A 54,223-nucleotide genomic window follows, 5' to 3' on the forward strand; every position below is an offset into this window, starting at 1 on the left:
AGTCGACGGTGCTGCGGCCGGCGCAGCCGGTGACGCGCATCCTGCTGGGCAATCCGGAGAACACCCGCGCCGCGCGTCCTGCCGAGACTAACGGCAAGAAGGACGAGGCCAATGCCAAGGGCGCCGCGCAGGCCCAGGACACGCGCCCGGGCGTCGGCGAGGTCGACGTGCTGCTGCTGGCGCCGACCGAGATCTACCTGCTGGGCAAGGCGATCGGCTCGACCAACGTCGTGATGCTGGACCGCGCCGGCACCTGCACCGCGTTCGACGTGGTCGTGGGCATGGACACCGCCGCGCTGCAGGCGGTGCTGCAGCAGCTGCTGCCGGCCGAGCGCAACCTGCGCGTCAGCGCCGCCTTCGATTCCGTCGTGCTCTCGGGCGAGGTCTCGGACACCGAGGCGATGACCCGCGCCATCGACCTGGCCACCGCCTTCGTGCGCGGCGACGGCAAGGAGGCCGGCGCGCGCGTGGTCAACATGGTGCAGGTCGGCGCGCCGCAGCAGGTGATGCTGGAGGTCAAGGTGGCGGAGATCTCCAAGTCGCTGCTGGACGCCTTCGGCATCGACTTCTCGCGCGCCTACGCGCCGGGCGACGGCTCGATGGTGCGCTTCCTGGGCGGCATCTTCGGCGGCTCGGCCGGCGTGATCGGCCAGATCACCGGCACCGGGCCGAAGAACGTGCCCTTCAGCTCGGTCGACGCGGTGGTCGGCGGCCAGGTGCCGCTGCCCGGCATCAGCGGCGGCAACGTCACCGTCACCTACGACGCCTTCGGCCGCCCGACCTACACCACCACCTACGGCACCGTGCCGGGCCGCAGCGCGACCAACGCGGCGCTGAACATGCAGAAGACCGACGGCCTGGTGAAGGTGCTGGCCGAGCCCACGGTGATGGCCATCAGCGGCCAGACCGGCAGCTTCCTGGCCGGCGGCAAGATCCTGATCCCGGTGGTGCAAAGCAGCGGCAGCATCGGCGGCAGCACGGTGACGCTGGAGGAGAAGGAATTCGGCGTCTCGGTGAAGTTCACGCCGACGGTGCTGGGCGGCGGCCGCATCCACCTGCGCGTGCGGCCCGAGGTCTCCGAGCTCAACGCCTCCGGCGTGCAGATCAGCGCCGGCTCGCTGAACTCGGTGCTGCCGTCCTTCACCTCGCGCAAGGCCGAGACCACGGTGCAGTTGATGGACGGCCAGAGCTTCGCCATCGGCGGGCTGATCAAGAACAACACGACCACCAACATCAAGGCCTTCCCCTTCCTGGGCGAGCTGCCGGTGGTGGGCGCGCTGTTCCGCAGCACGCAGTTCCAGACCGACCGCTCGGAGCTGGTCTTCGTCATCACGCCGCGGCTGGTGCAGCCGCTGCCGCCCGGCTACCGGCTGCCCACCGACAACTACGTGCCGCCGACCCGCGGCGACCTGATCCTGCAGGGCCGCATGGAAGGCACGAAGCCCGCGGCCGATGCCGCCGCCAGCCCTTCCGCGGAGTCAGCCCCGGCGCCCGCCAGGAACGCACCGCCCGCGCGCGGCGGATTCGACAGCAAGGAGTGATCATGAAGACGCCCGTCATCCTTCCGTTCACCGCCGCGGCCGCGGCCGCGGCGCTGCTGTGCGGCTGCGCGGCGACCACGACGCCGGCCACGGACCGCGACTTCGGCGACGCCAGCCGCGCGCTGATGGCGCAGCAGGTGCTCGATCCGGGCGCGCCCTCGCGCAACGCGTCGCTAGCCACCAAGGCCGATGGCCGCCTGACACGCCAGGCCGGCGTGCGCGTGGTCGACAGCTACAAGGCGCCGCCGCCCAGCAACGTCATCAACATCGGCGTCGGCGCGGGCGCCGCGGATCGCTGAGCCGGAGCCCCCGCCATGACGCCGAGCCCGTCCCCCTCCCCCGCGGCGATCGCGCCGGCGCGGCGCGGCCGCCGTCCGCATCGCGCGGCCGCGCGGCGCGAGCGCGGCGTGGTGGCGATCGTGGTGGCGCTGCTGCTGGCGGTGATGGTGGGCTTCCTCGGCCTGGCGATCGACGGCGGCCGGCTCTACCTGGCGAAGACGGAGCTGCAGAACACCGCCGATGCCTGCGCGCTCGCGGCCAGCTACGAACTGACGGGCGCGCCCTCGATCCCGGCCGCCGCCTTCCCGCGCGCCGAGGCCGCCGGCCGCGCAATCGCCAGGCAGAACCGCGTCGGCTTCCAGGGCGCCGCCGTGGCCGACGGCGACATCACCGTCGGCTTCGGCAGCTCGCTCGCGGCGGGCAGCCTGTGGAGCAACGCCGCCGCCGCGGCCGCGTCGTCCAAGTACGTGCGCTGCACGCTGCAGCGCGGCGGCTTCGCGCCCTACTTCATGCAGGTGATGGGCTTCGGCGCGCAGTCGGTGGCGGCCATCGCCACCGCCACGCTCACGCCGGCGCAGAGCAACTGCGCGGTGCCGCTGGGCGTGTGCCGGCAGGCCGGCGCGGGCGCGGGCGCCTCGCCGCCGTTCGGCCTGACGCCGGGCAGCTGGGTCAGCGGCCGCTTCAAGGATGGCGGCGGCAACTGGAACTGGATCGACTTCAGCCCGCCCAATGGCGGCGAGAGCGAGCTCTCGGGCCTGCTCACCGGCAACGGCATGTGCTCGCTGAACGTCAGCTCGCCGGTGGGCGCCCCGGGCAACATGGGCAATGCCGCGGCCAAGGCCTGGAACACGCGCTTCGGCCTGTACCAGTCCGGCTCGACCAACGTCACCAACGCGCCGCCCGACTTCACCGGCTACGGCTACACGACGACCAACTGGCCCAGCGGCGCCAACGCGCTGCCGGACTTCATCGCCAAGCGCGGCACGCACTCGCCCTATGGCAGCAGCGTCGCGGCCGGCAACGCGGTGACCGGCTTGTCGTTGAGCAACGCCTACAACCCGACCACCACCACCGCGCAGCACGTCCAGTACGGCGCGGACCGCCGCCTGGTGATCGCGCCCATCATCGATTGCGCCGCGCTGACCGGCGGCTCCCACACCACCACGGTGCTGGGCTGGGGCTGCATGCTGATGCTGCAGCCGATCGCGGATCCGAACGACACGCTGGTGATGGAGTTCGTCGGCCTGTCGCGCGCCACCGGCAGCCCCTGCGCCTCTTCCGGCGTGGCCGGCGATTCCGCCAGCGTCGGACCGATGGTCCCGGCGCTGGTGCAGTGAGGACGCCATGACCACTGCCCTCGCCGCCCTCGCCGCCCGCTCCCCCCGGCCCCGCGGCCACCGCGCACCGCGCGGCATCGCGGCGGTCGAGCTCGCGCTGCTGATGTCGCCGCTGCTGCTGCTCGTCTTCGGCGCCAGCGAGCTGGGCCGCGCGGTGTTCAGCTACAACATGCTCGACAAGTCGGTGCGCGATGCCGCGCGCCACCTGTCGCAGCACGGCCCGGGCGACACGGCCATCGCCACCGAGGCGCGCTGCCTGGCCGTCTACGGCACCACCGACTGCAGCGGCAGCGTGCTCGCGCCCGGCCTGACGACCGCGATGGTCGCGATCTGCGACGCATCGCTGTGCCCCTCGACGCATGCCAACCAGCTGACCGGCAGCGGCACCGTCAACCTGGTGTCCGCGAGCATCCAGAACTATCCGTACCGGTCGGTGGTCAATTTCGTCATCCCCGACATGAACTTCAACACCATCGCGGTGACGATGAGGGCCCAGCTATGAACCGCCGCGTCCGCTTCCCATCGGCGCCGCGGCCGCGCGCGCGCGTTCGCGGTGTCGCGGCCGTCGAGTTCGCGCTGGTCTGCGGCCTGCTGAGCACGCTGGTGCTGGGCGTGATCGAGATGGGCCGGCTGCTGTGGACCTGGAACGCCGCCGTCGAGGCCACGCGCTATGGCGCGCGCCTGGCCGTGGTCTGCGACATGAACGACAGCCACATCAAGACGCGGATGATCTCGCGGCTGCCGACGCTGAGCTCGTCCAACATCACCGTGACCTACCTGAATCCGCCCAGTGCCGCCAACACCTGCACGCCGGCGGACTGCAAGGCGGTGCAGGTCGCGCTGAGCGGCTACACGCACCGCACGATGATTCCTTTCGTCCCGCTGAACCTGACCCTGCCCGCGTTCGCCACGACGCTGCGCAAGGAGTACATGAACAGCGCCGCCAACGAGGTGTGCCAGTGAAAGTCAAGATCGTCACGGCCGACCCCGCGCATGCCTTCGCCTGGGCCGAGGCCTTGCGCGCCGAGCCCGCCTTCTCGGTCGCCGCGCTGGAACGGCCGCTGCGCGAGGTCAACGCCATCGTCAACGGCAGCCGGCCCGACCTGCTGCTCGCCGAATGCGCCGCGGCCGAGGACTTCCTCGCGCTGGAGCGGCTCGCCGGCGCGCATCCGGAGGTGGACGTGGTGCTGGTCGCGCCCGATCTCTCGCCCGACTTCCTGATGCGCGCGATGCGCGCCGGCGTGCGCGAGGTGCTGCCCGCGCCGGCCTCCGGCGAGACCGTGCTGGCCGCGCTGCGCCGGCTGCAGCGCAAGCGCGGCGCGGGCGCGGCGATCGCCGCCCAGCCGGCGCGCCATGGCGAGCTGCTGGCGCTGGTGTCGTGCAAGGGCGGCAGCGGCGCGACCTTCGTCGCGGCCAACCTGGCGCACCTGCTGGCCGCCGGCGGGCGCCGCCGCGTCGCGCTGATCGACATGAACCTGCAGTTCGGCGACGCCGCGCTGTTCCTGGGCAACCAGACGCCGCCCAGCCACGTGGCCGATGTCGCGCGCAACATCGCGCGGCTGGACGCCGACCTGCTGCAGTCGGCGATGACCGAGGCCGGCCCGGGCCTGTGGGTGCTGGCCGCGCCGGAGGATCCGGCCCAGGCCGCCGACGTCACGCCCGCGCAGGTGCAGGCCATCCTGCGCCAGGCGCGCGAGGGTTTCGACTTCGTCGTCGTCGACGTCGGCCGCTCGCTGAGCGCGGCGACGCTGGCGGTGCTGGACGAAGCCGACCGCCTGTTCGCGGTGCTGCAGCTGACGCTGCCCTTCATCCGCGACGGCAAGCGGCTGCGGGAGGTGTTCCGCTCGCTCGACTATCCGGCGGACAAGGTGCGCTGGATCGTCAACCGCTACCAGAAGGACAGCCAGTTCAGCCTGGAGGACCTGCGCCGCACGCTGGTCATCGACGAGCCGCTGACCCTGCCCAATCACTACGAGGCCGTCGCCGCGGCGGTCAACCAGGGCGTGCCGGTGGACAGCATCGCGCCCGCCAGCAGCATCGCCCGCGCGCTGCGCGAGCTGGCCGCCGGCATCGCGCCGCAAGCGCCGGAGCCGCAGCGGCGCTGGTTGTCGGGCCTGTTCCGGGGAGCATCCGCATGAAGGACATGACCATGACGCTGCGCGAGCGGCTGGGCGCCGCGCTGCCGGGCTTCGCGCCCGCCGACGGCGCGCCCGAGGAAACGGCCGCCGCGCCGACCCAGGCCTACCAGGCGACCAAGACGCGCATCCACCAGCTGCTGCTGGGCCGGCTGGACCTGGAGGCCATGGACGGCCTGGGCACCGACGCGCTGCGCGACGAGCTGCGCCAGATGGTCGAGCGGCTGCTGTTCGAGGAGAACCTGGTCCTGAACGCCGCCGAGCGCCGCGCGCTGGTGCGCGACATCCAGTACGAGATGCTGGGCTTCGGCCCGATCGAGCCGCTGCTGGCCGACCCGACGGTGTCCGACATCCTGGTCAACACCCATGCGCAGGTCTACGTCGAGCGGCGCGGCCGGCTCGAGCTGACCGACGTGCGCTTCGCCGACGACGACCACCTGCTCAAGATCATCGACAAGATCGTGTCGCGCATCGGCCGGCGCGTGGACGAGGCCAGCCCCATGGTCGACGCGCGGCTGCCCGACGGCTCGCGGGTCAACGCGATCATTCCGCCGCTGGCCATCGACGGCCCCATCCTCTCGATCCGCCGCTTCGCCGCGGTGCCGCTGAAGGCGGAGAACCTGATCGAGTTCAAGTCCATGTCGGCCGAGATGGCGCGCTTCCTGGCGGCGCTGTCGCAGGCGCGGGCCAACATCCTGATCTCGGGCGGCACGGGCTCGGGCAAGACGACGCTGCTGAACATCCTCAGCGGCGCGATCCCGCACAGCGAGCGCATCGTGACCATCGAGGACGCGGCCGAGCTGCAGCTGCAGCAGCCGCACGTGGTGCGGCTGGAGACGCGGCCGCCCAACATCGAGGGGCGCGGCGAGGTGGCGCAGCGCGCGCTGGTGCGCAACGCGCTGCGGATGCGGCCGGACCGCATCATCCTGGGCGAGACCCGCGGCGCCGAGGCGCTGGACATGCTGCAGGCGATGAACACCGGGCACGAGGGCTCGATGACCACGGTGCACGCCAACACGCCGCGCGACGCGCTGGCGCGGCTGGAAAGCATGATCGCGATGGCCGGCGTGGACCTGCCGGCCAAGGCGGCGCGGGCGCAGATCGCCTCGGCCATCGGCGTGATCGTGCAGGCCAACCGGCTCTCCGACGGCACGCGCAAGCTGACCAGCATCCAGGAGCTCACCGGCATGGAGGGCGACACGGTCACGCTGCAGGAGATCTTCTCCTTCAAGCAGACCGGCGTGGGCGCGGGCGGCGCGGTGCAGGGCTACTTCAGCGCCACCGGCGTGCGGCCGCGCTGCTGGGACCGCCTGTGCGCGCGCGGCGTCGACCTGCCGCAGACGCTGTTCACGCCGATGCGCGTGGAGATCTGAGGAGCGCCGCCATGGACCTGAGCCTGATCCTGTTCGCCGGTGTCGCCTTCCTGGCGGTGCTGCTGGCCCTGGAGGGGCTGTACATCCTCTGGGCCTCGCGCCACAGCGCCGAGGCGCGCCGCATCAAGGCGCGGCTGGCGGCGCTGTCGGGCGACACGCCGGCCGGCGTGGCCAGCATCGAGCGCACGATGGCGCCCGAGCGGCTGCCGCGCCTGAACGCGCTGATCGCGCTCACCGGCCCGGGCCGCAAGCTGCGCCGGCTGACCGGCGCGGCGGCGGTGACGGCGTCGGTGGCGGAGCTGCTGCTGCTCTCGATCGCGCTGGCCGCCTGCGGGCTGCTGCTGCCGCCGCTGCTGGGCAAGCCGGTGGTGGTGGGGCTGGGCGCGGCGCTGGCGCTGGGCGCCCTGCCGTGGTGGCGCGTGGCCTCGCGCGCCGCGGACCGCATCGCGCGCATCGAGCGCCAGTTCCCCGAGGCGCTGGACCTGATGGGCCGCGCGATGCGCGCCGGCCATGCCTTCCCGTCGGCGATCCGCATGGTGGCCGAGGAGATGCCCGCGCCGCTGGGCCGCGACTTCCGGATGCTGTTCGACGAGATCAACTACGGCGTGCCGGCCAACGACGCGCTGGCGCACCTGGCCGAACGCGTGCCGATCGCCGACGTCAGCTACTTCGTCGTGGCGGTGATGATCCAGCGCGAATCGGGCGGCAACCTGGCCGAGCTGCTCGACAAGATCGCGGCGCTGGTGCGCGAGCGGCTGCGCCTGCTCGGCGAGATCCGCACGCTGTCCGCCGAGGGCCGCCTGTCGGCGCTGATCCTGACGGCGCTGCCCTTCGGCGTGGGCCTGGTGGTGAACATCGTGAACCCCGAATTCATGGCGGTGCTGTGGACCGATCCGATGGGGCTGCGCATGGTGGGCGTGTCGCTGGCCATGATGGCCGCGGGCATCTACTGGATGCGCCGCATCATCCGCATCCGCGTCTGACGCGCATCGGCAACGCCCCTCCCGCACGCCCCCGGCACGCCCCTCGCCAAGGAGTCCCCGACATGTCCCCGATGCAATGGATGGTGCTGGCGCTGGTGTTCGTGGTCGTGGTGTCGGCGGTGCTGGGCGTGGCCGCGCTGCTCAAGCCGGATCCGGCGCGGCAGCGGCTGCGCGCGATCGAGGGCGGCGACCCGGCGCGCGCGCCGTCGGGGGACCGGCTGATGCAGGTGGTGGCGGAGCTGACGCGGCCGATCAGCCGGCTGTCGATGCCGGAGGAAGGCTTCGAGAAGTCCAGCATCCGGCTGCGCTTCGTGCATGCCGGCATCCGCAGCCCGATCGCGGGCACCGCCTTCTTCGGCCTGAAGACGCTGCTGACGCTGGGCCTGCCGCTGGCGGGCTTCGCGGCGATGTCCACCAGCGGCGACCTGCCGCGCGGCGCGCCGCTGATGATGATGCTGCTGGTGCTGGCGTCGGTGGGCTACTACGGGCCCAACCTGGTGCTGAACCGGCTGGTGACGGTGCGCCAGCGCGAGATCTTCGAGTCCTTCCCCGATGCGCTGGACCTGATGACGGTGTGCATGGAGGCGGGCCTGGGCACCGAGGCGGCGATGCTGCGCGTGGCCGATGACCTGCAGCTCAAGAGCCCGGCGCTGGCCGACGAGATGCGGCTGGTCAACCTGGAGCTGCGGGCCGGCTCGGACCGGGAGCGGGCGCTGCGCAACCTGGCGATCCGCACCGGGGTCGAGGAGGTGGACGGCTTCGTCACGATGATCAGCCAGGCCGAGCGCTTCGGCACCAGCATCGCCGCGTCGCTGCGCATCCATGCCGAGATGCTGCGCACCCGGCGCCGCCAGCGCGCCGAGGAGGCCGCCGCCAAGATCGCGCTGAAGCTGCTGTTCCCGCTGATCTTCTGCATCTTTCCCTCGCTGATGGTCGTGCTGATGGGCCCGGCCATGATCCAGATCTACCGTGTCCTGCTGCCTACGATGGCGGGCAACTGAGGAGGAGTCATGCGTGTGCAAAGCCGATTTCCGTCGCCCGCGTCCACCCTGCCCGCCCCGGCGCTCGCCGGCGCCGGCCCCGGCCTCGCCGGCGGCGTCCCCGGCGTCCCCGATGGCGTCGACGTCCCACTCGATCTGGATCCCGCGCACGGTCTTGGCGCGCCGCACGAGGCGCTGGCGCCTGCCGCGCGGCGACGGGGCGGCCGCGCTGGCGGGCTGCGTCGGGCGCTCGCGCTCGGCTCGGCGGCGTCGGCATTGACGCTGGCGGGCTGCGCGCTGTGGCCGTCCACGGCGCCGCCGCGCGGCTACCAGATCGCGCCGGTGTACCGCGTCGACGACACGCCGCAGGCGGTCGAGGCCTACCTCGCCGCCGGCCGCTACTTCGAGGGCTCGCGCGACTGGGCGCGGGCGGCGCAGTCCTACCGCAAGGCGGCGGAGCGCGACATGGCGTCCGAGGCGGCCTGGGACGGACTGGGCCGCGCGTTCGCGTCGGCGGGCCGGCTCGACGAGGCCGAGGCCGCGCTGCGTCACGCGGTCGCGCTCGCGCCGCGGCGCGCGCGGGCCCACAACAACCTGGCCTACGTGCTGCTGCTCAAGGACGAAGCGGCGCCGGCACTGGCGGCGCTCGACGAGGCGCTGAAGCTCGATCCCTCGCATGCGATGGCGCGCGCGAACCGCGACGAGGCGATGTCGCGGCTCGCCGCCGCGCGGCCGGCGACGGCGATCGCCTTGCCGCCGCTGCCCGCGCTGGACACGTCGGTGATCCCCACGGCCCGCGTGCCGTCGTCCGCGCTGGCCACGATCGCGGCGGCGGCCTCGCTCGGCGACGCGCTGCCGCCATCCGCCGCCTGCGAGCGCCCGAAGCGGCTCGAGGTCAGCAACGGCATGGGCGCGACCGGCCTGGCGGCCCGGGTGGATGGCTGGCTGACGCGCCGCGGCCTGCCGCGCGCGCGCCTGACCAACCAGCCGGCCTACGACGTGGCGCGGACCCGCGTGGACTACGGCGCCGGCCAGGCCGATGCGGCGCGCTGCGTCGCCCGGGCGCTGCCGCCCGGCACGCCGCCGGAGCTGCGCGAGCAGGCGGGGTTGCGCGGCGACGTGCGCCTCGTGATCGGCCGCGACTGGCCCGCGCGCGCCGCCGCGCCGGCCGGGATGCTGGCCGGTCTCTGAACCCGGACCGCGGCGCCGCCGAGGGCTCGCGGCGGCTCAACGGCCGCGCTGCCCCGGGGACCTACACTTCGAGCCCATGCAGATCTCTCCCGCGGCGCTCGCCGCCGCCCCGGCGCCTTCGGCGCTGAGCCACTCCCCGCTGATGCTCACCGCCGTCTTCGTCGCCGCGGTGATCCTGTCCTTCCTGTTCAAGCTCTGGCTCTCGTCGCGCCAGATGCGTCACGTGGCGCGGCATCGCGGCGCGGTGCCCGCGGCCTTCGCCGGCACGGTGCCGCTGGCGGCGCATCAGAAGGCGGCCGACTACACCGTCGCCCGCGGCCGCTTCGGCACGCTGCACCTGGCCTGGGACACCGCGCTGGTGATGGGCTGGACGCTGCTCGGCGGGTTGGACCTGCTCAACCAGTGGGCGCTGTCGTGGCGCCCCGAGCTTGGCGACATGGGCTACCAGCTCGGCCTGCTGACCGCGTTCGCGCTGCTCTCCAGCCTGCTCGACCTGCCCTGGTCGCTCTACAACACCTTCCGGCTGGAGGAGCGTTTCGGCTTCAACCGCACGACGCTCAAGCTCTTCATCGCCGACGGCCTGAAGGGCCTGGCCCTGGGCGCGCTGCTGGGGCTGCCGATCGCGGTGCTGATCCTGTGGCTGATGGCCAAGGCCGGGCCGGTCTGGTGGCTGTGGGCCTGGGGCGCGTGGATGGCCTTCAACCTGCTGATGCTGGTGCTCTATCCCACCGTCATCGCGCCGCTGTTCAACAAGTTCCAGCCGCTGGAGGACGCCGTGCTGCGCGAGCGCGTGCAGGCGCTGATGGCGCGCTGCGGCTTCGCGGCCAAGGGCCTGTTCGTGATGGACGGCAGCCGCCGCTCGGCCCATGGCAACGCGTACTTCACCGGCCTGGGCGCGGCCAAGCGGGTGGTGTTCTTCGACACGCTGCTCGCGCGCTTGAATCCGCCCGAGGTCGAGGCGGTGCTGGCGCACGAGCTCGGCCACTTCAAGCGCCGCCACGTGCCGCAGCGCATGGCGCTGATGTTCGCGATGAGCCTGGCCGGCTTCGCGCTGCTGGGCTGGCTCAGCAGCCAGGCGGGCTTCTATCTGGGCCTGGGCGTGCGGCCCAGCCTGGACGCGCCCAACGACGCGCTGGCGCTGCTGCTGATCATGCTGGCGCTGCCGCCGTTCTCGTTCTTCCTGACGCCGCTGATGTCGTTCTGGTCGCGCAAGCACGAGTTCGAGGCCGACGCCTACGCCTGCGCGCAGGCCAGCGGCGCCGACCTGTCGAACGCGCTGCTCAAGCTGCACGAGGACAACGCCGGCACGCTGACGCCGGACCCGGTGTTCGCGCGCTTCTACTACTCGCATCCGCCGGCCAGCGAGCGCCTGGCGGCGATCGCCGCGCTGGGCGTGCCGACGGGACACCCCGCATGAGCAAGGCCGTGCAGATCGGACTGGTGGTGCGCGGGCATGGCCGGCATTACGTCGTGGAAGACCAGGAGGGCACGCGGGTGCACTGCCTGACTCGCGGGAAGAAGAGCGATTGCGTCGTTGGCGACCGCGTGCGTTGGCAGCGCAGCAGCGACCACGAGGGCGTGATCGAGAAGGTCGAGCCGCGGAGGAACCTGCTGTTCCGGCAGGACGAGTGGAAGACCAAGAGCTTCGCGGCCAACCTGGATCGGCTGCTGATACTGGTGGCGGTGGAGCCGCAGTTCTCGGAGTCGCAGCTGACGCGCGCGTTGATCGCGGCGGAGAGCGCCGGCATCGCGGCCGACATCGTGCTGAACAAGACCGACCTGCCCGGCGCCGATGCGGCGCGGGCGCGACTGGCGCCGTACAAGGCGATGGGTCAACGGGTGCTGGAGCTGAGCTTGAAGGGCCGAGCGGAGGAGTCGCGCGAGACGCTGCGGCCGCTGCTGCACGGGCAATCGACGCTGGTGCTGGGGCCCAGCGGGACTGGCAAGAGCACGCTGATCAACCTGCTGGTGCCGGATGCGCAGGCGCAGGTTGGGGAGATTTCGCAGGCGCTGAATTCCGGGCGCCACACGACGACCACGACGCAGTGGTACTGGATGGATGCGGCGCGGGAGGATGCGCTGATCGACTCGCCGGGGTTCCAGGAATTCGGGCTGAGGCAGATCGCGGCGCCGGATCTGGCGAGCTACATGCCTGATTTCAAGCCTTATCTGGGCGAGTGCCGGTTCCACAACTGCAGCCATCGGCACGAGCCGGGCTGCGCGGTGCTGACGGCCGTCGAGGCGGGGCGCATCAGCCCGTCGCGCTATCGGATCTATGACGAGCTCTGGGAAGAGCTCAGCGCGCCGCCGAAGTACTGAATCCGCGCTGGACAACTCATTTGCGGTGCGCGGCGAAAGCGTTGGCCGTTTGCCCGTACTCCGTCGTGCCGCCGTGAGCCCGCCCCGCGCGCCCTTACAGCGTGTTAGCGGGACGGTGCTCGTAGCGCCGCACCGTGTCAGCATCGGGACCGTCTTCGAAGGCCGCTCGCATCGCCTCGCGGATCTCCTCCCAAACGCCTTCACGCGCGAGCGCGGGGATGTCCTTGGCCAGCGCGTTGGTCAGCTTGCCCTCGTTGGCCTCCAGGGACCGGATGACTCGATCGACCTGAGCGTCCGGCATCTCGATCACGTCCTTGATGGCCGTCCTGGCGCGCGCGTGCGAACGCATGTACTTCGACTCCTCACGCATTTCCTCGCGGATGGTGCGGCTGACGATCTGGGCGAGATAGACGACGTGCGCCGTCAGGTCGGGCATGCGCCACAGCGGCTGGGCGCGGGAGGTGTCTTGCAGGTGGAGGTTGGAGCTGACGCCGTCGGGGTAGGTGACGTTGGCACCGAAGGAGTAGTTGCCTGCGAGCGCCTGCATGAGGGGCCGGGAGACCTCCTCAAGAATGCGGTCGTAGGCGCGACGTTCGCCGTGGTCGGCGGTGATGATCGCCGAGATGGGAATGATCAGGGGATCGGGCACCGCCCCGTCGCGCCGCAGCAGGTCGTTGACCAGAAAGCGGTGTACGCGGCCATTGCCGTCAGCCATGGGGTGGATGTAGACGAACCCGAACGCGGCGACCGCCGCGCGCAGCACGGGCGATTGGCCTCGAGTACGGTTCAGGAACGTCTCCAGCCCCTGGAGCATGGCGGTCGCGTCGGCGGCCGGCGGCGCGATGTAATGCACCACCTCCTGGTACCGCACAGACTCGCCCACGAAAACCGGTGATTGCCGAATGCCTAGGGCGTCCAGCGTCGTTCGCTCGCCCAGGATCTCGCCCTGCAGCTGCGCCAAGTCCTCATGGGTGAGCGGGACGCTGCCCTGCCCGGTGCGACGGCCCATGACGGCGGCAAAGCGCTGGATGCGCGAAAGGCGATCGCCTTCGCCCTCGATGGCGAAGCTGGACTTGCTCTCGCGCAGCGTCATCCACACCGCTGAGCGCATCAGCAGCTCGTCGCCGAACTCCTCACGCAGGTTCGCCAGCAGACCGGCCACGTCGACGGCGATCGCCTCCAGAGCCTGGGGGCACTTGCGCACCAGCGGACAGAACAGGCGCGTCCCGGGCATGTTGTCGCGCACCCGGAAGCGACGCACGGACTGGGCGTCCTGCTCGTTGGCGGCCACCACCTTGTCCGCGTCCAGGGCGTCCACATAGTTGCCGTAGGGCACGTCGTCGACATCCAGCCGGGTCTCGGTCAACCACTCGAACAAGAAGCACGCGCGGCGCGCGTACTGGCCGGTCGGCTCGTCAGTGATCCACAGCTGCAGCTCGCCGCGGTCACACACGGCGAACAACCGCGCCAGCAGTTGCAGAGACGGCACCTCATGCTTCAGATGAAAGGCGAGATGTCCGCGCAAGGACGCCGCCGGGCGCATCGCCTCGACGTAGGTCTCCTGCGTTCGTCCGTCGGGCGTGCTGTGGGTGCTGCGGCGCCCGCCGATGGCGCTCGTGGTGGCCAGAGGCTGTGTCAGTTCCAGCCGATATTCGCGCGCAAGCCAGGCGCCGCCAATAAGGTCTTCCATCCCGCGATTTTGCTCGAAAACAGTTTTCACTGCTCAAAAACGATTACCCGAAGCACTGTTCCGCACAAAATCAATTACGCACCCACCGGGAAAGCTCGGCCTTGCCGGCCTCGCAATCCCTCGATCTCACCCGGTGATATCTCGGTGATCTATCGTGATCAAGCCGAGTCCAGGCCCAGCAGATCAGCGCTCCAGCCTTGGATCAGCCGGCGTCGCGTCATGGACTTCGCGGACCTCGGCGTCGATCACCTCGCCTCGCGGCGCGCGTACCGCCGCGCCCATGCCGCCGGCGCGGAACGCCTGCGAACGGAACTGCGCCGCGCGCTGGAAGGCCGCCGTGTGCAGCGTCGGCTTGCGGCCGCGGATCAGGCTCCACAACAGCACGACGCCGAAGATCACCAGCCCCGCGGCGAGCACCGCCAGGAACAGCACCAGCGAAGCCACCGCCAGCACGAGGCGGACAGCGATCGAGAAGAGAGCGGACAGGGCGTTCATCAGTCTTTCAAGTCGGGGCGATCAAGCGATTTCAAGTGCGTGGAAGACGAAGCCGCCATCAGCCTCGGCCGATGTAAGGCATCTTCGTGGCCATCACCGTCAGGAACGGCACGTTGGCCGACAAGGGCAGTTCCGCCATGTACAGCAGCGCGCTGGCCGCGTGCTCCACCTCCATCACCGGCTCCACCATCGTGCCGCCATGCGCCTGCGCCACGCCATGCTTGAAGCGTTCGGTGAGGTCGGTCTCCGCATTGCCGATGTCGAGCTGCCCGGCGGCGATGTCGTGCTTGCGACCATCCAGCGCCAGCGTCTTCGTCAGGCCGGTGATCGCGTGCTTGGTGGCGGTGTAGGCGATCGAGCCCGGCCGCGGCGCGTGCGCCGAGATCGAGCCGTTGTTGACGATGCGCCCGCCGCGCGGCGACTGCCGCTTCATCAGCCCGAAGGCGGCGCGCGCGCACAGGAAGCTGCCGGTCAGGTTGACATCGACGACGGCGCGCCAGGTCTCGACGCTGAGCTCGTCGATGTCCATCGCGGGCGCGCCGCGGCCGGCGTTGTTGAACAGGAAGTCGAGCCGGCCCCAGCGGCGTTCGATCTCGGCGAACGCGGCGGCCACCTGCGCCTCGTCGGCAACGTCGGTGGGCAGCACCAGGGCACGTTCAGGGGCGATGGCGGCGGTCTCGCGCAGCGCGTCCTCGCGGCGGCCGAGCAGCGCGACCTGCCAGCCGGCATGCATCAGCGCCCGCGCGGCGGCGCGGCCGATGCCGGAGCCGGCGCCGGTCACGGCCGCGAAGCGCGTCTGCACCGGATGCTTGAGGGGCGACGCGGCCGCGAGCGGGACGACCTCGGGCGAGGCGTTCGCATCGGCGGCGACGGGATCGAGGGCGGCGTGGGCGGAGTCCATCCCCGCATCATAGGGAAGCCGGAAGCCGCGCCCCCTCTCCCCGCCCTCTCCCCCCGTGGGGGCGAGGGAGTTGGTGTGGGAGCGAGGGAGTGGGTGTGGGGCGAGGGAGTGGGTGTGGCGGCGCTGGGAGAATGGCTCCTCGCCGGGGAGTCAGCGCAGCGGCGTGACCACGCCGCGGCCTTGCGACCAGATGATCGCCACGACCTGCTGCGCGTCGTAGAGCGCGTTCACGTGCGCGATGCGCATCGAGTAGTAGTCGCCCTCGGCGGCCATCACGTCGAACAGCGAGCGCTTGCCGAGCTGCTGCCACTGCTGCAGCGTGAAGCCGCGCACCCGCTCGCTGTTGCGCAGGATGTCGACCAGCCGGCGCGAACGGTCCAGCGACGAGGACGCCGCCTCGTACATCTCCTGGACGCGATAGCGCTTGGCATCGATGGTCTCGTCGCGCTGCAGCGACGCGGCCTGCGCGCGCCGGCGTGCCGAGGTCAGCGCCGAATCCGCGCCCGGCTGCACGATCGGGATGTTGACCGTCACGCCGCCGACCCAGTCGGTCTGGCGCGCCTGGCCCACCGTCGTGTTGCCGGAGACCAGCAGGCTCACGCTGGGCTGCTGCCCGGCGCGCACCGATTCCGCGTAGCTGCGCTGCGCCTGCGCCTGCGCAGCCGCGGCGGCCACGTCGGGCGAGACCATCACGTCGGCCAGCATTTCATTGAGGTCGGGCAGCCGCGCCAGCACCGAGCTCATCGCCGCGCCGCGCGGCAGCTCGTCGCCGACGAAGCGCTTGAGCCGTACCTCGGTCTGGCGCAGCGCCGAGGTGGTCTGCTCATAGGACAGGTCCGCCTGCTGCAGGCTCTTCTGCGCCTGCACCAGCTCGCTGGCGCGGCCGCGGTCGGCCTTGGTGATGATGTCCAGCGCCTCGACCAGGCAGGCCATCTTGCGCACGTACTGGCTGTAGACCTGCGCCTGCAGCTGGTAGCGCCCGCGGTCCAGCGCCAGCGACACGGTCTGCAGCGCGACCTGCTCTTCGGCGCTGGACTGGCCGTAGCGCGCCGCCTCGAGCAGCTGCGACTTCCATTCGGTGAGCTTGGTGATGCGGCCCGAGTCGTAGATCGGCGCGGTCACGCTCAGCGAGCCGCGACCCTGCAGGCCGCTGGTGTGGTTGCCGGGGCCGTCGCCCGGCAGGATGGTGCCGGTGTGCGCGCCGGTCAGGCCCAGCGTCACCGTGGGCATGCGCTGCGCCTTGGCTTCCTCGTAGTCGGCCTCGGCGGCCTGCGTCAGCAGCCGGGTCGCGCCCAGCGCCTTGCTGCGGCCCATCGCCCGGTTGACGAGCTCCTGGAGCTGCGTGCGCGGATCGGAGTCGGCCACCTCCAGCAGCGCGGCGTCCTTGGCGGACAGCTGCGCGGGCGGCAGCGTGCGCTCGTCCGAGCAGCGGCTGGGCGGCGGGTCCTGCGCGAGGACGGGCGCGCTGAAGCCCGCGAGCGCGGCCGCGACGGCGGCGCCCCAGGCGGTCAGGCGGGTGGAGGAGGCGCGCCGCAAGCTCCGGCGCGGAGTCGAAATGGTCATGGTCACGCGTACTGCCAGCAAATTCCCATGGCCTCTACTGGACCAGCTTGGCAGCAAACCGAAGCGCCGATAAGGCGGCGCCGGACCACCCAGTTCAGCGCTCGCGCAGCGCTTCCTTGGACTTCAGCATCGGACGCAGCAGGTAGCTCAGCACCGAGCGCTCGCCGGTGCGGATGTCCACCATCGCCGTCATGCCGGGAATCACCGGCAGCGGCTCGCCCTTGGCGCGCAGCGTATTGCGCTCGGCCGTGATGAGGACCCGGTAGTAGGTGCCCTCGTTGTTCTTCTCGGTCTCGCCCAGCGCGTCCGGGCTGACGTACTCGATCTTGCCGTGCAGCCCGCCGTTGACGTTGAAGTCGTAGCCGTTGAGCTTGACGATGGCCTGCTGCCCGACCTGGATGTAGCCGATGTCCTTGGGCTTGATGCGCGCCTCGATCAGGATGCGCGGGCCGATGGGGACGATCTCCATGATGGGCGCGCCCGAGGCGATCACGCCGCCGACCGTGTTCATCTTGATGTTCTTGACCAGCCCCTTGACCGGCGACTTCAGCACCGAGCGCGTCACCGCGTCGCGGCGCACGACGAGCTGCTCGTCCAGCTGCGCCAGGTCGGTCTGCGCCTTGGACAGCTCGGTGCTGGCGTCCTGGCGGAAGCGGCTGATGCGCTCGTTGCGCTGCTGCTGCAGCTCGTTGACCTGGCGCGTGACGCGCATCACCTCGACGTTGGACATCAGCCCCTTGGCCGCCATGTCCTGCGCCAGTTTCTGCTCGGTGGCGAGCAGGCCGATGCTGCGGTTGATGCTGGACGTGGCCTCGTCCAGCACGCGGCGGCGGGTGTCGAAGACCTCGGTCTCGCTGTCGACCAGGCGCTGCACCTTGCGCACCTCGTCGGAGAACTTCAGCGGCACGCCCAGCGCCTCGGCGCGCAGCCGCGCCACCTGCGCCATCAGGCCCAGGCGCTTGGCCTGGCTCTCGTTCTCGGCGGCCTCCGCGCGCGTCGGGTCGAGCTCGGCCAGCGGCTGGCCGGCCTCCACTTCCTCGCCCTCGTGCACCAGCAGCCTGCCCAGCGTGCCGGACTCGAGGCTGGCGATGACCTGCTCCTTGCCGTCGGGCACGATGCGCGCGTCGCTGCGGGTGACCTCGTCGACGGTGGCGATCGCGGACCAGACCAGCCCCACCAGCAGCACCGCCGCCAGCAGGTACAGGGCCCAGACGGCGCGCGGCAGCGGCTCGTCGATCAGCGCCGACTGGACGCTGCTGACGAACAGGCCTTCCTCGCGGCTGAGGGTGGTGGACTTGGACATGGCGCGGAGCTCAGACGGACGCGGCGCGGTTCATGGCCTGCGCGGCCGGATGCACGTGGACCGGGGCGCCCTGCGGCGCCTGGCCCGGCTGCGGTTGCGGCTGGGCCGGCTGCTGGCCCGGCGGGCGGGCGCCGGACAGCGCGGCCAGGACCTGGTCGCGCGGACCATCCATGACCAGCCGCCCGCTGTCGACCACGACGATGCGCGAGACCAGCTCCAGCACCGCCGGACGGTGCGTGACCATGATCAGCGTGCAGTTGCCGGCGGCATCGCGCAGCTGGCGCAGGAAGGCGATCTCGGACTGGGCGTCCATCGAGCTGGTGGGCTCGTCCATCAGCAGGATCTGCGGCTTGGTGACCAGGCTGCGCGCCAGCGCGACCAGCTGGCGCTGGCCGCCCGAGAGCAGCGAGCCCATCTCGCCCACCGGCAGGTCCCAGCCCATCGGATGGCCGGCGACGACGCGGTCCAGGCCGGTCAGCTTGGCGACCTCGACCAGGCGCTGGGCGTCGACATGGCGGCCCATCAGCACGTTGTCGCGCAGCGTGCCGTGGAACAGCCGCGGCTCCTGCGAGACGAAACCGACCTTGCCGCGGAACTCGGCCGGATCGACCTGGCGCAGGTCGATGCCGTCGATCTCGACGCTGCCCTCGGTCGGCTGGTACAGCCCGGCCAGCATGCGCAGCACCGTCGACTTGCCCGAGCCGATGCGGCCCAGGATCGCCAGGCGCTCGCCCGGCTGGATGCGCAGCGTGACGTTGCGCAGCACCTTGGGCGACTGCGCGTCGCCCTGCGCCGGATAGGAGAAGCCGACGTCGTTCAGGCCGATGCGGCCGGTGATCTGGTTCAGCGGGACGTAGTTGCGGGTGGAGTCGCGCTCGACCGGCGCGCTCATCACCGAGTTCAGCGACAGCATCGCGGCGCGCGCGCCCTGGTAGCGCGTGGCCAGGCTGACCAGGCTGTTCAGCGGCACCGTGGCGCGGCCGGCGAACATCACCGCGCCGATCAGCGCGCCGGCGCTGATGACGCTCTCGTTGATCAGGTAGACGCCCCAGACCAGCATGACCAGGTTGATCAGCTGCTGCATCGTCATCGAGATGTTCATGCTCCAGCTGGCCATGGTGCGGGCCTTGAGCGCGGACTCGGCGACGATGGCGGTGGACTGCTCGTAGCGGCGCAGGAAGCGGCCCTCGGCGCCGGTGGTCTTGAGATCCTCCAGGCCCTCGAGCGCCTCGACCAGCGTGCCGTGCAGGTCGGCCGCCTCGGTCATGTTGGTGCGCATCGCGCGGCGCAGGTAGCCCTGGATGCCGAAGCTCATCAAGAGCATCAGCGGGATCGCCGCCATCAGCACCCAGCCCAGCGGGCCGCCAATGATGAAGGTCATCGCCACGAACAGCACCACGAACGGCAGGTCGGTCAGCACCGACATGGTGGCGGAGGTGAAGAAGTCGCGCACCACCTCGACCTGGGCCAGGTAGTGGGCATAGGAGCCGGCCGACGCGGGGCGGTGTTCCATGCGCACGCCCAGCGTCTGGCGGAACAGCTTGGCGCCGACGATCAGGTCGGTCTTGCGCCCGGCCAGGTCGATCAGGTGGGCGCGCAGCTGGCGCGCGAAGAGGTCGAAGACCAGCGCCAGCCCGGCGCCGACCGCCAGGGTCCACAGCGTGACGAAGGCCTGGTGCGGGATGACCTTGTCGTAGATGACCGAGGTCACCAGGCCCGACACCATCATCAGCACGTTGCTCAGCAGCGCGGCGAGCATCGCCGAGCGGTAGTACGGGATGAAGCGCTTGAGCGTGCCGAACAGCCAGTGCGACCCGGCCTGCAGCAGCGGGGTGTCGTCCTTGGCGCCGCCGGCGAGCGGCTTGGCCTGCGAGACCTCCTGCGGCGTGACCGCCAGGATGAAGCCGCTGTACTCCTGGTCCAGCTCGGCGGCCGGGGCGACGCAGGCGGCGGCCTCCGGGCCGGGGAACACCACCTCGTAGCGCACGCCGCTGGCGGCGTCGTCGTCCAGGCGGCGCACCAGCACGCAGGCGTCGCCGCCGTTGAGCAGCAGCACCGCCGGCAGCAGCAGCTGGTTGATCTCCTCGATGCCCTTGCGCAGCAGGCCGGCGTTGTAGCCGGCCTCGCGCATCAGGCGGATGGCCTGGTCGGGGCTGATGGCGCCCTCGACCGGGGCGCCGGCGCGCAGCGACTCGGCCGAGCGGGCGCGGCCATGGTGCTGGGTCAGCCAGGCCAGGCACTGCAGCAGCGGATCGATGGCCGGCTGCTGCGCCAGGTCCGCCAGCGGATCGTGCGGCTCCTCCGGCATGCCGGGCGCGCGCTGGCCGTCCTCGGCCGCCAGGCGCAGGCCGGGGCGGCGGGCGCGCTGGTCGCCGTCGAAGAAGGGGTCGTGCGGCCGGTTCATTTATCGAATCTTGTCAATTTCAGCCGCGATGGGCGAGGGCCAATTGCTCGAATTCACGTTCGATGGCCCGCACGATCGCCGGCATGTCGAAAAGTGCGCTGTCGCGGCCGGCGTCGCGCAGATAGCGCTTGTAGGAGGCGGCACGGCCCGGATTCAGGCCGATCTGGATGGCGCGCTGGACGTATTCCTCCAGCGAGAAGGTGATCAGGTCCGGCAGGCCGGCGGCGGTCAGCAGGCTGCCGCACATGCGGGAGATGTAGCTGCGGCCGGAGCGGGTCAGGATGGGGGTGCCCATCCAGAGGCAGTCGCTGGCGGTGGTGCCGGCGTTGTAGGGGAAGGTGTCCAGCACCAGGTCCGGCAGCTGGAAGCGCGCCAGGTAGTCCGGCGGCGCCACGCGCGGGGCGAAGATCAGCCGGGCGGCGTCGATGCCGGCGGCCTCGGCCTCGCGGCGCAGGTTGGCCTTGGCCCATTCGTTGTCCGCCAGCAGCCACAGCACCGAGCCCGGCACGCCGTGCAGGATGCGCATCCAGGCGCCGAACATCTCGGCGTTCATCTTGTGGTTGTTGTTGAACGAGCAGAAGACGAAGGCGTCCTCGGGCAGCTCGTACTGGGCGCGGGTCGGATCGGCGCCGATCTCGCGCTGGCGATCGCTGACCTGGTAGCAGTGCGGCAGGTAGATGGGCTTCTCGCTGCAGTACGGCAGGTACTCGGGCGGCATCACGAAGCGGTCCGCGATGATCCAGTCCACGCCCGGCAGCAGCGAGGTCGCCGGCAGGCCCAGGTAGCTGACCTGCACCGGCGCCGGGCGGTGCGCCAGGATGTTGGGGCGGGCGCCGCTGGTCAGGCCCTGCAGGTCGACCAGCACGTCGATGCCGGCCTGCGCGATCAGCTTGGCGGCGGTGGCGTCGTCCAGGCCGTGCAGGCGCCAGACCTTGTCCATCGACATCAGGATGCGCTTGCGCAGCGCGGTGCCGTCGTCGCGGCTCCAGTCGAAGGCGTGGATCTCGAATTTCTCGCGGTCGTGCAGACCGTAGAGCTCGGCGGTCAGCAGGCCCACCGCGTGCATGCACAGGTCGCCGGAGAGGTAGCCGATCTTGATCTTCCCCTGCTGGCGCGCGGCGACCGAGACCGGGTGCTTCCAGAGCGCCTCCTTCTGCTTCGTCACCTTCTCGTGGACGAAGCGCTGGGCGGCGCCCATCTGCAGCGCGGGATCGTCGGTGGCGCTCAGCGTGGCCAGCAGCGACGTCGCGATCAGCAGCCTGTTGTGGGTGACCTCGCCAAAGGGCCGGTACACCGGCCACTTGCACTGCTTCTGGCGGATGTGGACGTAATGCTGCATCACGTCCGTTTGTTCCGGGTTGAGGGTCAGGCTGCGGACCATCAGCGCCTCGGACTCCTCATAGCGGCGCTGCAGCTCGAGCAGCCGGGCGGCGTTGTTGAAGGCGTGGGTGCGCAGACCGGTGACGTCGGCGCCGAGCGCCTCGATCGGGCCTTCGCTGTCGTAGACCTCGCGCCAGGCGGCGAGCGCCTCGTCCGCGCGGCCCAGGTGCTCGAGCTGATGACCCAGGTTCAGGCGGCCCTGCGCGAAGCTGGGGCTGATGGCCAGCGCCTGGCGGTAGACCTGCTCGGCGCGCTCGTGCTGCTGGATGTTGCCCAGCACCGTGCCCCAGTTGTAGAGCGCCACCAGGCGCGCGGCGGGCGGCTGGCCGGTCCGGGCGAGCCAGGTCTCGTAGAGGTGGGCGGCGGCGTCGCCCAGGTTCTGGCCTTGGAGGAAGTTGCCCCGGTCCATCAGTTCCGGCAGCGGGAGCGTGCCCTCGCGGGCGCGGCTCAGCAGCTGCTCCCATTCCGGGGCCAGCGGGGCGGGAACGCTCAAGTTCGGCATGCTGGGGCGGGCGATGTCCATGTGAGAGGGCTTTCAGGGCGCTGATGCAGCCGGCGGGCGCAGCCGGACGCTCCGGCGCGGGCCCAGGGGCCGCCTTCTCGAATTGTGTCCCTGCGTTCCCGGAGGTATCCCGGCAAATGGACGGTGCCGACCGTCCATTTCCCTGCCTGGAAATCCCGCCCTGGGCGCGCCGCGGACACCGGCGACCCGCCCAATGAGCCCATATCGGCCGCCGGATCGGGAACTTGAGCACGATTTGAGGCTTCCGTCACGGTCTTATCCGGAGTTCCGGGGACAGGGGCGACTTCCACAATCGCCCCGCGATCCGGGCCTCAGAGCCGGGACGCCGCGCGGAGGATGGTCCGATGGACGTCGAGGGACGCGCGTTTCGCACACCCGCAAGAAGCCACAAGAAGCACGCACCATGCAAGCGAAGCCGAGACCGTCTCGTTGGGATGACCTGGTGGAAGCGGCGCCAGCCGCCGGGCTGGATGAGGTCGAAACACGGGCGATGAATGACGAGCTCACGCGGCGGCGCCACGGGGATTCGATCTTCCAGAGCCTGATGCGTTTGTGGCCGGGGGACGGCCGGCGGCCCCAGGCGAGCGCCCGGGCGATGGCGAAGCTGCGGGCGGCCTTCCGGGCGAGCGTGTCGGATCTGGTGGACGGCGCGGAGACCGCCGACGAGGAGACGCGGGAGCGCGTGGGCGCCCTGCTCCGGCATGTGGTCCATGCGCGGCATCCGCAGGACCTGTGGCACCTGCGGACGGCGATCTACACGGAAGTGGCGCGGGCCTTCGACCAGGCGGAGGCGGAGGCAAGGCTGCTGATGCTCAACCGGCACCTGGAGCAGGGAAAGAGCCTGCTGCGCAGGCTGCTGAGCTGATGGCGGCATGACCCCCTCGCCCCCGGGCGGGCGACGGGGTCATACCGGCCCGCCTGCACTTGCCTTGCGCAAGAACTCCCTCGCCCCCCGCGAGGGGGGAGAGGGCAGGGGAGAGGGGGTGCTTCGAACGGCAGCAGCGCTGTGGCACGAGCCCCCTCTCCCCTCCCTCTCCCCGCAAGCGGGGCGAGGGGGTTGAAAGGGCAGGCGCGCTTACTTCGGCTGTCCCAGGAAGTCCATCTTCCCCAGCGGCACGCCGGCGTGGCGCAGCAGCGCGTACAGCATCGTGGCGTGGAAGTAGAAATTGGGCAGGTTGAAGAAGCGCATGAAGTCCTGGCCTTCGAACTGCAGCGGCTCCTTGTCGCGCCGCGGCACGCTCACCGGGCGGGTCTCCGACCCATTGATCTGCCCCGCGTCGACGCCCTTCAGGAAATCCCGCGTCTTCTGCAGGCGCTGCACCAGTTCATCGAGCGTGGCCTCGTTGTCGGGCCAGCTCGGCACCTCGATGCCGGCCAGGCGCGCCGCGCCGCTCTTGGCGGAATCGCTGGCGATCTGGATCTGCCGCGCCAGCGGCAGCATGTCCGGCGCCAGGCGCAGCGTCAGATAGACCGATTCATCGAAGCCCTTGGCCTTGGCGTGATCGCGCGCGGTGCGGATCCAGGTCTGCATGTTGGCGAGCATGCGGTCGAACACCGGCACGGTGGCGGCGTACAGGTCCATGGAAGTCTCCTTGTCTTGGACGGGGGGATGCGAAGCGGCGCGATGCTAGTCGCTGTTCCGATCTGTTGCACGGCGCTCGCCCAATGGCCTTCAGCCCGTCCAGCGAGGCGAGTAGGATCAACCCCCGCACGCCTATGAACATCATCATCCTCGACGACTACCAGGACGCCGTGCGCAAGCTGCCTTGCGCCGCCAAGCTGGACGCGCTGAACGCCAAGGTCTTCACCAACACCGTCAAGGGGATCGGCCAGTTGTCGATCCGGCTGCGGGATGCCGAAGTCCTCGTAACGATCCGCGAACGCACCCACTTCCCGCGCCAACTGCTGGAGAAGCTGCCCAAGCTGAAGCTGATCTCGCAGACCGGCCGGGTCGGCAAGCACATCGATCTCGATGCCTGCACGCGGCTGGGGATCGCCGTGGCGGAAGGCGGCGGATCGCCGATCGCGCCCGCCGAGCTGACCTGGGCGCTGATCATGGCCGCGATGCGCCGCCTGCCGCAGTACATCGCCACGCTCAAGCACGGCGTGTGGCAGCAGTCGGGGCTGAAATCGGGCTCGATGCCGCCGAACTTCGGGCTCGGAATGGTGCTCAGAGGCAAGACCCTGGGCATCTGGGGCTACGGCAAGATCGGCCAGCTCGTCGCCGGCTACGGCAAGGCCTTCGGCATGCAGGTGATCGTGTGGGGCAGCGAGGGCTCGCGCCTGCGCGCCCAGGCCGACGGCCATCAGGCGGCCGACAGCCGCGAGGCCTTCTTCGAGCAGGCCGACGTCCTGTCGCTGCACCTGCGGCTCTCCGAGGAAACCACCGGCCTGGTCACCGGCGAGGACCTGGCCCGCATGAAGCCGACCTCGCTGTTCGTGAACACCTCGCGCGCGGAGCTGGTCGCGGACGGCGCGCTGGTGTCCGGCCTGAACCGCGGCCGCCCCGGCATGGCGGCGGTCGACGTGTTCGAGTCCGAACCCATCCTCCAGGGCCATCCGCTGCTGCGGCTCGAGAACGCCGTGTGCACGCCGCACATCGGCTACGTCGAGCAGGACAGCTACCAGATGTACTTCGACGCCGCCTTCGACAACGTGCTCAATTACATGGCGGGCAAGCCCACCAACATCGTCAATCCGGATGCGCTGAAGGTGCACCGGTGAGCCCGGCGCCCTCCTCCACGCCCTCCCCCGCGCCCGCCTCCACGGACGGCGATCCGGCGCCCGGCGCGGTGGCCCTGGCCCGCCCCGAGTCCCTCTCCCACCTGTTCTGGGCCTTCAGCCGGCTGGCGCTGCAGGGCTTCGGCGGCGTGCTGGCGGTGGCGCAGCGGGAGCTGGTCGAGCGCCTGGGCTGGATGAGCCGCGAGGAATTCGTCGAGACGCTGGCCGTGGCGCAGGTGCTGCCCGGGCCCAACATCGTGAACATCTCGCTGATGATCGGCGACCGCTTCTTCGGCCTGCGCGGCGCGATGGTGGCGCTGCTCGGGATGATGGGCTTCCCGGCGCTGATCGTGCTGACGCTGGCCGCGCTGTCGACCACCTGGCTGGCGTCGCCCGCGATGACCGGCGCGCTGCGCGGCATGGGGGCGGTCTCGGCGGGGCTGATCCTGGCGACGGGCCTGAAGCTGCTGCCCTCGCTGAACAAGAACCCGATCGGCCTCTGGCCCGGGCTGGCGCTGGCGGCGCTGGTGTTCGGCGCGACCGTGTGGCTGAAGCTGCCGCTGTTCTGGATCCTGCTGAGCGTGGGCGGCCTGGGCATGACGCTGGCGCTGATCGCGCTGAAGCGGAGCCGCGCATGAGCGCGCTGCTGATGGGCCCTCTCAGCTGGCCGGAGCTGGGCGCGCTGATGCTGCACTTCCTGATGCTGTCGCTGCTGTCGATCGGCGGCGCGATCACGACGGCGCCGGACATGCACCGCTACCTGGTCGACGAGCAGCACTGGCTGACCGACCAGAGCTTCACCAGCTCGATCGCGCTGGCGCAGGCGGCGCCGGGTCCGAACATCCTGTTCGTGGCGGTGCTGGGATTCAACGTGTCGGGGCTGATGGGCGCGGCGGCCGCGATGCTGGGCATCCTGCTGCCGTCCACGACGCTGGTCGTGGCGGCGACGCGCTGGGCCCGCAACAACCGCGAGCACCTGGGCGTGCGCGCGTTCACCGTGGGCATGGCCCCGCTGACGCTGGGGCTGATGATCGCGACCGGCTGGCTGCTCGCGGCGCCCTATCTCGTCGAGCCCGGCCACCGCTGGGCCACGCTGGCGATGATCGTCGCGACCGTGGTGCTGACGATGCGGACCAAGATCGGGATCGTGTGGCTGGTCCTGGCGGGCGGCGTGCTGGGGGCGCTGGGACTGGTTTGAGGATAGGGGCCAGCGGCATGGGCCGCTGGAAGACCCTCTCCCCTGCCCTCTCCCGCAAGCGGGCGAGGGAGTTGGCCGGAATCCTTCGAGCAGCGAAGCATCCCCTCGCCCCTTTGGGGAGAGGGTGAGGGAGAGGGGCTCGTCGCAGGACGTCAGGCGTCCTTGGTGCCGAAGATCTTGTCGCCGGCGTCGCCCAGGCCCGGAATGATGTAGCCGTTCTCGTTGAGATGCGAGTCGATCGCCGCGGTCCAGCAGCGGACGTCCGGGTGGGCCTTGTTCAGCGCCGCCACGCCTTCCGGCGCCGCGACCAGCACCAGCGCGCGGATGTCCTTGCAGCCGCGCTTCTTCAGCAGGTCGACCGTGGCGATCATCGAGCCGGCCGTGGCCAGCATCGGATCGACGATCAGCGCCGTGCGCTGATCCAGCTGGCCGACGAACTTCTCGAAGTAGTTCACCGGCTGCAGCGTCTCGTGGTCGCGCGCCAGGCCGACCACGCTGACCTTGGCGTTGGGCATCATGTCCAGCACGCCGTCCAGCATGCCCAGGCCCGCGCGCAGGATGGGCACCACGGTGACCTTGCGGCCGGCGATCTGGTCGATCTCCACCGCGCCGCACCAGCCGTCGATCGTCGTCTTCTCGAGCGGGAAATCCGCCGTCGCCTCGTAGGCCAGCAGCCGGGCGACCTCGCCGGTCAGCTCGCGGAACTTCTTGGTGGACATGTCGCCCTCCCGCATCAGGCCGATCTTGTGCTTGACGAGGGGGTGCGTGACTTCGATGACGGCCATGGCGCTTGGGGATCCGGTAAGAGGACGGGCCCCGCGCGCGGAGCCCCGTCGGATGTTGGCGCGGCCCGCGTCGGGGCCGCTGTGGGCGCGATTATCTCGCGGGCCGCCCGGCCCCGGCCTCAGCCCTTCTTCCGCCGCTGCCGCAGCGCCTCGTACAGGCACACGCCGGCCGCGACCGAGACATTCAGGCTCTCCACCGCGCCCTGCATCGGGATGCGCACCAGCTCATCGCAGGTCTTGCCCGTGAGCTGGCGCATGCCCGCGCCCTCGGCGCCCAGCACCAGCGCCACCGGCCCGGTCAGGTCCAGGTCGTACAGCGTCTTCTCCGCCTGGTCCGAGGTGCCGATCACCCAGATGTCGCGCTCCTTGAGCTCGCCCAGGGTCCGCGCCAGGTTCGTGACCATCAGGTAGGGCACCGTCTCCGCGGCGCCGCTGGCGACCTTGGCCACCGTCGCGTTCAGGCCGACCGCGTGGTCCTTGGGCGCGACCACCGCATGCGCGCCCGCGCCGTCGGCCACCCGCAGGCAGGCGCCGAGGTTGTGCGGATCGGTCACCCCGTCCAGCACCAGCACCAGCGGCGGGCCCTCGACCTCATCCAGCACCTCGTCCAGCGAGTGCGACTTCGCCACCGCCTTGACCCGCGCCACCACGCCCTGGTGGCGGTGCGTGCCGCACAGCGCCTTGAGCCGGTCGTCGTCGCTCTCGACCAAGCGCGCGCCCGCGGCCTCGGCCTTCTCGAGGAACCCGCGCATGCGCTGGTCCTTGCGGGTGGCGTCGAACAGGATCTCCTGCACCGATTCAGGCGCCGTCTTCAGGCGCACGGTGACGGCATGGAAGCCGAACAGGATCTGGGTCTTGGAGGGAGAGGAGCTCATGGGGCGGGATTGTCGCGCACCGGTCGCGGGGGTCGCGGGGTCCGCCCTCAGATCCAGCCGAAGTGCCGCGCGCCCATCAGCGCGCCGATCATCACCGGCTGATGGAGCATGTAGTAGGACAGCGACCACCGCCCCATCGCCGACAGAGGCCTCAGCGCGGGCAGCAGCGGCCGCGCGAACCAGGTCCGCACCGCCGCGGTGCGCATCAGCGCGCAGCCCCACAGCATCGGCCCCAGCCAGGGCAGCACCGGCACGTAGTCCTCGGTCAGCGGCTTGTGCGTGACCAGGCCGACCCAGTTGGTGGTGCGGGTGTCGAAGAAGGGATGCGCGATCAGGAAGGGCAGCGCGATCGCCACCGCCCCCAGCGCCCACAGCGCGGCGGTGGGCAGCCGCGCGAAGCCGAAGCGCACCAGGATCAGCATCAGGGCCATGCCGTGCAGCACGCCGAAGCTGATGAACGAGCGCGGGAACATCCACCACGAGCCGATCGACACCAGCAGCGCGCAGCCCATGATCTGGCCCCAGCGGCGCCAGAAGCGGTCGGCCGTCTGGCCTTGCGCCAGGGCCACCGCCTGGCCCATGCCCGCGCACAGCAGGAACAGGCTGACGATCGCGCTGCGCTGCCAGGTCCAGAAGGGATCGCGGTAGAAGTCCGCCAGGATGACCTTGAAGTAGCTCAGGTCGAAGCTGAAATGGAAGACCGTCATCCAGACCATCGCCACGCCGCGCAGCGCGTCGAGCCGGTCGAACCGCGGCGTCGCCGCACGGGAGGACGGGACCTCCGCCACGGCGTCGGCGCCAGGGACGGGGTCAGGCATTGCGGTCAGGAATCGGGCCGTCGAAGTCATCGGGGGAACAGTCTACACAGAGCGGTGCGCAGGTCGATGACATGCGTCCGGCATCCGATCGGCGGCAAGCCGCGTTCCCCGGGTGAGGGGACAGGCCGCCCCCTGGCGTCTTGGAGGCGGCCTGAGCGGCGCGCCGCCTCAGGCCGACAGCAACTGCCGCACGCGCGCGCGGTGCATGCCGCGCAGCGCCGGCAGCAGCGCGCCGACGTCGCTGTACTCGGCGCCGGAGAGCGCGCCCGCCAGCGATCCGGCGAGCGCCTGGGCCTGCGCCGGCGCCATCGAGGCCGAGGGCCGCGCCGCGGCCTCGAGCTGCCCGTGCAGCTGCGCACGCGCCTGCGCGACCTTGGGCTGCGCCTGCAGCAGCTGACCCAGCGCCTGGCGCTGGCCGGCCGCATCCTTGACCTCCCAGCGCTGCGGCTGCAGCGCCTCGGGCGACGGATCAAGCAGCGCGCGCACCGGCTGGCCGCTCGGGAATCGCTTGCCCTCGCCGCGCAGCGTCAGGCCGTCGCGCAGCGCCGGCCATTGCGACTCGGCGACGCTGAAGACGATCTCCGTCCCCTGCGCCCGCACCGACAGCCCGGCCGGCGTCAGCGCCTTGACCAGCGCCTGCAGCTGCGGCTGCGTGCCCTCGCCCTCCAGCGTCACCGCGATGGCCACGGGCTTCGCCGCGCCGCCGCCGTCCTGCGGCTGGCTGGGCAGTTGCAGCCGCAAGGTCTCCTTCCCGCCGTGCTCGAGCACCGCGAGATCGAGTCCACGCAGCTTGAAGCGCTGTCGCGCCGCACCATCCGCGGGCGCGGCCTGCAGCTCGCCATCGACACGTCCGCCGGCATCGCGGCTGCGCTGCGACCAGAGCAGGCGCAACTGCTCGACCTGTGCGTTCAACGCGGCGGATGGCGGCGCCTGGCGCGCCAGCGCGTCGCTGAGCCCGCCCTTGAGCTGCTGCATCGCCGACGCGAGGCGATCCAGATAATCCAAGCCCTGCTGCAGCCGGCCGAGCTGCAACTGCGCGCCCGGCTCGCGCGCGGCGGATGCCGCGTCGCTCGCGCGCAAGGGCGCGGCCTGTTGGAATGCGGCCGCCGATTCGAGTGAAGCCGGCAACCGAGCCGGCGGCGCGGCATCCGGGATCGCCCCGGCGGTGCCTGCCGACAAGGCCGGCAGGCGATCCGCGCTGGCGCCCCGCGACGCGGGGTCGGCGCCGAAGACCGGTCCGGAGATCGCGTCAGATCGCATCGAACAGGCTCAGCTGACTGACCTTGGCATAGGCCTTCTGCGTCGCCTGCAGCGCCAGCGTGTAGCTGTTCAGGCGCGTGGCGGCCTCGCCGTAGTCGACCTGGCCGATGTCGAGCGCGCTCTGCTGGTTGGCCAGGCTGACCGACGCATGGTTCGAGTCCAGCGTCGACAGGATGTTCTGCCGGCCGCCGAGCTGCCCGATCTTGCCGGCCACGTCGCCCAGCGTCTGGTCGAGCGCGCCGATCATCGCGGTGACATCGGGGCGCACGCCTTCCGCGGTGACGCCCGGCGTGGCCAGCTGGCCGCCAAGCGCGTTGAGCTGCTGGAGGAAGGCGCCCATGCCTTCGAGCGACACGTTCGCGCCGACCGACATGCTGTCCGCCACGGCCACCGGCTGGGTCTGCGAGTTGCCCAGGAAGTTGTAGGCCGCGTCGACGGTGGGCTGGTCGCTGGCAGTGCCGGAGAACAGGTAGCGCCCTTCGGCATTCCTGCTGTTGGCCAGGAACAGCAGGCTGTCGTGCAGGGTCTTGAGCGAGCCCGACATCGCATTCAGATCGTCGCCGGTGTTGCCGCCGTCGGCGGCCCAGACCAGCAGGTCGCGCGTGGCCTGCAGGTCCTCGCGAACGCTGTCGAGGGTGACCTCGCTGGTGCGCAGGCGGCTCTGCAGCGCGCCGATGTTGTCGCGGTACTGGCCCAGCGTGGACTCCTCGCGCGAGAGCCGGGCCAGGCGCAGCGCCGCGATGCTGTCGTCGGAGGGCTTGAGCACGCGCTGGCCCGAGGCCATCTGCTGCATGACGTGCGTCAGGCCCTCGTTGGCGGCCTGCAGCGCGCTGTTCATCGTGGCGTGGTACTGGTTGCTGGCGATGCGCATGGGAGGTTCCGGCGGGGTTCGGGAAAAACGTGGGATGGAGGCGGCCTCAGCCCAGCATCTGCAGCGTGCTGTCGAAGAGCTGGTTCGCGACCGCGACCACCTTCATGTTGGCCTGGTACATCTGCTGGTACTGCATCAGGTTGATGGCTTCCTCGTCGGTGTTGACGCCGGCGCTGGACTTCCAGTCCTCTTCCGCCTGGTCGCGCACGGTGGTCGCGGTCTTCTGCGAGCCCTGGTTCAGCGAGCTCGCCACGCCCAGCTTGCCCACCAGCTGCGTGAACACGTCGCCGGTGATCACCGAGGCGGTGCCGGCGGCATTGCCGGCGGCGTCGAAGGTGGTGATCGTCATCGGCTTGTTCTTGAGCGCGATCAGCGCCGACAGGTTGCCGCTGTCGCCGCTGACGGACGGGCTGGACGAGAAGGCCAGCTGGCCGGCCGTCAGGCCGGTCATGCGCAGCCGGCCGCCGCTGGTGTCGAACAGCGGCTGGCCCGGTGTCGCCGCGGGCGGCGCGAAGCCGGCCGCCAGCTGTGCGTTGAAGGCGTTGCCGATGCCCTGGGCGAGTTCGCTGACGGTGGTCTGCATCGGCTGCAGCACCTGCTTCTGCAGGTCGGCCAGGCCGCCGAGCTGGCCGCCCTGCCCCACGTCGGACAGCGTGAACGAGGTGCTGGCGAAGTTCAGTGTCAGCGCGCCGGGGCCGCTGGTGGCCAGGACCGCCGCATCGGCGCCGACGACCAGCGGCTGGCCGCCCTTGAGCGAGACGCTCTTGGCGCCATCGGGTGTATCGACCACCTGCAGGCCCACCAGCGAGGACAGCGCCTTGATCTTCTCGTCGCGGGCATCCTGCAGGCCGGCGTCGTTCATGCCGGCGCTGCGGCCGGCGGCGATCTGCTTGTTCAGCAGCGCGATGTCCTGCGTCAGCGCGTTGACCTGGTTGACGACACCGTCGCGCTGCGTGGCGATCGCGGTCTGCTGGTTGGCGAAGAGCTGCTGCAGGCTGTCGAAGCGCTTGACCAGGCCGTCGGCGGCGGTCAGCACGGCCTCGCGCAGCGGGCCGGATTCGGGCTGGACGCTGGCGGCGTTGAGCGCGGCGAAGAACTGGTCGATGCCGTGGTTGATGTTGGCCGTGTCGTCGGACATGACCTGCTCGAGCTGCGTCAGGTAGGACTGGCCGGCGCTGTACTGGCCGAGCTGGCTGGTGGCCTGCCACAGCTGCACGTTCTTGAAGCCGTCGGCGAAGCGCAGCAGCTTGGACACCTGCACGCCGGCGCCGCCCTGGGGCGTCTGCACCGAGCCCAGCAGCACGCCGGTGCGGGTGAAGCCCGGCGTCATCGCGTTGGCGACGTTCTGGCTGGTGGCGTTCAGCGCGGCCTGGGCGGCCTGCGCGCCGGTGAGGCCGTTGAAGAGGATGCTCATGGGGTGGTGCGCGGGATGGCGGGGGTCTTGTCAGCGGAAGGCGACCCGGCGGGCGCGGGACTTAAGCCCGCGGCCGGGAGCACCTGGCGGAGCATCAGATCGGCGATGCCGAAGGCGCGCTGCTGGGCGAGCGCGTCGGCCACCAGGCCGTCGGCGAAGTCCAGCATGTCCTGGCCGGCGCGCTTGGCTTCGCCGTCTTCGTCGCCGGCGAGCGCACGCGTGCCGGCGCGCATCTGGCTGATCATCTGCTTGATGAAGAAGGCTTCGAACTTGACGGCGGCATCGGTGGCTTTGGCCTGCGTGCGAGCGTCGATGGCCGGTGCGGGCGCGATATCGACAATCGCGTCGCCCGCGCCGGAGGCGGTTGCCGCCTTCTGAAGATCGATCATTCCGGAGGTCCTTTGTAGTCTTACTGCGGAGGCCACTGGCCCTCACCCCTCCCTCTCCCACTTCGTGGGAGAGGGTGAAAGAGGGGCTCCCGCAAACGGGAGAGGGTGTGAGAAAAGCGCTGGGCGGTATTACCCCCTCGCCCGCTTGCGGGAGAGGGCGGGGGTGAGGGCCAGCGGCGTCACGAAGTCAGATGACCTGCAGTTCTCCTTCAATCGCGCCAGCCTGGTCCAACGCCTGGAGGATCGCCATCAGGTCATCCGGATTCGCGCCGATGCTGTTGACCATGTCGACGATCGCCTGCAGCGAGGTCCCCGCCGGCCATCGGAACATGCGCCCATCTCCTTGATCCACGCGCAGCTGCGACTGCGGCACCGTCTGCGTGCGTCCCTGGCTGAACGCGTTGGGCTGGCTCACCTGCGGCGACTCGCTGATCACGACCTTCAGCGACCCATGCGACACCGCCGCCGGCCGCACCTTGACGCCATCCGCGATGACCACGGTCCCCGTGCGCGAGTTGAAGATCACCCGCGGCAGCGCCGGCGCCGCATCGATCGGCAAGGCCTGGATCTGCGCGACGAACGCGACGCGCTGCGTCGGCTCCGCCGGCGCGCGCACCGTCACGCTGGTGCCGTCGCGCGTCGTCGCCACGCCGGCCCCGAAGCGCTGATTGAGCGCCTCCACGATCTGCGTCGCCGTCTGGAACCCCGGCCGCTTGAGATTGAGCACCACATCCGGCCGCGAATCGAAATCGGTGCCGATCTCCCGCTCGATCGTCGCGCCATTGGGCACGCGCCCGGTCGTCGGCGTGTTCACGGTCACGCTGGACCCGCTCTGCCCCTGCGCGCTCAACCCCGTCACGACCAGGTTGCCCTGCGCCAGCGCATACACCTCGCCATCGGCCGCATGCAGTTCGGTCAACAGCAGCGTCCCTCCTCGCAGGCTCTTCGCATCCCCCAGCGACGACACGGTGATATCGATCGCCTGGCCGCGCCGGTACCCGGCCGGGAAACTCGCGCTGACCATCACGGCCGCCGCGTTGCGCGACTTGGCCTCGGTCTTCTCGGGCAGCTTCACGCCGAACTGCTTGAGCAGGTTGCCCACCGACTGCCCGGCGAATTTCACCTGCGTGCTGTCCCCGCTGCCGTTCAAGCCGACCACCAGGCCATAGCCCAGCAACTGGTTCTCCCGCACGCCTTCCACGTCCACCAATTGCCGCAACTGCTGCGCGCCCAACGCCGGCGCGGCCGGCATCGCAGCCACCGCGCCGAACACCAGCGAGATCAAGAGCTTCTTCATGTCGGTCATGGCCTCAGATCGGATTCCAGGGGCTGTTGAACCAGCGCGAGAACCAGCCCGGCGTGTTGGCGTCGGCCAGATGGCCGCGGCCGCTGTAGGCAATGCGCGCGTTGGCCACGCGCTGAGACGACACGCGGTTCTCGCTGTCGACATCGGCGGAGCGGACATAGCCGGCCACGCGCACCAGTTCCTCGCCCTGGTTCAGCGTCAGGCTCTTCTCGCCATGCACGCGCAGCAGGCCGTTGGACATCACCTCCTGCACCACCACCGTGACCGCGCCCTGCAGCGTGTTCTGCTGCGTGCTGCTGCCGCTGCCGCTGAAGTCGCGGTTGCCGTTGATGCCGTAGCTGCGCTGCTTGCCGTTCAGGTCGAGGTTGAAGTCGCTGCCGCTCTTCTTCGCGCTCTGCGTGTTGGCGCTCTTGCTGGCCTGCGTGGCCTCCTCGAGCACGATGGTCAGCACGTCGCCGGCGCGGAACGCGCGCGTGTCGGCGATCAGGCTGGCGCTGCGGCCCGCCACGAACACGCCGCCACCCGACGGCCGCGGCATCTCGCCGATCGGCAGCGGCAGGCCGCCGGGATCGGCGCTGGGCAGCGCCGGCGGCGCGATGGCGGCGCAGCCGCCCAGCGCGAGCGCGGCGGCGGCGTTCATCGCCACGAGGAGGCGGACGGCAAGGCGGGTCATGGCCGGGCTCCGGTCAGCGGGCGGCTTGCGCCAGCACCTGCAGCATGTTGTCGGCCGCCGAGAGCACCTTGGTGTTCATCTCGTAGGTGCGCTGCGCCGCGATCATGTCGACCATCTCCTCGACCACCTGCACGTTCGAGCCCTCCAGCGCGCCCTGCTTGAGCTTGCCCAGGCCGTTCTCGCCGGGCACGCCCTCGGTCGGCGCGCCGCTGCCGGCCGTCTCCTGATAGAGGTTGTCGCCCAGCGCCAGCAGGCCGGCCGGGTTCACGAAGTGGGTCAGCCGCAACTGGCCGACTTCCTGCGGCGCCGCGTTGTCGGCGGTGGTGATCGCGACCACGCCGTTCTCGCTGATCGTCAGCGACTTGGCGTTGATGGGGATGGTGATCTCCGGCTGCAGCCGCTGGCCCTGCGCGTTGGTCAGCCGGCCTTCCGGGCTGATGCTCAGCTGGCCGGCGCGCGTGTAGGCCGGACGGCCATTGGGCCCCTCCACCTGCAGGAAGCCGTTGCCGACGATGGCGACGTCCAGGTTCTGCCCGGTCGTCTGCAGGCTGCCATTGGTGAACACCTTCTGCGTGCCGACCATGCGCGTGCCGTTGCCCAGCTGCACGCCGGTCGGCGCGGCGCTGCCGTCCTCGGCCTGCGCGCCGGGCTGGCGCTCGACCTGGTAGAACAGGTCCTCGAACATCACGCGGTCGCGCTTGAAGCCGACCGTGTTGACGTTGGCCAGGTTGTTGGCGATCGCTTGCAGCTTGGCGTCCTGCGCCTGCACGCCGGTCTTGCTGATCCACATGGCGGGGTTCATCGGGGACTCCTTCCAGAAACTCGTTGATCTGTCGATGGGCCGGCGCGCGTCAGTCGCGCACCAGGCGGTTGCCGGTCTCGGCCATGCCGTCGGCGGCCTTGTAGAGCCGCATCTGCAGCTCGAAGTCGCGCGCCAGGTTCATCGTGGCGACCATCTCCTCGACGGCCGACACATTGCTCGCCTCCAGCTTGCCCTTGGCGACCCGCACCGCCGGATCGGCCGCCGGCTGGCTGCCGTCGCGCGCGACCAGCAGGCCGGCCTCGTTCTTGGTCAGCTGCGAGAACGGCGGCTTGACCAGCTTGAGCCGGTCCACCGTCTGCAGCTCGGGCTGCCCGCCGGCGAGGATCGCGATCGTGCCGTCGGCCTGCACCTCGAGCCGGTCATGCGGCGGCAGCACGATCGGCCCGCCCTCGCCCAGCACCGCATGGCGGCCCAGGCGCAGCGTGCCGTCGGCATCGACGCTGAAATTGCCGCCGCGCGTGTAGGCCTCGCGCCCCTGCGGGCCGTCCTGCGCGACCGCGAACAGGCCCTCGCCCTCGATCGCGATGTCCAGGTCGCGGCCGGTGTCGCGCTGGCTGCCGGCGCGCGCGCTGATCACGTCCGAGCGCTCCTGCGCCAGGTGCCGCGCGTCGTAGCCGTAGCCCTTGACCCGCGCGGCGCCGGCCTGCTCCAGGTTGGCGCGGAAGCCTGCCGTCTCCAGGTTGGCCAGGTTGTTGGCATGCACGGCCTGCGCGCGCTGGATGCGCTCGGCGCCGCTCATGACGGTGTAGATCAGGGCGTCCATCGGGGGCTCGCTTCAGTCGGTGGCAAAGGTCGGGAGGCGGGCCTCAGACGGCCTGCATCAGCGCCTGCATCATCTGGTTCTCGGTCGAGATCAGCTTGGTGTTGGCCTGGTAGTTGCGCTGCGCGCTCATCAGGCTGACCAGCTCGCCGGTGACGTCGACGTTGGACTGCTCCAGCGCGCCGGCACTGAGCTTGGACGCGGTGCCGGCCCCGGGGCGCGAGTACAGCGCCACGCCGCTTTCGGCGGTGGAGGTCCAGCTGGTGTCGCTGACCGGCTTGAGGCCGCCATCGCTGGCGAAGGTCGCCAGCGCGATGGTGCCCACGGTCTGCTTCTCGCCATTGCTGAAGGTCGCGATCAGCGAGCCGTCCTCCGACAGGCTGGTGCCGGTCAGCGTGCCGGCGGCATAGCCGTTGGAGGCGTTGGCGCGGGTGGTCGTGTCGCCGGCGAACTGCGTCGTGCCGGTGTAGTCGATCTGCATCGCGATCGGCGCGGCGCCGTTGCCGGGCGTGGCGTTCAGCGTCACGGCGGGCACCGCGGTCAGCTGGCCCTGGGCGTCGAAGTTCATCGTCGCGCCGACGCCGGCCGGGGCCGCGCCATCGAAGCTGTAGTACGCGTTGACGGTGCCGGTGCCGCTCTTGGCGAAGTACTGCGTGACGCTGTGCTTGGTGCCCAGCGAGTCGTACACCACCGAGGTCACCGAGCTGTTGAAGCTGCGCGGATCGTCCTTGTTGAAGGGCGTGACCGCGGGCACCGACCAGTCGGCGCTCAGGTTGCCGCTGAAGCTCAGGCGATCGCTGGGCTGGGCCGGGATGGTGCCGGTGGCCACGCGCAGGTCGCCGAAGGCGCCCAGGCCGCCGCCGGGCACCGGACGGCCGGCCGCGTCGACCACCGCGGCATAGCCCTGCGCCTTGCGGCCCAGGCTGTCGACGACGTAGCCGTCCTTGTCGACGTTGAACAGGCCGACGCGGGTGAACAGCGTCTGGCCGTCGTTGCCCTTGACCGCGAAGAAGCCGCGGCCCTGGATCATCGCGTCCATGCCGCGGCCGGTGTTGAACAGGCCGCCGCCGGTCTCGATGGACTGCGACACCGAGCCCACCTCGACGCCGGTCGGGTGGGTGTCCGCAACCATCGACGAGAAATTGCTGCGGCTGGCCTTGAAGCCGTAGGTGCCGGAGTTGGCGATGTTGTTGCTGATGGTCTCCAGGCTGGCGTTGACCGCGTTGATGCCCGAACGTGCGATTTCGAAACTCATGGGGGCCTCCGTAGGCGATGGATTCAGGGAACCGGGAAAGGCGGGAAGCGCGGCGCGTCAGGACGCGGCGCGGCCCTTGAACTGGGTGATGGCCTGGCTGGCGACCTCGCCGATGCCGGCCAGCTGCAGCATCACGCTGCCGTCGGCGGCCAGGCGCACGCCATCCAGGCGGGTCTGCGTCTCGATGGCGACGCTGCGCTTGTCCTGGGTCTCGAGCTTGAGGCCGTACTGGCCGTCACCCAGTCCCAGCCTGGCCGGATCCAGCGTGTAGCCCTGCTCGCCCTTGCCGAGCGAGCCCAGGTCGATGCGCTGCTCGCGGCCGTCGCCGCCGGTCAGCACCAGCGTGTTGCCGGGGCTGTTCGCATCCAGCGTGAAGCGCAGCTGCACCGGCTGGCCCGACAGCCGCACCTGCGACACCGTCGCCTGCAGCGTCGAGCCGACCTGCGCGCCCAGCGTCATCAGTTGCAGGCTCGCGAGCATGCTGGCGTTGGTCTGGCCCTGCGAGGCCAGCTTCTGCATCGACTCGACCTGGCTGAGCTGCGTCAGCTGGCTGACGAACTGCGACGGATCCTGCGGCGAGAGCGGATCCTGGTTCTTGATCTGCGCGACGAGCAGCGTGGTGAACAGCGAACTCTGGCCGGCGCTGTCGCCATTGCCGGCGATCGATCCGGCGCCCGATGAAGCGCCGTTGCCGGCGGCGTTGTTGTTGACGGCGGTGGTCATGTCCGTGCTCCTGGCTTCACGCGTCGCCCAGACGCAGCAGCGACTGCTGCATCGACTTCACCCGCGACAGCACCTCGACGCTGGTCTCGAAGGCGCGCGACGCGGACAGCATGTCGGTCATCTCGGCGACCGGGTTGACGTTGGGATAGAAGACCTCGCCGTTCTCGTTGGCGAGCGGGTTCTCGGGCTCATAGGCCTTGCGCAGCGGCTCCTGGCTCTCGACGACGTCGAGCACCTGCACCCGCGTCCCGGCCAGTTGCCCGTCGCCCAGGCCCTCGCGCGCGGCCAGCGCGGCGAAGACCGGCTTGCGGGCGTGGTAGGCCGCGCCCTCGCTGCCGGCGGCCGACTGCGCGTTGGCCAGGTTGCTGGCGATGGTGTTCAGGCGCACCGTCTGCGCGGACATCGCCGAGCCGGCGATCTGGCTGATCTGCTTGAAGGACATGGGGTTCCCTTTCCGTGTCGCGCGGCTCAGCGGCCGCGCATTGACCGCTGACGGCCGTTCATTGACCGCTGATGGCCTTGGCCAGCCCCTTGAGCTTCATGTTCACGAAGGTCAGGCTGGTCTGGAAATCGAGCGCGTTCTGCGCGAAGGCGGCCTGCTCCACGCCGAGCTCGACCGTGTTGCCGTCCTGCGCCGGGTGGTACGGGACGCGGTACTGCAGGTCCTGGTCGCCGGTATCCAACGCGAGCTCACCGGTGAAGCCGTCGCCCGAGCCCTCGCCGCCCAGGACGGCGCGCAGCGACGCGGCAAAATCGACGTCACGCGCCTGGTAGCCCGGGGTGCTGACGTTGGCGATGTTGGAGGCCAGGACCTTGGTCCTCTCCGCACGCAGACGCAGCGCGTCGTCATGCACGCCGGCCGCCTTGCTGAAATCGATGCTCATGCGCGACTCCCTTCCTTCCTTCGTTTCCGTTGCCCTGATCGCCGCCTGCGCGGCCTCAGCCCTGTTTCCGTCCGCGGCGGCCCATGCCGCCGCCAAGCCCGAAGCCCGTCCCGATCCCTCCGCGGCGCTCGACGCGCAGGTGCTGGAGACGGCGCGCGCCGCGCTGCTCGAGCAGGCCCGGCAAGCCGGCCTGATCGCGCCCGAGGTCCAGCTGACGCAGCCCGCGCCGCGCCCGCGGCCCGCCTGCCCGGCGGGCTGGGACATCGCGCTGCAGGACAGCCGCAGCCTGATGCGGCTGCGCCTGGTGGCCCGCTGCGGCGACGAGGCCGCGCGCGTGCCGCCGCAGGACTTCCTGCTGCGCGCCACGCTCAGCGCCGAGGTGCTCGTCGTCACGCAGGGCGTGGCCAGCGGCCAGGCCGTGAGCGAGGACCAGTTGCAGCTGCAGCGCCGCGACATCAGCCAGACGCCCGACGCGCTGTCCGCGCTGGAACCCGGCCTGGCCGCGCGCACGACGCTGCGTCCCGGCCAGCTGCTGCAGAAACGGCTGCTCGCGGCGGCGATCGTGATCAAGCGCGGCGACACGGTCCGCATCCAGGCGAGCCGCGGCGGCGTCAGCGTCGAGGGCGCCGGCGAGGCGCTCGACAGCGGCGCGCGCCAGGGCGTGATCCGCGTGCGCAACAACGCCAGCGGCCGCGTGATCCAGGCACGCGTGCTCGACGCGGGCCTGGTCGAGCCGGCCGAGCTGCGCTGAGCCGGCCGCGCGCCAGGCGCGGCTCGATCGACCGTTGACTGGAAGCCTCACTTCAGCGCTCACTTCGCCGCTCCCTGAGCGCGGGCCGCGACCGCCGAGGCGACCTTGGCGAGCTTCTCCGCGTACGCGGGATCGGTGGCATAGCCGCCGCGCTGCAGCGCCGCGCCGTAGGCGCGCGCATCGGCGCCGGCCTGCAGCGCGCCCTGATAGCGCGGGCTCTTGCCGATCAGCGCCGCCAGGTCGTCGAAGGACTGCGCCGGCGAGGCATAGGCGCGGAACGCCTCCTGGCGCGCGACGGCCTGGCCGCCTTCGACCTCGGCCGTCATCGCCCGTGCGACGGCGCCCTGCCATCCAGTGGCCTTGATGCCGAAGTAGTTGTGGCTGGGCGCGCCATCCGCCCCGCGGATCGGCGAGCGGCCCCAGCCGGTCTCCAGCGCCGCCTGCGCGGTCAGCACTTCCGGAGCGACGCCCAGCTTCGCGCCCGCGCCGCGCGCGAGCGGCAGCACCTCGTCGATGAAGGCCTGGCGCTGCGCATCGCTGACGCCTTCCGCGCCCTCGACGCCGCCGCCAATGACGCCGCTGTCGACGCCGCTGTCGACGCCAGCATCGCCGCCAGGCGCCGGCATCGACTGCATCCGTCCCCAGGCGCCTTCCGGGCTCAGCTGCGAGGCGGAGCCGCCATCGCCCTGCTCGATGTAGCGCATGACCTCGCGGTTCAGTTCCTGATAGAGCGCATCGAAGCGCGCCGCGCCGCCACCGTTCGAAGCCGGATGTGCCGGCTCGATGCGTCCGGCCGCCAGCGGCGGGAACTCGCCGGCGATGCGTTCAGCGCTGCGCATAGATGTGCTCCTCGCGGCCCAGCAGCCGCTGCATCAGCGCCTGCTGCTCGGTGATCAGCTGCGCGTTGCGCGCGTTCATCGCCTTGCACTCGGCCAGCGCGCGCTCTATCCCCTGGCGCAGCGCCAGCAGCGGCTCGCCCGCCGCCGGCGGCAGCCGGTCCAGCAGCGCGCGCAGCGTCGGCTGACCCGCCCGGCCCAGCAGCGCGGTCAGCAGCTCGCGGCGGTGGGAGCGATGCGCGTCGATCTCGGCCGCCTGCGCCAGGATGCCGGCGGACAGCGCGGCGATCTCCTCGGCCTGGTGCCGCAGCGCGGCCTGGAACTGGCGCTCCAGCAGCTCGCGCAGCGCGCCATAGGCGTTCAGGTCCTGCGACAGGCCCTCGCGCAGCTGCCGCAGCAGCGTCGCGGCGGTGCTGTCGGCGCGGCGCGCGGTGCGCGTCAGCGGCGAGCTCACGAGCGGCCTCCGTGATAGCGCTGGATCAGCTGCGACAAGCGCGTCGCGTCGAACTTGATCTCGCCCTTGGCCAGCGCGTCGCGCAGCGCGGCGACCTTCACCGGATCGACGTCGGGCATCTCCGCCAGCGCGGCCTGCGCCGGCTTGAGCACGGCGCTCTCGAGCTCGGCGGCGCGCATCGCGGGACTGCCCGCGGCGGACGCGGGCGCGCGATCAGCGGATTCGGCGGGTTCGGCGGCCTCGATCGCGGCAGGCGCGCTAGCGCCGGCGGCCGGGTTCATCGGGTTGGAGCCAGTGATCTTCATTCGTTCACCCTTGGATCTGGTGCGCATGGGGCCTCCGTCAGCGGGAGGCCGCCGCGGCGGGCGGCGTGGTCGTCGCGGGCAGCGCGCCCCGCAGCTGTTCGGCGGGGTCGAGGGACTTCAGCCCGGCCGGTCCGTACATCGCGGCGATCGCCTGCGCCTGCGCGCTGGTCAGCAGCATCAGCTCGATGCGGCGGTTCACCGCCGCCGCCGGCGCGAGCGGATCCAGCGGCGCCGCGTCGGCCATGCCGGTGACCTGCAGCACGCTGGACTCCGGCATGCCGCCGGCCAGCAGCTCATGCCGGGCCGCCATCGCGCGGTGGCTGGAGAGCGCCCAGTTCGTGAACGCGCCCGGCCCCTTGTCCTGATACGGCGTCGCATCGGTGTGGCCGACGATCAGCAGCTGGTTGCGGATTTCCGCCAGCAGCGGGCCCAGCTTGCGCAGCAGCGCGCGCAGCGGCGCGGCGGGCTGCGCGCTGCCGCGCTCGAACATGCCGCTGGCCTCGGTGTCGTGCAGCTGCAGCCGCAGCCCTTGCGGCGTGACCGCGCTGCGCAGATGGCCCTGCAGGCCCTCTTCCGCGGCCAGGCCGGCGATGCGGCGCGCCAGCGCCTGCAGCTGCTCCGGCGAGTCCAGGCTCGGGCGTCCCATGCGCGCGTCGTTCGAGCCGCGCTGTGGATCGCCGGGGTTCATCTCCTCGCTGCGGGCCGGCACCGGATGGCGCTCGATCATGCTGCCGCGCGAGCCGGCCGCCAGCGAGTTCGTCAGCCCCTGCCCGTCCTCGATCAGGTTGGCGCCGGCGTTCTGCAGCACCACCTGCATGCGCTCCGAGTTGCGCGAGGCCAGCAGCCACAGCACCAGGAACAGGCACAGCAGCGCCAGGCAGAAGTCGGCGAACGCGACCTTCCATGCGCCGCCGTGGCCATCGTCCTCGGCGCGGCGCGACACGCGCTTGACCACCGTCTGGTGGTGGTCGCGGCCGCCGCGGCCGGCGGCGGCGATCGGCACGACCTCAGGCTGCACGGCGCTCTCCCTCGCCCGGCGCGCGGTCGGTGGCGCGGCGGCGCGGCGTGGCGGCCGCGTCCTCGCCGCCATTCAGCGCGTCGATCCAGCCCTCCAGCTGCGCGAAGCTGGGCTTGATGTTGAGCTGGACCAGACGGCGGCCGGCGTCGATCGCCAACAGCGGCGGCTTGCCCGACACATGGGTCACCAGCACCACCTTGACCGACTCCAGCGAAGCCAGTTCCTCGTGCACCAACTGCTTCATCATGTTGGACAGCGGGTCCATCACGCCGTAGCAGAAGAAGATGCCGATGAAGGTGCCCACCATCGCGGCCGCGACCATCACCGCGATCTCGCCGGTGCCGGCGCCCTCGGCGACGTGGTTCATCGCCATCACGATGCCCAGCACCGCGGCCAGGATGCCGAAGCCCGGCATCGCCTCGGCGATCTTGTGCAGCGACTTGGACGGCTGCATCAGCTCGTCGTGGATGGCCTCGAGCTCCTGCTCCAGCACGCCCTCCAGCTCATGCGCGCTGATCTTGCCCATGGCCATCAGGCGGAAGTTGTCGACGATGAAGTGCAGCAGCTTGCGATGGTTCAGGATCAGCGGATAGCGCTGGAACAGCGCGCTCTCGTGCGGCGCCTCGACGTGCGCGTCCAGCGCCTTGAGGCCGCCGGCGGCCGTCTGCAGCAGCTCGTACATCAGCAGCAGCAGCTGGCGCTGGAACTCCTGGCCCTGGTCGCTGCGGCGCACCAGCCTGCGCAGCTGCAGCAGCATCTCCGACAGCACGTGGCGCGGGTTGCCCAGCACGATCGCGCCCAGCGCCGCGCCGACGATGATCAGCAGCTCCACCGGCTGCCAGATGACCTTGAACTGGCCGCCATGCAGCATGAAGCCGCCGAACACGCAGCCCAGCACGATGAGGATTCCGACGAGTGCTTGCATTTCCGTTTCCCTCGTTCCCGGTGCTCAGGCCCGCTGCAGGAAGGCGCGCATCTTGCCGAGCGCGGCCTTGTTGATCTGCGACACGCGCGCCTCGGTGAGATCGAGCACGGCGGCGATCTCCTTGAGGCTGGCGTCGAATTCGTAATAGAGCTGGATCACCTTCTGCTCGCGCTCGTTGAGCGCCGACAGCGCCTGCGCGATCGAGCGCGTGACCATCAGCTGCGCCTCGGGGCTGCGGTGCTCGCTGGGCAGCTGCGCCAGTTCCTCGACCAGCTCGTCGAAGCTGGCCAGTTCCTCGGCCACCTCGGCCTGCAGGAAGTCCTGGTACTGCCGCGGCGTGAGCTTCAGATGCGCGAGGATCTCGGCCTCGGCCGGCTCGCGGCCCAGCTGCCGGGTCAGCGCGCGCAGCGCGTCGCGCGTCTTGTGGCTGTCCTGGCGCACGGTGCGCGGGCGCCAGTCCTGCCGGCGCAGCTCGTCGAGGATGGCGCCGCGCACGCGCAGCGCCGCGAAGGCGCCGAAGCCGCCGTCCGGCAGGCCGTAGCGGCGCAGCGCCTCCAGCAGGCCCATCAGGCCGATCTGCTCCATGTCCTCACGGTCCATCACCGCGCTGGCCTGGGCCGAGAGCTGCCGCACCACGCGCTTGACCAGCGGCGCGTACTCGCGCAGCGCGCGCTGCTCGAGGTCGGCACCCAGGCCCGCCGTCGCGACGGCGCCCCATTCGGCGTAGGCGTGTTGCACGGTGCTGCTCCGTCCTCAGGCCGTCATTCGATGATCAGCTTGCCGATCAGCGCCTCGGCGAACGGCGCCTCGCGCCGGTCCGCCGCGTAGCTGTCGGCATAGGCCTTGTTGAGCAGCTGCGCGAACTGCTCGACGCTCATCGCCTGGGCGCTCTCGACGGTGTGTGCCGACAGCGCCTTGACCGCGACGGTGCGCAGCAGCGGCAGATGGTCCTTGGTGCGCTTCTCCTGCTCGGGCAGCGTCTTGAAGACGATGTCGACGGCCATGTAGTGCGACACCGCCGCGCCATTGGGGCCGCGCAGCATCACCAGCACCTTGTCCAGCGTCACGTACTTGTAGTCGGGCGCGGGCCTGGCCTCCTCCTCGGCCTTGGCATGCGCGGCCTCGGCGCCGGGCTTGGCGGCCCCGGCGCGCATCCACCACACCGCGGCGCCGGCCGCCAGCAGCGCGACCGCGGCGATCAGACCGATCAGCTTGATCCTGCTCTTCATCGCGTGTTCCTTGTCAGGGTGCCGGTCTGCGCCTCGAAGGCATCGGCGAAGGCGAAGCCGCCAGGGGCCGCGCCGTCCTCGTCACCGAGCGCGCGGCCCGGCTGACGCTGCGCGTCGCGCGGCTGGCCGTGGGAATGAGCCTGGCCGCCCGAGGCCGCGCCATCGCGGCCGCGGCCGTCGCCGGCCGCCTGCGTGGCGGTCGCGACCTGCACCGAGACCTCACCGGCATGGCGCTGCACCAGTTCGTTGCGCAGCGGCTCGGCGATCTGGCGCAGCTGCTGCCGCACCTCGTCATGGCTGGCGGACAGCTGCACCTGCAGCGCCCCGCCCTGCTGGCGGATGTCGATCTCGATGCGGCCCAGCTGCGGCGGCTCCAGATGCAGCCGCGCGCTGTCGGTCCGCTGCGCGATCTGCAGCTGGAGACGGTCGCCCAGCGCCTGCATCAAGGGCTGCGACCAGGCCTCGCGCGACGCGGGGAGCGTCAGCGCCGGCGCCGCCGTGCCAGCGTCGCCCTGCGGCGCGGCGTTCGCGGCCGGGGTCATCGCGCTCATCAGGTCGGCGCTCCAGCGCTGCAGGCCTTGCCAGGCCGGCGCATCGACGGCGGCGGGCACCGCGTCGGCGGCCTGCAAGGCCAGCACGCGCGCGGGATCCGCTGTCAACGCGCCCGTCAGCGCCGGGATGGACGACGGCGGCGACTGCGCCGCGGCCGTATCCGGGATCTCCGCCGCCGTGGCCTGCACCAAGGCATCACGGACCGCTGGCGCCGGCGGCATCACGGCCGGGATCAGCGTGGGCATCAGCATCGCCAGCGTCGGCACGGCTTGCGCGGGCGCGCCGGGCGTCTCCGGCGACGCCTTGTCATCGGCCGGCGCGGCGCCGGCGTCGGCTTTCACCGCCGGCGCGCGATTCAGCATCTCGTCGAGCGCCTGCATCAGCGCGCGGTCGAGCACATCCACCGGGGCCTCATCCTCGGCGGCCTCGGCGTCGTCGGCAGTCCCCGCCGCGGCCGCCGGCATCGCGCGCGCCTCATCGGTCGCCTTCAGCAGTGGCGCGAAGGGGCGCGCCGGCGCGGCGTCGTTGACCGCATCGCCAGCCGCCGGCACGGCGCCCGCCGTGTTCATCGAGGCCGTCGCGGCCAGCGGATTCATCGTCATCGTCATGCCTGCGCCTCCACACCCCAGTCCGCCGCTTCCGCGTAGGCGGACCAGCCCTGGCGCTGCTGGCGCATCTGCTGCAGCGTCTGGCCGACGCGCTCGAGCTCGCGCTGGCATTCCGCGCTGACCTGCTGATGCAGGCGCCGCAGCTGCCGCAGCGCGCCGCGCTCGCCGGGGCTCAGCGCGCCGGCATCCAGGCCGCCCAGCAACTGCGCCAGCTCGGCGTCGGTGCGGGCCAGCGCGGTCCAGTTGCGCGCCGCGCAGGCGTCGCGCAGGCGCTCGCCCAGCATCTGCAGGCGCGTGGTGATGGGGACGGGACGCAGCGGGGTGTTCATCGTCATCGCCGCCTCAGCCGTGACGGGCGTGCACGCCCTGCCAGCCGCCGCGGATCTGCGTCAGCAGGCCGCGCACCTCGTCCACCAGCGCCACGTCCAGGTCCACGCCGGCGCGGTACAGCCGCTCGGCGCAGTAGTCGTAGAGCCGCGCCAGGCTGGCCACCACCTCGCCGCCCGCGTCCAGGTCCAGCGCGCTGGACAGCCCGTTGATGATCGCGACGCACTTGTCCAGGCTGGCCGCCTTGAGCTCGAAGCGCCGCGCCTCGATGTGGGCGCGGGCGCGCGCGAGCTCGTCGAGCAGGCCGTCCATCAGCACCAGCACCAGCTGGAGCGGCGAGGCCTGCGCGGTCTGCGCATGCAGGTGGACGGTCTGGTAGCTCTGGTAGGCGTCGTGGCTCATGGTGTGGTCATGCGTCTTTCCGGCGCGCGTGCTCAGGCCGAGACGGCGTCGAACATGCTGCCCGTGCCCGCCAGCTGCGACTGCAGGTTCTGCAGCTGCGTGAACTGTTGGAGGTAGCGGCTGTACGCCTGGTTGTATTGCTGGTCCAGACGGGTCTGGCGGTCGCTGATGCTCTTCTGCTGCGCCTGCACCGAGGTCTGGCGCTGCTTGATCTGGCCGCTGGCGCTGTTGGTCCAGGTGTCGGCGAGCTTGTCCATGGCGCCGAGCAGCCCCGACGGGCTGGACAGCGCGGTCGAGCCCAGCACCTTGTCGAGCGCGTCCGGCGTGGCGGCCAGCGCCTTGCCCAGCTTGGCGCTGTCCAGCGAGACGCTGCCGTCGCGCGCGATGGACACGCCCAGCGCGCGCAGGCTGGCGCCGGCGTAATCGGCGCGCATCAGGCTGCCGATGCGGTCGCGCAGCGCGCGCACGCCGGCATCGCTGGCGAAGGCGCCGCTCGCGGCGCCGTCCTTGCCGATGACGGTCAGGTCGTCGAGCGCCTTCTCCAGCGTGTTGTAGGCATCGACGAAGCCCTGCAGCTTGGCGCTGGTGGCGCTGTCGTCGCGCGCGACCGCCAGGGTCACCGGCGCGTCGGTGGCGGCCTGCGCCTTCTTCAGCGTGATGGTCACGCCCTGGATCGCGGTGACGGTGTTGCTGGCCTGCTGCAGGCGCACGCCGCTGCCTTGCGCGCCCAGCCAGACCACGGCGTCCTGCGCGCCAACCAGTTCCTTGCGCTTGGTGGTGTCATCGAGCGCCGTCTTGAGCGGGCCCGACAGCCCCGAGGTGTCGATCGTCAGCTTGCCGCCCGCGCCGCTGACGCCGGAGGTCAGCATCAGCTGCGTGGCGCCGCCCACGGTCACGACCATCGCGGTGGCGTTGCCGCTCGCGGAGGTGTTGATCGCGCGGGCGATCTCGGCTTGGCTGAGCGTGCCGTTGCCATCAGCGTCGGCGCTGGCCAGGTCGACGTTGAAGCTGCTGCCGTTGGCCAGCTGCACCGACATGCTGCCCGGGCCCGCCGGCACCGCCGGCAGGTCCTGGAAGGCGATCTGGTTCGTCGTCGCGAGCTGCTCGACGAACAGCGGCGTGCTGGCGGGCTGCGCGCCGGACGCGGCGGTGGCCGTCATCACCGACGCGTCGCTGGGCGTGGCGCTGTACTGCGTGACCGTCTGGCCGGGCTTGGACGACAGGCCGGCCAGCGCCGTCTTGAACGCGCTGAGCGCGCCCTGCAACCGGGTCAGGCCGGTGGAGGCCGTCTGGGCCGCCTTGGTCTGGGCGTCGAGCAGCTTCTGCGTCGGCTGGACATACGCGGTGGCCAACTGGGTGGCCGTCGAGGTCGGATCGAAACTAGTCGCCATGGCGGGCTCCTCCACAGGGGACGGGGTTGAGACTTCCCCGGTGGAAGGCGACCGGTTCGGCCGCGGACTTAAGCGCGGCGATCTCGTCCTGCGCCTTCTGCTCGCAGCGGGCCTGCTCGGCGCGGACGCGGGCGTCGGCGCGCTCAAGCAGCAGGCGCAGCGTCTCCTGCTGGCGCGCGGCGGCCAGCGTCTCGGCGCGGACCTGGGTCAGCTCGGCCTCGCGGCGCGCCAGCTCCTCGCGCTGGCGGTCGGCCCAGCTCAGCATCGCCTGCTTGTAGGCGGCGCAGTTCTGCATCAGGCCGGGCAGCGCGACGCCGCTCAGCGTGGCCTGCGCGCCCAGCGCCTCCAGCCGTTCGACCGTGCCCTGCACGCGCTGGCACAGCTGCTGCTGCGCGGCCAGCCTGGCCTGCTGCCGGTCCAGGCGCAGCTGCTGCAGCCCGGCCAGCGTGCCGAGCTGGCGGCGCATCGATTCGCTGGACGAGCTCATCGCAGCAGCTCCGCCAGGCGGGCCTGGGTCTGGGCCAGCGGCGCGCCCTCGTGGGTGCCCTGGTGCAGGAAGGCCTCGATGCGCGGCCACAGCGCGACGGCGCGGTCGGTGGCCGGATCGGCGCCCGGCACGTAGGCGCCCAGCGGCATCAGCTCGCGGACCTGCTCGAAGCGGCTCATCAGCTGCTTGAGCTCGCGCGCCGCCTGCTGCTGGCCGCGGTCGGCGACCAGCGCCATGCAGCGGCTGATCGACTGGGCCACGTCGATGGCCGGGTAATGGCCGCGCTCGGCCAGCGCGCGCGACAGCACGATGTGGCCGTCGAGGATGGCGCGGGCGGTGTCGACCACGGGATCCTGCTGGTCGTCGCCCTCGGCCAGGACGGTGTAGATGGCGCTCATGCTGCCCTCGCCCTCGCCGTTGCCGGCGCTCTCGACCAGTTCCGGCAGCAGGCTGAAGACCGACGGCGGATAGCCGCGCGTGGCCGGCGGCTCGCCCAGCGCCAGCGCGACCTCGCGCCGCGCCATCGCGTAGCGCGTCAGCGAGTCGACCAGCAGCAGCACATGCCGGCCCTGGTCGCGGTAGTGGGCGGCGATGCTGTGGCACAGCTCGGTGGCGCGCAGGCGCATCAGCGGCGACTCGTCCGCCGGCGCGACCACCACCACCGCGCGGGCCAGGCCGTCGACGCCGAGCGACAGGTCGATGAATTCGCGCACCTCGCGGCCGCGCTCGCCGATCAGGCCGACGACGACGACATCCGCGACCGTGTTGCGGGTGATCAGGCCGAGCAGCACGCTCTTGCCGACGCCCGAGCCGGCCATCAGGCCCACGCGCTGGCCGCGGCCCAGCGTCAGCAGGCCGTTGATCGCGCGCACGCCGACGTCCAGCGGCTCGGACACCGGCCGCTTGCGCAGCGGGTTGACCTTGGGCGGCACCCTCTGCAGCGGCTGGTCGCCGCCGAGGCGGCCGCGGCCGTCCAGGGGCTCGCCCAGGCCGTTGACGATGCGGCCCAGCCACTGCGGGCCGATCATCAGCGAGGCACCCTCCGGCGCCGGCAGCACGCGGGCGCCGGCGGCCAGGCCGTCGGGTTTCTTGAACGGCATCAGGTAGGCGGTCTGGTCGCGGAAGCCGACCACCTGCGCGGCGAGCCAGCCGTCCGCGCACGCCTCGCCCGCACCGTCGGCGCGCTGCTCGATCAGGCAGCGCTGGCCGGTGCGCAGCGTGCAGCCGGCCGCCTCGAGCAGCAGGCCCGAGGCGCCGACCAGGCGGCCGGTGGGCGTGGCCACCGGCACGTCGCCCAGTTCGACGCGGCGCAGCGCGTTGCTGATCATGGCGCGGCCTCCCCGCCTGCCGCGGCGGCCGTGGCGAGCGGCGCGCCCTCCACCACGGCGGACGTCTCGGCAGCCTCATGGCCGGCCGCGGGCACGCCTTCTTCGACGAGCTGCCCGCGCACCTGCGTCATGACCGCCGAGAGCCGCTGCCGGCAGCCCGCATCGGCCTCGCGGCCGCCGGCGATGACGCGGCATTCGCCCGCGTCCAGCGCGGCGTCGGCATGGATCGTCCAGCCGCGCAGGCGGTCCGGCACCAGCTCCATCAGGCGCTGGCGATCGTCCGGATGGAGGAAGACCTCGACGCCATCGCGCGCCGGCGGCATCGACGCCAGCGTCTCGTCGACCAGCGCGAGCAGTTGCGCCGGACGCAGCGTCAGCTCGGCGCGGATGACCTGGCGCGCGACGCGCTCGACCAGCTCCACGACCTCGCGGCGCATCGCCGCCTGGTAGTCGTGCTGCAGCCGGCGCAGGTGCTCCTGCAGCGCGCCCGCGGCTTCGAGCGGCCCGGCCAGCCGGGCGGCCGCGTCGCGGCGCGCCTCGGCCAGGCCGTCGGCATGGCCGGCCGCCTGCGCGGCGGCGCGCGCCTCGTCCTGGCCGGTCTGCAGGCCGCTCGCGTAGCCCTCTTCATAGCCCTTGGCCAGCCCCTCCTGGAAGCCCTGCGCGAGGCTGGCCTGCAGCTGCGCGCCGGTCTGCCCGGCGAGCGGGACCGCGCCCTGGCTGAAATGCGCCAGCGGCGGGAAGCGGTGCGGGCGCGGCGTCTTCATTCGACGACGTCCTCGGCGAACAGCTGGACCTGGATCTCGCCCGCGTCCACCAGCGCCTTGACCTGCGCCATGATCTCGGCGCGCGCCTGCTCGACGCGGCTCATCGGCATCGGGCCGCCGCGGCGCATCAGGTCCTCGAAGCTCTGCGCCTGGCGCCGCGGCATCGCGGCCAGCAGCGCGTCGCGCACCGGCGGCTCGGCGCCCTTGAGCGCGACCGCCCACAGCTCCAGCGGCACTTCCTCGATCAGGCGGGTGAGCGTCGCCTCGCTCTGGCGCGACAGCATGAAGAACTCGTACATCGAGGTCTCGATCTCGCCGACGACCTGCGGGTCGTGCGCGCGCAGCAGCTCCACCATCTGCTGGCGCTGGCCGGGCATGCGGTTCAGGATCTCGGCGACCTGCTTGACGCCCTCGACGGTCGCGCCCTGCTGGCCGAGCCCGGCCAGGCAGCGCTCGACCAGTTCCTCGAGCTCGGACAGCAGCTCGGCGTCGACCTCGGACAGGCGCGCCATCTGCAGCAGCACGCGGTCGCGGCCGCCGGCCGGCCCCTCGGGCAGCGCGGCGACGACGTCGCCGGCCAGCGCGCTGGGCAGGAAGGCCAGGAACACGGCCTGCATGCGCTGGTGCTCATGGCTGATCTGCTCGGCCAGCCACTTCGGCGAGGCCCATTGCAGGCGCTGCATCTTGGGACGGATGGCGTCGCCGTAGATGCTGTTGAGCACGCTCGACGCGATCTGGCCGCCCAGGGCCAGGTCCAGCGAGCGCTTCAGGTAGCCGCGCGACGCGCCGTGCACGCCGCTCTGCTCGCGGTAGTCGTCGAAGAAGGATTGCAGCGAGGTGCGCACCCAGTCGACCTTGATGCCCGACAGGCGCGACATCACCTGCGTGACGTCCAGCAGCTCCTCGCGCGACAGGCAGCGCAACACCGCCGCGGCGGGCTCCTCGCCCATGCTCAGCAGCACGATGGCGGCACGCTCGACCGGGCTCAGCGACGCGGCGCTGCCGGGCGGAATGAACTCACTCGCTTCGGCCATTTTTCTTCTGCACCCATTGCTTGACGACTTCCGCCACCCGCTCCGGCTCCTTGGCCGCGAGCACCTTCAGGTGGTCCACCAGCACGTCCACCGGCGATCCCGGCGGCGGCAGCTCGTAGTTCTCCAGCAGCGGCGTCACGGCGGAGCCGGACTGCGGCGCGGCCAGGCCCGCCAGCGCGGCGCCCGCCGGGCCGCCGAGCGCCGGCGCGCCCTCGCCGGCCGGCGCCGCGATGGACGCCGCGATGGACGCCGCGCCGGGCAACGGTTCCAGCGGCGTGAGGCCCGGACCCTCGCGGCCCTCGGCGCGCTGGCCCTGGCGCCGATCGGCGCGGGCCTCCTTGGCCTTGCGTCCGCCGCCCATGCCCAGCGCGTGCTGGCCCATGCGCAGCAGCGGACGCGCCAGCAGCAGGTAGCCCAGCAGCGCGGCCAGCGCGTAGATGCCCCAGCCGCCCAGCTGCGTGACGGTGTCGCGCTGCTGGTACCAGGGCTCGGCCACCGGCGGCGCCGGGAAGGCCAGCGTGGAGACGCTCAGCTTGTCGCCGCGCTGCGTGTCGATGCCCAGGCCGCCGCCCAGCAGGCGCTCGACCTTGGCGATGTCGGCCGGCGTCCAGTCCTTGGCGCCGCCCGGCGCGGCCGCGGTGTTGAGCAGCACCGCGACGCTCAGGCGCTCCAGACGGCCGCGGCTCTTCTTCACCTGCGTGATCGCGCGGTCGTAGGCGTACTGACGCGTCGACGCGTTCTTGCGCGCGGTGTTGCTGCCCGCGTTGGCGGCCGGCGCGCCGGGATCCTCGCCCTGCGCGGCGGAGGCGGCCGCGGCGGCCAGCGCGGCCGGCGGGCGGTTGCTCAGCGAGCCCGGCACGCCCAGCGCGATGCGCTCGCGGTCCTGCTCCTCGCGCATCGCCTCGTTGGTCAGCTTGGGCGCATCGCCGTACTGCTCGCGGGTCTCCTGCACGCGGTCGTTGTTGACGTCGGCGGTGACGCTCAGGCGGTAGTTCTGTTCGCCGAGCACCGGCGCCAGCAGCTCGTGCACGTTGCGGCGCACCTCGTCCTGGATGCGGCGCTGCGCCTCGTTGCCCTGCGCGCCGCCGTCGAAGCCCTCGCTGAGGTCGACGCGCGCCGACAGCAGGCTGCCCTGCTGGTCGACCAGGCTGACCCGCGACGGATCGAGGTTGGCCACCGAGCCGGCCACCAGGTTGATGGCCGCGGCGATCTGCTCATGGTTGAGCGCGCGGCCCGGCTTGAGCGTCAGCACCACGGAGGCCGAGCTCTTCTGCCCGTCGTTCAGCACGAACGAGCTGCTCTTGGCGATGGACAGGTGCACACGCGCGGCCTCGACCGCGTCGAGCGCCATCATGCTCTGCGCCAGCTCGCCCTCCAGGCCGCGGCGGAAGCGGATGTCCTGCACGAACTGGCTGACGCCCAGCGGGTCGTTCTGGTCCATCAGTTCCAGGCCGGCCGGCAGCTTGGCCACGACGCCCTTGGCCGCGAGCAGCATGCGGGCGCGGCCCAGGTCGGACCCGGACACCAGCACCTGGCCGCTCTCGGGATGCAGGCGGTAGGCGATGCGCTCGGCGTCCAGCACCGACAGCACGTCGGCGGTCGGCACATGCTCGCGCTGGCCGAAGACCGGCTTGTAGCCGGCCTGGTCGCGCCACAGCAGCGCCAGCACCAGCGCGGTGACGACGGCGGCCAGGATCAGCAGCGGCGCGGCGCCGCGCAGGCCGGCGCCGGCCGCGGGCGCGGCCTGGCCGAGGCTGCCCAGCATGCCGCCGAGCCGGCGGCGCCAGGCGGGCGCGGCGCCGTCGGGGCCGGGGAGTGTCTGCAGGTCGTTCATCGTGCGCGTCCCGCGGGCCTCAGAGCTGCATCTTGATCAGCTCGTCCACGGCGCCGACCACCTTGTTCCGGACCTGCATCAGCATCGAGAACGACAGGCTGGCTTCCTGGCTGGCGAGCATCGCGCCGACAAGGTCGTCGCTCTCGCCGCGCTCGACCGCCTCCATGCGGGCGGCGGCGGCCTGGTCGCGGTCGTCGACGCGCCGCAGCATCTGCTCGAAACCCAGACCAGACAGGTTATCGCCCACGCCCTGGGAAAGCGCTTGCGCGTCCCGTTGCAGCCGCACGGCATCCTGTTTCAGCAGCGCGTCCATCGCCGATTGGCCGATGGCGGACTCCAGCATCGTCGCCGACATACCTATGCTCCGAGCAATATCTGGCCCACCGTGCGCATGCGCCCGGTGAATCCAGCAACCATGACTTGACCTTATCCGGCCATTCCTTCTTTTGAATGACGTGGATCCGGAAGCGAATTCCTCAATCTCCGGCTTCGGAGATCTTCAGCGGACAGCAATGTCGCGATTCTTCTTTTCGACCAATGGATCGGTCGCATATCCGCCGCAACATTTCCTGCATATTTACAGACAGTTTCATCGAGTGAATGACGGACCGAGAATCTCCCTCGCGCCGGATTGGCTGCGATATTGAATCGGTGAGTTTCCAGGGGAATCCGGAACCCGCGTTGCGGCTGCGCGGCCGCGCGGGCTCGGCGGTGCTGGCGGACGATGTCCGAAGCGCCGTCGCGGGCCGGGTCAGGGGATGAAAAGCTGTCGATGAATGACCATGTCCGTCCTTCTCTCTCTGCAAGAACGGGCGCACCTCGGCGA

At 71.3% G+C, this 54,223-nt stretch carries 57 protein-coding genes (1 of these 57 only partly in view); 17 read left to right on the forward strand and 40 right to left on the reverse strand.

From position 1 onward, the window contains the following. From ACEN96_RS18570 to rsgA, 12 genes are all read left to right on the forward strand, one after another. Positions 1–1,541, forward strand: partial view of a type II and III secretion system protein family protein gene (locus tag ACEN96_RS18570; RefSeq protein WP_495584548.1) — the 3' portion only. 229 nt of this gene lie to the left of the window's left edge; 1,541 of the gene's 1,770 nt are visible here — the last part of the coding sequence; its start codon lies beyond the left edge, outside the window; its stop codon occupies positions 1,539–1,541. 2 nt (positions 1,542–1,543) lie between these two features. Beyond that, the gene (locus ACEN96_RS18575; protein ID WP_495584549.1) at positions 1,544–1,840 is read left to right on the forward strand and encodes a pilus assembly protein; all 297 of its coding nucleotides are present in this window, start codon (positions 1,544–1,546) and stop codon (positions 1,838–1,840) included. A 15-nt stretch (positions 1,841–1,855) separates the two neighbouring features. Further along, the gene (locus tag ACEN96_RS18580) at positions 1,856–3,157 is read left to right on the forward strand and encodes a pilus assembly protein TadG-related protein (protein ID WP_495584550.1); all 1,302 of its coding nucleotides are present in this window, start codon (positions 1,856–1,858) and stop codon (positions 3,155–3,157) included. 7 nt (positions 3,158–3,164) lie between these two features. Beyond that, positions 3,165–3,659 carry a TadE/TadG family type IV pilus assembly protein gene (locus tag ACEN96_RS18585; protein ID WP_495584551.1) on the forward strand — a complete coding sequence of 165 codons (495 nt, stop codon included), beginning with the start codon at positions 3,165–3,167 and terminating at the stop codon, positions 3,657–3,659. After that, positions 3,656–4,120, forward strand: a complete 465-nt coding sequence (locus ACEN96_RS18590) for a TadE/TadG family type IV pilus assembly protein (RefSeq protein ID WP_495584552.1) — start codon at positions 3,656–3,658, stop codon at positions 4,118–4,120. Before ACEN96_RS18585 ends, ACEN96_RS18590 begins: the two co-directional genes overlap by 4 nt. After that, on the forward strand, positions 4,117–5,295 hold the full coding sequence (locus tag ACEN96_RS18595) for a CpaE/TadZ family protein (protein WP_495584553.1): 1,179 nt from the start codon (positions 4,117–4,119) through the stop codon (positions 5,293–5,295). The genes ACEN96_RS18590 and ACEN96_RS18595 overlap by 4 nt, the downstream gene beginning before the upstream one ends. Next, positions 5,292–6,665: a TadA family conjugal transfer-associated ATPase gene (locus ACEN96_RS18600; protein WP_495584554.1), complete on the forward strand. Its 1,374-nt coding sequence runs from the start codon at positions 5,292–5,294 to the stop codon at positions 6,663–6,665. Before ACEN96_RS18595 ends, ACEN96_RS18600 begins: the two co-directional genes overlap by 4 nt. An 11-nt stretch (positions 6,666–6,676) precedes the next feature. Beyond that, on the forward strand, positions 6,677–7,648 hold the full coding sequence (locus tag ACEN96_RS18605; protein WP_495584555.1) for a type II secretion system F family protein: 972 nt from the start codon (positions 6,677–6,679) through the stop codon (positions 7,646–7,648). A gap of 62 nt (positions 7,649–7,710) precedes the next feature. Then, positions 7,711–8,649, forward strand: a complete 939-nt coding sequence (locus ACEN96_RS18610) for a type II secretion system F family protein (protein WP_495584556.1) — start codon at positions 7,711–7,713, stop codon at positions 8,647–8,649. Positions 8,650–8,658: 9 nt separating this feature from the next. Further along, a complete protein-coding gene (locus ACEN96_RS18615; protein WP_495584557.1) occupies positions 8,659–9,819 on the forward strand; it encodes a LytR C-terminal domain-containing protein in 1,161 nt (386 codons plus the stop codon). 142 nt (positions 9,820–9,961) lie between these two features. Continuing rightward, a complete protein-coding gene (locus ACEN96_RS18620) occupies positions 9,962–11,236 on the forward strand; it encodes a M48 family metallopeptidase (RefSeq protein WP_495588643.1) in 1,275 nt (424 codons plus the stop codon). Beyond that, positions 11,233–12,138: a ribosome small subunit-dependent GTPase A gene (gene rsgA / locus ACEN96_RS18625; RefSeq protein WP_495584558.1), complete on the forward strand. Its 906-nt coding sequence runs from the start codon at positions 11,233–11,235 to the stop codon at positions 12,136–12,138. Before ACEN96_RS18620 ends, rsgA begins: the two co-directional genes overlap by 4 nt. A 94-nt stretch (positions 12,139–12,232) precedes the next feature. Here rsgA and ACEN96_RS18630 read toward each other — a convergent pair whose 3' ends face one another. The 7 genes from ACEN96_RS18630 to ACEN96_RS18660 all read right to left on the reverse strand — a co-directional run bounded on the left by ACEN96_RS18630 (position 12,233) and on the right by ACEN96_RS18660 (position 22,367). Beyond that, on the reverse strand, positions 12,233–13,828 hold the full coding sequence (locus tag ACEN96_RS18630) for a Fic family protein (protein WP_495584559.1): 1,596 nt from the start codon (positions 13,826–13,828) through the stop codon (positions 12,233–12,235). A 183-nt stretch (positions 13,829–14,011) separates the two neighbouring features. Next, complete coding sequence (locus ACEN96_RS18635) at positions 14,012–14,323, reverse strand: hypothetical protein (protein ID WP_495584560.1); 312 nt, start codon at positions 14,321–14,323, stop codon at positions 14,012–14,014. A gap of 58 nt (positions 14,324–14,381) precedes the next feature. Continuing rightward, positions 14,382–15,224 carry an SDR family oxidoreductase gene (locus ACEN96_RS18640; RefSeq protein ID WP_495584561.1) on the reverse strand — a complete coding sequence of 281 codons (843 nt, stop codon included), beginning with the start codon at positions 15,222–15,224 and terminating at the stop codon, positions 14,382–14,384. A 150-nt stretch (positions 15,225–15,374) separates the two neighbouring features. Further along, on the reverse strand, positions 15,375–16,787 hold the full coding sequence (locus ACEN96_RS18645) for a TolC family protein (protein ID WP_495584562.1): 1,413 nt from the start codon (positions 16,785–16,787) through the stop codon (positions 15,375–15,377). Positions 16,788–16,881: 94 nt separating this feature from the next. Further along, the gene (locus tag ACEN96_RS18650; protein ID WP_495584563.1) at positions 16,882–18,090 is read right to left on the reverse strand and encodes an HlyD family type I secretion periplasmic adaptor subunit; all 1,209 of its coding nucleotides are present in this window, start codon (positions 18,088–18,090) and stop codon (positions 16,882–16,884) included. 10 nt (positions 18,091–18,100) lie between these two features. Further along, positions 18,101–20,494: a type I secretion system permease/ATPase gene (locus ACEN96_RS18655; RefSeq protein ID WP_495584564.1), complete on the reverse strand. Its 2,394-nt coding sequence runs from the start codon at positions 20,492–20,494 to the stop codon at positions 18,101–18,103. Between the two features lie 19 nt (positions 20,495–20,513). Further along, positions 20,514–22,367 (reverse strand): O-linked N-acetylglucosamine transferase, SPINDLY family protein, encoded by a 1,854-nt coding sequence (locus ACEN96_RS18660; protein WP_495584565.1) that lies wholly within the window; start codon positions 22,365–22,367, stop codon positions 20,514–20,516. Positions 22,368–22,800: 433 nt separating this feature from the next. Here ACEN96_RS18660 and ACEN96_RS18665 point away from each other — a divergent pair, with 433 nt between their 5' ends. Beyond that, positions 22,801–23,262 (forward strand): hypothetical protein, encoded by a 462-nt coding sequence (locus ACEN96_RS18665; RefSeq protein ID WP_495584566.1) that lies wholly within the window; start codon positions 22,801–22,803, stop codon positions 23,260–23,262. 210 nt (positions 23,263–23,472) lie between these two features. On the opposite strand, the gene ACEN96_RS18670 is transcribed toward ACEN96_RS18665, so the two are convergent. Next, positions 23,473–23,979 carry a DUF1993 domain-containing protein gene (locus ACEN96_RS18670; protein ID WP_495584567.1) on the reverse strand — a complete coding sequence of 169 codons (507 nt, stop codon included), beginning with the start codon at positions 23,977–23,979 and terminating at the stop codon, positions 23,473–23,475. Positions 23,980–24,113: 134 nt separating this feature from the next. On the opposite strand from ACEN96_RS18670, the gene ACEN96_RS18675 reads away from it, so the two are divergent. Genes ACEN96_RS18675 through ACEN96_RS18685 form a run of 3 tightly spaced genes read left to right on the forward strand, consistent with a single transcriptional unit; the run spans position 24,114 to position 26,316 of the window. Then, complete coding sequence (locus ACEN96_RS18675) at positions 24,114–25,121, forward strand: D-2-hydroxyacid dehydrogenase family protein (protein ID WP_495584568.1); 1,008 nt, start codon at positions 24,114–24,116, stop codon at positions 25,119–25,121. Beyond that, positions 25,118–25,756, forward strand: a complete 639-nt coding sequence (locus ACEN96_RS18680; RefSeq protein WP_495584569.1) for a chromate transporter — start codon at positions 25,118–25,120, stop codon at positions 25,754–25,756. The genes ACEN96_RS18675 and ACEN96_RS18680 overlap by 4 nt, the downstream gene beginning before the upstream one ends. Next, positions 25,753–26,316 carry a chromate transporter gene (locus tag ACEN96_RS18685; RefSeq protein ID WP_495584570.1) on the forward strand — a complete coding sequence of 188 codons (564 nt, stop codon included), beginning with the start codon at positions 25,753–25,755 and terminating at the stop codon, positions 26,314–26,316. The genes ACEN96_RS18680 and ACEN96_RS18685 overlap by 4 nt, the downstream gene beginning before the upstream one ends. 152 nt (positions 26,317–26,468) lie before the next feature. On the opposite strand, the gene upp is transcribed toward ACEN96_RS18685, so the two are convergent. The 15 genes from upp to flgB all read right to left on the reverse strand — a co-directional run bounded on the left by upp (position 26,469) and on the right by flgB (position 39,152). Then, positions 26,469–27,101: a uracil phosphoribosyltransferase gene (gene upp, locus ACEN96_RS18690; protein WP_495584571.1), complete on the reverse strand. Its 633-nt coding sequence runs from the start codon at positions 27,099–27,101 to the stop codon at positions 26,469–26,471. Positions 27,102–27,220: 119 nt separating this feature from the next. After that, positions 27,221–27,976 (reverse strand): 23S rRNA (guanosine(2251)-2'-O)-methyltransferase RlmB, encoded by a 756-nt coding sequence (gene rlmB / locus ACEN96_RS18695; RefSeq protein WP_495584572.1) that lies wholly within the window; start codon positions 27,974–27,976, stop codon positions 27,221–27,223. A 47-nt stretch (positions 27,977–28,023) separates the two neighbouring features. Continuing rightward, positions 28,024–28,794 carry an acetyltransferase domain-containing protein gene (locus ACEN96_RS18700; RefSeq protein ID WP_495584573.1) on the reverse strand — a complete coding sequence of 257 codons (771 nt, stop codon included), beginning with the start codon at positions 28,792–28,794 and terminating at the stop codon, positions 28,024–28,026. A gap of 168 nt (positions 28,795–28,962) precedes the next feature. Next, positions 28,963–30,054 carry a hypothetical protein gene (locus ACEN96_RS18705; RefSeq protein ID WP_495584574.1) on the reverse strand — a complete coding sequence of 364 codons (1,092 nt, stop codon included), beginning with the start codon at positions 30,052–30,054 and terminating at the stop codon, positions 28,963–28,965. Next, positions 30,044–30,925, reverse strand: a complete 882-nt coding sequence (gene flgL / locus ACEN96_RS18710) for a flagellar hook-associated protein FlgL (RefSeq protein ID WP_495584575.1) — start codon at positions 30,923–30,925, stop codon at positions 30,044–30,046. Before flgL ends, ACEN96_RS18705 begins: the two co-directional genes overlap by 11 nt. A 46-nt stretch (positions 30,926–30,971) precedes the next feature. Further along, positions 30,972–32,339 (reverse strand): flagellar hook-associated protein FlgK, encoded by a 1,368-nt coding sequence (gene flgK / locus ACEN96_RS18715; RefSeq protein WP_495584576.1) that lies wholly within the window; start codon positions 32,337–32,339, stop codon positions 30,972–30,974. Then, a complete protein-coding gene (locus ACEN96_RS18720; protein ID WP_495584577.1) occupies positions 32,336–32,728 on the reverse strand; it encodes a rod-binding protein in 393 nt (130 codons plus the stop codon). The genes flgK and ACEN96_RS18720 overlap by 4 nt, the downstream gene beginning before the upstream one ends. A gap of 187 nt (positions 32,729–32,915) precedes the next feature. Beyond that, a complete protein-coding gene (locus ACEN96_RS18725) occupies positions 32,916–34,034 on the reverse strand; it encodes a flagellar basal body P-ring protein FlgI (protein ID WP_495584578.1) in 1,119 nt (372 codons plus the stop codon). Positions 34,035–34,038: 4 nt separating this feature from the next. After that, positions 34,039–34,707 carry a flagellar basal body L-ring protein FlgH gene (flgH, locus tag ACEN96_RS18730; protein WP_495584579.1) on the reverse strand — a complete coding sequence of 223 codons (669 nt, stop codon included), beginning with the start codon at positions 34,705–34,707 and terminating at the stop codon, positions 34,039–34,041. 13 nt (positions 34,708–34,720) lie between these two features. Further along, complete coding sequence (flgG, locus tag ACEN96_RS18735) at positions 34,721–35,509, reverse strand: flagellar basal-body rod protein FlgG (protein ID WP_495584580.1); 789 nt, start codon at positions 35,507–35,509, stop codon at positions 34,721–34,723. A gap of 49 nt (positions 35,510–35,558) precedes the next feature. Beyond that, positions 35,559–36,293 (reverse strand): flagellar basal body rod protein FlgF, encoded by a 735-nt coding sequence (locus ACEN96_RS18740; protein ID WP_495584581.1) that lies wholly within the window; start codon positions 36,291–36,293, stop codon positions 35,559–35,561. A 43-nt stretch (positions 36,294–36,336) separates the two neighbouring features. Continuing rightward, positions 36,337–37,545 carry a flagellar hook protein FlgE gene (locus ACEN96_RS18745; RefSeq protein ID WP_495584582.1) on the reverse strand — a complete coding sequence of 403 codons (1,209 nt, stop codon included), beginning with the start codon at positions 37,543–37,545 and terminating at the stop codon, positions 36,337–36,339. A gap of 57 nt (positions 37,546–37,602) precedes the next feature. After that, positions 37,603–38,268: a flagellar hook capping FlgD N-terminal domain-containing protein gene (locus tag ACEN96_RS18750; RefSeq protein ID WP_495584583.1), complete on the reverse strand. Its 666-nt coding sequence runs from the start codon at positions 38,266–38,268 to the stop codon at positions 37,603–37,605. A gap of 16 nt (positions 38,269–38,284) precedes the next feature. Further along, entirely contained in the window at positions 38,285–38,710 is a 426-nt protein-coding gene (gene flgC, locus ACEN96_RS18755) for a flagellar basal body rod protein FlgC (RefSeq protein WP_495584584.1), read from the reverse strand. Positions 38,711–38,768: 58 nt separating this feature from the next. Then, positions 38,769–39,152 carry a flagellar basal body rod protein FlgB gene (gene flgB, locus ACEN96_RS18760; RefSeq protein ID WP_495584585.1) on the reverse strand — a complete coding sequence of 128 codons (384 nt, stop codon included), beginning with the start codon at positions 39,150–39,152 and terminating at the stop codon, positions 38,769–38,771. Between flgB and flgA the strand changes: the two genes are divergently transcribed. After that, a complete protein-coding gene (flgA, locus tag ACEN96_RS18765; RefSeq protein ID WP_495584586.1) occupies positions 39,151–39,903 on the forward strand; it encodes a flagellar basal body P-ring formation chaperone FlgA in 753 nt (250 codons plus the stop codon). The two genes, flgB and flgA, sit on opposite strands and share 2 nt — an antisense overlap. 59 nt (positions 39,904–39,962) lie before the next feature. On the opposite strand, the gene ACEN96_RS18770 is transcribed toward flgA, so the two are convergent. The 17 genes from ACEN96_RS18770 to fliE all read right to left on the reverse strand — a co-directional run bounded on the left by ACEN96_RS18770 (position 39,963) and on the right by fliE (position 53,752). After that, positions 39,963–40,742 (reverse strand): glycoside hydrolase family 73 protein, encoded by a 780-nt coding sequence (locus ACEN96_RS18770; protein WP_495584587.1) that lies wholly within the window; start codon positions 40,740–40,742, stop codon positions 39,963–39,965. Next, the gene (locus ACEN96_RS18775) at positions 40,729–41,193 is read right to left on the reverse strand and encodes a flagellar protein FlgN (RefSeq protein ID WP_495584588.1); all 465 of its coding nucleotides are present in this window, start codon (positions 41,191–41,193) and stop codon (positions 40,729–40,731) included. The genes ACEN96_RS18770 and ACEN96_RS18775 overlap by 14 nt, the downstream gene beginning before the upstream one ends. Further along, complete coding sequence (gene flgM / locus ACEN96_RS18780; RefSeq protein ID WP_495584589.1) at positions 41,190–41,498, reverse strand: flagellar biosynthesis anti-sigma factor FlgM; 309 nt, start codon at positions 41,496–41,498, stop codon at positions 41,190–41,192. Before flgM ends, ACEN96_RS18775 begins: the two co-directional genes overlap by 4 nt. Positions 41,499–41,535: 37 nt before the next feature. Continuing rightward, positions 41,536–42,516 (reverse strand): flagellar motor protein MotB, encoded by a 981-nt coding sequence (locus ACEN96_RS18785; RefSeq protein WP_495584590.1) that lies wholly within the window; start codon positions 42,514–42,516, stop codon positions 41,536–41,538. Beyond that, a complete protein-coding gene (gene motA / locus ACEN96_RS18790) occupies positions 42,506–43,441 on the reverse strand; it encodes a flagellar motor stator protein MotA (protein WP_495584591.1) in 936 nt (311 codons plus the stop codon). Before motA ends, ACEN96_RS18785 begins: the two co-directional genes overlap by 11 nt. Positions 43,442–43,465: 24 nt before the next feature. Then, complete coding sequence (locus ACEN96_RS18795) at positions 43,466–44,179, reverse strand: FliA/WhiG family RNA polymerase sigma factor (RefSeq protein WP_495584592.1); 714 nt, start codon at positions 44,177–44,179, stop codon at positions 43,466–43,468. Between the two features lie 23 nt (positions 44,180–44,202). Beyond that, the gene (locus tag ACEN96_RS18800) at positions 44,203–44,670 is read right to left on the reverse strand and encodes a flagellar basal body-associated FliL family protein (protein WP_495584593.1); all 468 of its coding nucleotides are present in this window, start codon (positions 44,668–44,670) and stop codon (positions 44,203–44,205) included. Continuing rightward, positions 44,667–45,830, reverse strand: a complete 1,164-nt coding sequence (locus ACEN96_RS18805) for a flagellar hook-length control protein FliK (RefSeq protein ID WP_495584594.1) — start codon at positions 45,828–45,830, stop codon at positions 44,667–44,669. The genes ACEN96_RS18800 and ACEN96_RS18805 overlap by 4 nt, the downstream gene beginning before the upstream one ends. Continuing rightward, positions 45,827–46,165, reverse strand: coding sequence for a flagellar protein FliT (gene fliT / locus ACEN96_RS18810; protein WP_495584595.1), 339 nt, complete (start codon positions 46,163–46,165; stop codon positions 45,827–45,829). The genes ACEN96_RS18805 and fliT overlap by 4 nt, the downstream gene beginning before the upstream one ends. Before the next feature lie 7 nt (positions 46,166–46,172). Beyond that, positions 46,173–46,559 (reverse strand): flagellar export chaperone FliS, encoded by a 387-nt coding sequence (fliS, locus tag ACEN96_RS18815; RefSeq protein ID WP_495584596.1) that lies wholly within the window; start codon positions 46,557–46,559, stop codon positions 46,173–46,175. A gap of 32 nt (positions 46,560–46,591) precedes the next feature. After that, positions 46,592–47,950, reverse strand: coding sequence for a flagellar filament capping protein FliD (gene fliD / locus ACEN96_RS18820; RefSeq protein ID WP_495584597.1), 1,359 nt, complete (start codon positions 47,948–47,950; stop codon positions 46,592–46,594). Then, positions 47,940–48,437: a flagellar export protein FliJ gene (locus ACEN96_RS18825; protein WP_495584598.1), complete on the reverse strand. Its 498-nt coding sequence runs from the start codon at positions 48,435–48,437 to the stop codon at positions 47,940–47,942. The genes fliD and ACEN96_RS18825 overlap by 11 nt, the downstream gene beginning before the upstream one ends. After that, on the reverse strand, positions 48,434–49,765 hold the full coding sequence (gene fliI, locus ACEN96_RS18830; protein WP_495584599.1) for a flagellar protein export ATPase FliI: 1,332 nt from the start codon (positions 49,763–49,765) through the stop codon (positions 48,434–48,436). Before fliI ends, ACEN96_RS18825 begins: the two co-directional genes overlap by 4 nt. Further along, the gene (gene fliH / locus ACEN96_RS18835) at positions 49,762–50,529 is read right to left on the reverse strand and encodes a flagellar assembly protein FliH (RefSeq protein WP_495584600.1); all 768 of its coding nucleotides are present in this window, start codon (positions 50,527–50,529) and stop codon (positions 49,762–49,764) included. Before fliH ends, fliI begins: the two co-directional genes overlap by 4 nt. Next, a complete protein-coding gene (locus tag ACEN96_RS18840; protein ID WP_495584601.1) occupies positions 50,526–51,563 on the reverse strand; it encodes a FliG C-terminal domain-containing protein in 1,038 nt (345 codons plus the stop codon). Before ACEN96_RS18840 ends, fliH begins: the two co-directional genes overlap by 4 nt. Beyond that, positions 51,547–53,328: a flagellar basal-body MS-ring/collar protein FliF gene (gene fliF, locus ACEN96_RS18845; RefSeq protein WP_495588644.1), complete on the reverse strand. Its 1,782-nt coding sequence runs from the start codon at positions 53,326–53,328 to the stop codon at positions 51,547–51,549. The genes ACEN96_RS18840 and fliF overlap by 17 nt, the downstream gene beginning before the upstream one ends. An 88-nt stretch (positions 53,329–53,416) precedes the next feature. Continuing rightward, positions 53,417–53,752, reverse strand: a complete 336-nt coding sequence (fliE, locus tag ACEN96_RS18850) for a flagellar hook-basal body complex protein FliE (RefSeq protein ID WP_495584602.1) — start codon at positions 53,750–53,752, stop codon at positions 53,417–53,419. Positions 53,753–54,223: the final 471 nt, after the last annotated feature.

The organism is Roseateles sp. Mitsp63 (genome assembly GCF_059491535.1).

Bases quoted from the DNA above. Each gene is read 5' to 3' on its own strand.
- ACEN96_RS18575 (WP_495584549.1), top strand. From the start codon at position 1,544: ATGAAGACGCCCGTCATCCTTCCGTTCACCGCCGCGGCCGCGGCCGCG.
- ACEN96_RS18580 (WP_495584550.1), top strand. From the start codon at position 1,856: ATGACGCCGAGCCCGTCCCCCTCCCCCGCGGCGATCGCGCCGGCGCGG.
- ACEN96_RS18585 (WP_495584551.1), top strand. From the start codon at position 3,165: ATGACCACTGCCCTCGCCGCCCTCGCCGCCCGCTCCCCCCGGCCCCGC.
- ACEN96_RS18590 (WP_495584552.1), top strand. From the start codon at position 3,656: ATGAACCGCCGCGTCCGCTTCCCATCGGCGCCGCGGCCGCGCGCGCGC.
- ACEN96_RS18600 (WP_495584554.1), top strand. From the start codon at position 5,292: ATGAAGGACATGACCATGACGCTGCGCGAGCGGCTGGGCGCCGCGCTG.
- ACEN96_RS18605 (WP_495584555.1), top strand. From the start codon at position 6,677: ATGGACCTGAGCCTGATCCTGTTCGCCGGTGTCGCCTTCCTGGCGGTG.
- ACEN96_RS18610 (WP_495584556.1), top strand. From the start codon at position 7,711: ATGTCCCCGATGCAATGGATGGTGCTGGCGCTGGTGTTCGTGGTCGTG.
- ACEN96_RS18615 (WP_495584557.1), top strand. From the start codon at position 8,659: ATGCGTGTGCAAAGCCGATTTCCGTCGCCCGCGTCCACCCTGCCCGCC.
- ACEN96_RS18620 (WP_495588643.1), top strand. From the start codon at position 9,962: ATGCTCACCGCCGTCTTCGTCGCCGCGGTGATCCTGTCCTTCCTGTTC.
- rsgA (WP_495584558.1), top strand. From the start codon at position 11,233: ATGAGCAAGGCCGTGCAGATCGGACTGGTGGTGCGCGGGCATGGCCGG.
- ACEN96_RS18630 (WP_495584559.1), bottom strand. From the start codon at position 13,828: ATGGAAGACCTTATTGGCGGCGCCTGGCTTGCGCGCGAATATCGGCTG.
- ACEN96_RS18635 (WP_495584560.1), bottom strand. From the start codon at position 14,323: ATGAACGCCCTGTCCGCTCTCTTCTCGATCGCTGTCCGCCTCGTGCTG.
- ACEN96_RS18640 (WP_495584561.1), bottom strand. From the start codon at position 15,224: ATGGACTCCGCCCACGCCGCCCTCGATCCCGTCGCCGCCGATGCGAAC.
- ACEN96_RS18645 (WP_495584562.1), bottom strand. From the start codon at position 16,787: ATGACCATTTCGACTCCGCGCCGGAGCTTGCGGCGCGCCTCCTCCACC.
- ACEN96_RS18650 (WP_495584563.1), bottom strand. From the start codon at position 18,090: ATGTCCAAGTCCACCACCCTCAGCCGCGAGGAAGGCCTGTTCGTCAGC.
- ACEN96_RS18655 (WP_495584564.1), bottom strand. From the start codon at position 20,494: ATGAACCGGCCGCACGACCCCTTCTTCGACGGCGACCAGCGCGCCCGC.
- ACEN96_RS18665 (WP_495584566.1), top strand. From the start codon at position 22,801: ATGCAAGCGAAGCCGAGACCGTCTCGTTGGGATGACCTGGTGGAAGCG.
- ACEN96_RS18670 (WP_495584567.1), bottom strand. From the start codon at position 23,979: ATGGACCTGTACGCCGCCACCGTGCCGGTGTTCGACCGCATGCTCGCC.
- ACEN96_RS18675 (WP_495584568.1), top strand. From the start codon at position 24,114: ATGAACATCATCATCCTCGACGACTACCAGGACGCCGTGCGCAAGCTG.
- ACEN96_RS18685 (WP_495584570.1), top strand. From the start codon at position 25,753: ATGAGCGCGCTGCTGATGGGCCCTCTCAGCTGGCCGGAGCTGGGCGCG.
- upp (WP_495584571.1), bottom strand. From the start codon at position 27,101: ATGGCCGTCATCGAAGTCACGCACCCCCTCGTCAAGCACAAGATCGGC.
- rlmB (WP_495584572.1), bottom strand. From the start codon at position 27,976: ATGAGCTCCTCTCCCTCCAAGACCCAGATCCTGTTCGGCTTCCATGCC.
- ACEN96_RS18700 (WP_495584573.1), bottom strand. From the start codon at position 28,794: ATGCCTGACCCCGTCCCTGGCGCCGACGCCGTGGCGGAGGTCCCGTCC.
- ACEN96_RS18705 (WP_495584574.1), bottom strand. From the start codon at position 30,054: ATGCGATCTGACGCGATCTCCGGACCGGTCTTCGGCGCCGACCCCGCG.
- flgL (WP_495584575.1), bottom strand. From the start codon at position 30,925: ATGCGCATCGCCAGCAACCAGTACCACGCCACGATGAACAGCGCGCTG.
- flgK (WP_495584576.1), bottom strand. From the start codon at position 32,339: ATGAGCATCCTCTTCAACGGCCTCACCGGCGCGCAGGCCGCCCAGGCC.
- ACEN96_RS18720 (WP_495584577.1), bottom strand. From the start codon at position 32,728: ATGATCGATCTTCAGAAGGCGGCAACCGCCTCCGGCGCGGGCGACGCG.
- ACEN96_RS18725 (WP_495584578.1), bottom strand. From the start codon at position 34,034: ATGACCGACATGAAGAAGCTCTTGATCTCGCTGGTGTTCGGCGCGGTG.
- flgH (WP_495584579.1), bottom strand. From the start codon at position 34,707: ATGACCCGCCTTGCCGTCCGCCTCCTCGTGGCGATGAACGCCGCCGCC.
- flgG (WP_495584580.1), bottom strand. From the start codon at position 35,509: ATGAACCCCGCCATGTGGATCAGCAAGACCGGCGTGCAGGCGCAGGAC.
- ACEN96_RS18740 (WP_495584581.1), bottom strand. From the start codon at position 36,293: ATGGACGCCCTGATCTACACCGTCATGAGCGGCGCCGAGCGCATCCAG.
- ACEN96_RS18745 (WP_495584582.1), bottom strand. From the start codon at position 37,545: ATGAGTTTCGAAATCGCACGTTCGGGCATCAACGCGGTCAACGCCAGC.
- ACEN96_RS18750 (WP_495584583.1), bottom strand. From the start codon at position 38,268: ATGACCACCGCCGTCAACAACAACGCCGCCGGCAACGGCGCTTCATCG.
- flgC (WP_495584584.1), bottom strand. From the start codon at position 38,710: ATGTCCTTCAAGCAGATCAGCCAGATCGCCGGCTCGGCGATGTCCGCG.
- flgA (WP_495584586.1), top strand. From the start codon at position 39,151: ATGCGCGACTCCCTTCCTTCCTTCGTTTCCGTTGCCCTGATCGCCGCC.
- flgB (WP_495584585.1), bottom strand. From the start codon at position 39,152: ATGAGCATCGATTTCAGCAAGGCGGCCGGCGTGCATGACGACGCGCTG.
- ACEN96_RS18770 (WP_495584587.1), bottom strand. From the start codon at position 40,742: ATGCGCAGCGCTGAACGCATCGCCGGCGAGTTCCCGCCGCTGGCGGCC.
- flgM (WP_495584589.1), bottom strand. From the start codon at position 41,498: ATGAAGATCACTGGCTCCAACCCGATGAACCCGGCCGCCGGCGCTAGC.
- motA (WP_495584591.1), bottom strand. From the start codon at position 43,441: ATGCAAGCACTCGTCGGAATCCTCATCGTGCTGGGCTGCGTGTTCGGC.
- ACEN96_RS18800 (WP_495584593.1), bottom strand. From the start codon at position 44,670: ATGAAGAGCAGGATCAAGCTGATCGGTCTGATCGCCGCGGTCGCGCTG.
- ACEN96_RS18805 (WP_495584594.1), bottom strand. From the start codon at position 45,830: ATGACGATGACGATGAATCCGCTGGCCGCGACGGCCTCGATGAACACG.
- fliT (WP_495584595.1), bottom strand. From the start codon at position 46,165: ATGACGATGAACACCCCGCTGCGTCCCGTCCCCATCACCACGCGCCTG.
- fliS (WP_495584596.1), bottom strand. From the start codon at position 46,559: ATGAGCCACGACGCCTACCAGAGCTACCAGACCGTCCACCTGCATGCG.
- fliD (WP_495584597.1), bottom strand. From the start codon at position 47,950: ATGGCGACTAGTTTCGATCCGACCTCGACGGCCACCCAGTTGGCCACC.
- ACEN96_RS18825 (WP_495584598.1), bottom strand. From the start codon at position 48,437: ATGAGCTCGTCCAGCGAATCGATGCGCCGCCAGCTCGGCACGCTGGCC.
- fliI (WP_495584599.1), bottom strand. From the start codon at position 49,765: ATGATCAGCAACGCGCTGCGCCGCGTCGAACTGGGCGACGTGCCGGTG.
- fliH (WP_495584600.1), bottom strand. From the start codon at position 50,529: ATGAAGACGCCGCGCCCGCACCGCTTCCCGCCGCTGGCGCATTTCAGC.
- ACEN96_RS18840 (WP_495584601.1), bottom strand. From the start codon at position 51,563: ATGGCCGAAGCGAGTGAGTTCATTCCGCCCGGCAGCGCCGCGTCGCTG.
- fliF (WP_495588644.1), bottom strand. From the start codon at position 53,328: ATGCTGGGCAGCCTCGGCCAGGCCGCGCCCGCGGCCGGCGCCGGCCTG.
- fliE (WP_495584602.1), bottom strand. From the start codon at position 53,752: ATGTCGGCGACGATGCTGGAGTCCGCCATCGGCCAATCGGCGATGGAC.